Origin of the sequence: Nocardioides sp. LHG3406-4, from assembly GCF_049897745.1 — a bacterium.
Taxonomy (GTDB): Bacteria; Actinomycetota; Actinomycetes; order Propionibacteriales; family Nocardioidaceae; genus Nocardioides.
This window is the reverse complement of the sequence record NZ_JAFCWV010000002.1, coordinates 443,808-498,422: the sequence shown is the minus strand read 5'-3', so window position 1 is coordinate 498,422 and position 54,615 is coordinate 443,808. Positions and strand designations below refer to the sequence as shown.

60 protein-coding genes (1 of these 60 cut by a window edge) are annotated in these 54,615 nt (G+C 70.5%); 24 read left to right on the top strand and 36 right to left on the bottom strand.

From position 1 onward, the window contains the following. Positions 1-65: 65 nt before the first annotated feature. The 4 genes from ACP7BP_RS08450 (at position 66) to ACP7BP_RS08435 (ending at position 5,789) form a co-directional block, all read left to right on the top strand. The gene (locus ACP7BP_RS08450) at positions 66-1,856 is read left to right on the top strand and encodes a DEDD exonuclease domain-containing protein (RefSeq protein WP_426244129.1); all 1,791 of its coding nucleotides are present in this window, start codon (positions 66-68) and stop codon (positions 1,854-1,856) included. Between the two features lie 10 nt (positions 1,857-1,866). Beyond that, positions 1,867-2,145: an Lrp/AsnC family transcriptional regulator gene (locus ACP7BP_RS08445; protein ID WP_426244128.1), complete on the top strand. Its 279-nt coding sequence runs from the start codon at positions 1,867-1,869 to the stop codon at positions 2,143-2,145. Positions 2,146-2,235: 90 nt separating this feature from the next. Continuing rightward, positions 2,236-5,124: an Ig-like domain-containing protein gene (locus ACP7BP_RS08440; RefSeq protein WP_426244127.1), complete on the top strand. Its 2,889-nt coding sequence runs from the start codon at positions 2,236-2,238 to the stop codon at positions 5,122-5,124. A gap of 29 nt (positions 5,125-5,153) precedes the next feature. Continuing rightward, the gene (locus ACP7BP_RS08435; protein WP_426244126.1) at positions 5,154-5,789 is read left to right on the top strand and encodes a GNAT family N-acetyltransferase; all 636 of its coding nucleotides are present in this window, start codon (positions 5,154-5,156) and stop codon (positions 5,787-5,789) included. Here the strand turns inward: ACP7BP_RS08435 and trpD are convergent. The 3 genes from trpD to ACP7BP_RS08420 are packed head-to-tail and all read right to left on the bottom strand — an operon-like array spanning position 5,778 to position 8,170. After that, positions 5,778-6,806 carry an anthranilate phosphoribosyltransferase gene (gene trpD / locus ACP7BP_RS08430; protein WP_426244125.1) on the bottom strand — a complete coding sequence of 343 codons (1,029 nt, stop codon included), beginning with the start codon at positions 6,804-6,806 and terminating at the stop codon, positions 5,778-5,780. The genes ACP7BP_RS08435 and trpD overlap by 12 nt on opposite strands. Before the next feature lie 7 nt (positions 6,807-6,813). Continuing rightward, the gene (locus ACP7BP_RS08425; protein WP_426244124.1) at positions 6,814-7,236 is read right to left on the bottom strand and encodes a hypothetical protein; all 423 of its coding nucleotides are present in this window, start codon (positions 7,234-7,236) and stop codon (positions 6,814-6,816) included. Between the two features lie 10 nt (positions 7,237-7,246). Continuing rightward, entirely contained in the window at positions 7,247-8,170 is a 924-nt protein-coding gene (locus ACP7BP_RS08420) for a cytochrome c oxidase assembly protein (RefSeq protein WP_426244123.1), read from the bottom strand. A 92-nt stretch (positions 8,171-8,262) separates the two neighbouring features. On the opposite strand from ACP7BP_RS08420, the gene ACP7BP_RS08415 reads away from it, so the two are divergent. From ACP7BP_RS08415 to ACP7BP_RS08395, 5 genes are all read left to right on the top strand, one after another. Continuing rightward, entirely contained in the window at positions 8,263-8,883 is a 621-nt protein-coding gene (locus tag ACP7BP_RS08415; RefSeq protein ID WP_426244779.1) for a cytochrome c oxidase subunit 3, read from the top strand. Positions 8,884-8,915: 32 nt separating this feature from the next. Next, positions 8,916-9,788 (top strand): c-type cytochrome, encoded by an 873-nt coding sequence (locus ACP7BP_RS08410; protein WP_426244122.1) that lies wholly within the window; start codon positions 8,916-8,918, stop codon positions 9,786-9,788. Then, positions 9,785-10,858 (top strand): Rieske 2Fe-2S domain-containing protein, encoded by a 1,074-nt coding sequence (locus tag ACP7BP_RS08405; RefSeq protein WP_426244121.1) that lies wholly within the window; start codon positions 9,785-9,787, stop codon positions 10,856-10,858. The genes ACP7BP_RS08410 and ACP7BP_RS08405 overlap by 4 nt, the downstream gene beginning before the upstream one ends. Next, positions 10,855-12,600, top strand: coding sequence for a cytochrome b (locus ACP7BP_RS08400; protein ID WP_426244120.1), 1,746 nt, complete (start codon positions 10,855-10,857; stop codon positions 12,598-12,600). Before ACP7BP_RS08405 ends, ACP7BP_RS08400 begins: the two co-directional genes overlap by 4 nt. A 67-nt stretch (positions 12,601-12,667) precedes the next feature. After that, positions 12,668-13,702, top strand: a complete 1,035-nt coding sequence (locus ACP7BP_RS08395; protein ID WP_426244119.1) for an LLM class flavin-dependent oxidoreductase — start codon at positions 12,668-12,670, stop codon at positions 13,700-13,702. A gap of 7 nt (positions 13,703-13,709) precedes the next feature. Here ACP7BP_RS08395 and ACP7BP_RS08390 read toward each other — a convergent pair whose 3' ends face one another. The 4 genes from ACP7BP_RS08390 to coxB form a co-directional block, all read right to left on the bottom strand. After that, positions 13,710-14,912: an Ig-like domain-containing protein gene (locus ACP7BP_RS08390; protein ID WP_426244118.1), complete on the bottom strand. Its 1,203-nt coding sequence runs from the start codon at positions 14,910-14,912 to the stop codon at positions 13,710-13,712. 109 nt (positions 14,913-15,021) lie between these two features. Continuing rightward, entirely contained in the window at positions 15,022-15,420 is a 399-nt protein-coding gene (locus ACP7BP_RS08385; protein ID WP_426244117.1) for a cytochrome c oxidase subunit 4, read from the bottom strand. Further along, complete coding sequence (gene ctaD, locus ACP7BP_RS08380; RefSeq protein WP_426244116.1) at positions 15,417-17,183, bottom strand: cytochrome c oxidase subunit I; 1,767 nt, start codon at positions 17,181-17,183, stop codon at positions 15,417-15,419. Before ctaD ends, ACP7BP_RS08385 begins: the two co-directional genes overlap by 4 nt. Continuing rightward, the gene (gene coxB, locus ACP7BP_RS08375) at positions 17,180-18,004 is read right to left on the bottom strand and encodes a cytochrome c oxidase subunit II (RefSeq protein WP_426244115.1); all 825 of its coding nucleotides are present in this window, start codon (positions 18,002-18,004) and stop codon (positions 17,180-17,182) included. The genes ctaD and coxB overlap by 4 nt, the downstream gene beginning before the upstream one ends. 154 nt (positions 18,005-18,158) lie before the next feature. Here coxB and ACP7BP_RS08370 point away from each other — a divergent pair, with 154 nt between their 5' ends. Together ACP7BP_RS08370 and ACP7BP_RS08365 are read left to right on the top strand one after the other, a co-directional pair. Then, positions 18,159-19,322, top strand: coding sequence for a cysteine desulfurase family protein (locus tag ACP7BP_RS08370; protein ID WP_426244114.1), 1,164 nt, complete (start codon positions 18,159-18,161; stop codon positions 19,320-19,322). After that, positions 19,319-19,552, top strand: coding sequence for a sulfurtransferase TusA family protein (locus ACP7BP_RS08365; RefSeq protein ID WP_426244113.1), 234 nt, complete (start codon positions 19,319-19,321; stop codon positions 19,550-19,552). The genes ACP7BP_RS08370 and ACP7BP_RS08365 overlap by 4 nt, the downstream gene beginning before the upstream one ends. An 18-nt stretch (positions 19,553-19,570) precedes the next feature. On the opposite strand, the gene ACP7BP_RS08360 is transcribed toward ACP7BP_RS08365, so the two are convergent. Then, on the bottom strand, positions 19,571-20,557 hold the full coding sequence (locus tag ACP7BP_RS08360) for a carbohydrate kinase family protein (RefSeq protein WP_426244112.1): 987 nt from the start codon (positions 20,555-20,557) through the stop codon (positions 19,571-19,573). Positions 20,558-20,621: 64 nt separating this feature from the next. Here ACP7BP_RS08360 and ACP7BP_RS08355 point away from each other — a divergent pair, with 64 nt between their 5' ends. Then, positions 20,622-20,864 (top strand): hypothetical protein, encoded by a 243-nt coding sequence (locus ACP7BP_RS08355; RefSeq protein ID WP_426244111.1) that lies wholly within the window; start codon positions 20,622-20,624, stop codon positions 20,862-20,864. Between the two features lie 63 nt (positions 20,865-20,927). Here the strand turns inward: ACP7BP_RS08355 and erpA are convergent, their stop codons facing one another. Next, the gene (gene erpA / locus ACP7BP_RS08350) at positions 20,928-21,290 is read right to left on the bottom strand and encodes an iron-sulfur cluster insertion protein ErpA (protein WP_426244110.1); all 363 of its coding nucleotides are present in this window, start codon (positions 21,288-21,290) and stop codon (positions 20,928-20,930) included. Between the two features lie 65 nt (positions 21,291-21,355). Then, positions 21,356-22,477 carry a glycerate kinase gene (locus ACP7BP_RS08345; protein ID WP_426244109.1) on the bottom strand — a complete coding sequence of 374 codons (1,122 nt, stop codon included), beginning with the start codon at positions 22,475-22,477 and terminating at the stop codon, positions 21,356-21,358. A gap of 63 nt (positions 22,478-22,540) precedes the next feature. Here ACP7BP_RS08345 and ACP7BP_RS08340 point away from each other — a divergent pair, with 63 nt between their 5' ends. The 4 genes from ACP7BP_RS08340 to ACP7BP_RS08325 all read left to right on the top strand — a co-directional run bounded on the left by ACP7BP_RS08340 (position 22,541) and on the right by ACP7BP_RS08325 (position 25,534). Beyond that, positions 22,541-23,464: a GNAT family N-acetyltransferase gene (locus ACP7BP_RS08340; protein WP_426244108.1), complete on the top strand. Its 924-nt coding sequence runs from the start codon at positions 22,541-22,543 to the stop codon at positions 23,462-23,464. 140 nt (positions 23,465-23,604) lie between these two features. Then, positions 23,605-24,093, top strand: coding sequence for an RNA polymerase sigma factor (locus ACP7BP_RS08335; protein ID WP_426244107.1), 489 nt, complete (start codon positions 23,605-23,607; stop codon positions 24,091-24,093). After that, positions 24,086-24,805: a hypothetical protein gene (locus ACP7BP_RS08330; RefSeq protein WP_426244106.1), complete on the top strand. Its 720-nt coding sequence runs from the start codon at positions 24,086-24,088 to the stop codon at positions 24,803-24,805. The genes ACP7BP_RS08335 and ACP7BP_RS08330 overlap by 8 nt, the downstream gene beginning before the upstream one ends. 57 nt (positions 24,806-24,862) lie before the next feature. Next, on the top strand, positions 24,863-25,534 hold the full coding sequence (locus ACP7BP_RS08325; RefSeq protein ID WP_426244105.1) for a hypothetical protein: 672 nt from the start codon (positions 24,863-24,865) through the stop codon (positions 25,532-25,534). A 10-nt stretch (positions 25,535-25,544) separates the two neighbouring features. Here ACP7BP_RS08325 and nadA read toward each other — a convergent pair whose 3' ends face one another. Continuing rightward, positions 25,545-26,729 (bottom strand): quinolinate synthase NadA, encoded by a 1,185-nt coding sequence (gene nadA / locus ACP7BP_RS08320; RefSeq protein WP_426244104.1) that lies wholly within the window; start codon positions 26,727-26,729, stop codon positions 25,545-25,547. Between the two features lie 345 nt (positions 26,730-27,074). Between nadA and ACP7BP_RS08315 the strand changes: the two genes are divergently transcribed. After that, a complete protein-coding gene (locus ACP7BP_RS08315) occupies positions 27,075-28,346 on the top strand; it encodes an HNH endonuclease (protein ID WP_426244103.1) in 1,272 nt (423 codons plus the stop codon). A gap of 118 nt (positions 28,347-28,464) precedes the next feature. On the opposite strand, the gene ACP7BP_RS08310 is transcribed toward ACP7BP_RS08315, so the two are convergent. The 8 genes from ACP7BP_RS08310 to ACP7BP_RS08275 all read right to left on the bottom strand — a co-directional run bounded on the left by ACP7BP_RS08310 (position 28,465) and on the right by ACP7BP_RS08275 (position 34,244). After that, a complete protein-coding gene (locus ACP7BP_RS08310; protein ID WP_426244102.1) occupies positions 28,465-28,704 on the bottom strand; it encodes a helix-turn-helix domain-containing protein in 240 nt (79 codons plus the stop codon). Further along, positions 28,704-29,450, bottom strand: coding sequence for a DUF2975 domain-containing protein (locus tag ACP7BP_RS08305; RefSeq protein ID WP_426244101.1), 747 nt, complete (start codon positions 29,448-29,450; stop codon positions 28,704-28,706). The genes ACP7BP_RS08310 and ACP7BP_RS08305 overlap by 1 nt, the downstream gene beginning before the upstream one ends. Positions 29,451-29,619: 169 nt before the next feature. Beyond that, positions 29,620-30,414 (bottom strand): IS5 family transposase, encoded by a 795-nt coding sequence (locus tag ACP7BP_RS08300; RefSeq protein WP_426244100.1) that lies wholly within the window; start codon positions 30,412-30,414, stop codon positions 29,620-29,622. A gap of 94 nt (positions 30,415-30,508) precedes the next feature. After that, positions 30,509-31,675, bottom strand: a complete 1,167-nt coding sequence (locus ACP7BP_RS08295; protein ID WP_426244099.1) for a sensor histidine kinase — start codon at positions 31,673-31,675, stop codon at positions 30,509-30,511. After that, positions 31,672-32,259 carry a PspA-associated protein PspAB gene (gene pspAB / locus ACP7BP_RS08290; protein WP_426244098.1) on the bottom strand — a complete coding sequence of 196 codons (588 nt, stop codon included), beginning with the start codon at positions 32,257-32,259 and terminating at the stop codon, positions 31,672-31,674. Before pspAB ends, ACP7BP_RS08295 begins: the two co-directional genes overlap by 4 nt. A 4-nt stretch (positions 32,260-32,263) precedes the next feature. Next, positions 32,264-33,178, bottom strand: coding sequence for a zinc metalloprotease HtpX (gene htpX, locus ACP7BP_RS08285; protein WP_426244097.1), 915 nt, complete (start codon positions 33,176-33,178; stop codon positions 32,264-32,266). Continuing rightward, the gene (pspAA, locus tag ACP7BP_RS08280; RefSeq protein WP_426244096.1) at positions 33,178-33,456 is read right to left on the bottom strand and encodes a PspA-associated protein PspAA; all 279 of its coding nucleotides are present in this window, start codon (positions 33,454-33,456) and stop codon (positions 33,178-33,180) included. Before pspAA ends, htpX begins: the two co-directional genes overlap by 1 nt. Next, positions 33,453-34,244 (bottom strand): PspA/IM30 family protein, encoded by a 792-nt coding sequence (locus ACP7BP_RS08275; protein ID WP_426244095.1) that lies wholly within the window; start codon positions 34,242-34,244, stop codon positions 33,453-33,455. Before ACP7BP_RS08275 ends, pspAA begins: the two co-directional genes overlap by 4 nt. Before the next feature lie 182 nt (positions 34,245-34,426). On the opposite strand from ACP7BP_RS08275, the gene ACP7BP_RS08270 reads away from it, so the two are divergent. Together ACP7BP_RS08270 and ACP7BP_RS08265 are read left to right on the top strand one after the other, a co-directional pair. After that, positions 34,427-35,032 (top strand): DUF3043 domain-containing protein, encoded by a 606-nt coding sequence (locus ACP7BP_RS08270; protein WP_426244094.1) that lies wholly within the window; start codon positions 34,427-34,429, stop codon positions 35,030-35,032. Next, on the top strand, positions 35,032-35,841 hold the full coding sequence (locus ACP7BP_RS08265) for a hypothetical protein (RefSeq protein WP_426244093.1): 810 nt from the start codon (positions 35,032-35,034) through the stop codon (positions 35,839-35,841). The genes ACP7BP_RS08270 and ACP7BP_RS08265 overlap by 1 nt, the downstream gene beginning before the upstream one ends. On the opposite strand, the gene paaE is transcribed toward ACP7BP_RS08265, so the two are convergent. From paaE to paaA, 5 genes are all read right to left on the bottom strand, one after another. Beyond that, positions 35,829-36,905 (bottom strand): 1,2-phenylacetyl-CoA epoxidase subunit PaaE, encoded by a 1,077-nt coding sequence (paaE, locus tag ACP7BP_RS08260; RefSeq protein ID WP_426244092.1) that lies wholly within the window; start codon positions 36,903-36,905, stop codon positions 35,829-35,831. The two genes, ACP7BP_RS08265 and paaE, sit on opposite strands and share 13 nt — an antisense overlap. Then, positions 36,905-37,384 (bottom strand): 1,2-phenylacetyl-CoA epoxidase subunit PaaD, encoded by a 480-nt coding sequence (gene paaD, locus ACP7BP_RS08255; RefSeq protein ID WP_426244091.1) that lies wholly within the window; start codon positions 37,382-37,384, stop codon positions 36,905-36,907. The genes paaE and paaD overlap by 1 nt, the downstream gene beginning before the upstream one ends. Then, positions 37,381-38,130 carry a 1,2-phenylacetyl-CoA epoxidase subunit PaaC gene (gene paaC / locus ACP7BP_RS08250; RefSeq protein WP_426244090.1) on the bottom strand — a complete coding sequence of 250 codons (750 nt, stop codon included), beginning with the start codon at positions 38,128-38,130 and terminating at the stop codon, positions 37,381-37,383. Before paaC ends, paaD begins: the two co-directional genes overlap by 4 nt. After that, on the bottom strand, positions 38,127-38,408 hold the full coding sequence (gene paaB, locus ACP7BP_RS08245; RefSeq protein ID WP_426244089.1) for a 1,2-phenylacetyl-CoA epoxidase subunit PaaB: 282 nt from the start codon (positions 38,406-38,408) through the stop codon (positions 38,127-38,129). Before paaB ends, paaC begins: the two co-directional genes overlap by 4 nt. 67 nt (positions 38,409-38,475) lie before the next feature. Next, on the bottom strand, positions 38,476-39,474 hold the full coding sequence (paaA, locus tag ACP7BP_RS08240) for a 1,2-phenylacetyl-CoA epoxidase subunit PaaA (RefSeq protein ID WP_426244088.1): 999 nt from the start codon (positions 39,472-39,474) through the stop codon (positions 38,476-38,478). Between the two features lie 85 nt (positions 39,475-39,559). On the opposite strand from paaA, the gene ACP7BP_RS08235 reads away from it, so the two are divergent. The 4 genes from ACP7BP_RS08235 to ACP7BP_RS08220 all read left to right on the top strand — a co-directional run bounded on the left by ACP7BP_RS08235 (position 39,560) and on the right by ACP7BP_RS08220 (position 41,480). Continuing rightward, positions 39,560-40,129 (top strand): GNAT family N-acetyltransferase, encoded by a 570-nt coding sequence (locus ACP7BP_RS08235; RefSeq protein WP_426244087.1) that lies wholly within the window; start codon positions 39,560-39,562, stop codon positions 40,127-40,129. An 80-nt stretch (positions 40,130-40,209) separates the two neighbouring features. Further along, positions 40,210-40,428: a hypothetical protein gene (locus ACP7BP_RS08230; RefSeq protein ID WP_426244086.1), complete on the top strand. Its 219-nt coding sequence runs from the start codon at positions 40,210-40,212 to the stop codon at positions 40,426-40,428. A gap of 42 nt (positions 40,429-40,470) precedes the next feature. Continuing rightward, complete coding sequence (locus ACP7BP_RS08225) at positions 40,471-41,181, top strand: AzlC family ABC transporter permease (RefSeq protein ID WP_426244085.1); 711 nt, start codon at positions 40,471-40,473, stop codon at positions 41,179-41,181. Beyond that, positions 41,181-41,480 (top strand): AzlD domain-containing protein, encoded by a 300-nt coding sequence (locus tag ACP7BP_RS08220; protein ID WP_426244084.1) that lies wholly within the window; start codon positions 41,181-41,183, stop codon positions 41,478-41,480. The genes ACP7BP_RS08225 and ACP7BP_RS08220 overlap by 1 nt, the downstream gene beginning before the upstream one ends. 27 nt (positions 41,481-41,507) lie before the next feature. Here ACP7BP_RS08220 and dapB read toward each other — a convergent pair whose 3' ends face one another. Next, the gene (dapB, locus tag ACP7BP_RS08215; protein ID WP_426244083.1) at positions 41,508-42,260 is read right to left on the bottom strand and encodes a 4-hydroxy-tetrahydrodipicolinate reductase; all 753 of its coding nucleotides are present in this window, start codon (positions 42,258-42,260) and stop codon (positions 41,508-41,510) included. 98 nt (positions 42,261-42,358) lie between these two features. Here dapB and ACP7BP_RS08210 point away from each other — a divergent pair, with 98 nt between their 5' ends. After that, the gene (locus tag ACP7BP_RS08210) at positions 42,359-42,874 is read left to right on the top strand and encodes a class I SAM-dependent methyltransferase (RefSeq protein ID WP_426244082.1); all 516 of its coding nucleotides are present in this window, start codon (positions 42,359-42,361) and stop codon (positions 42,872-42,874) included. Positions 42,875-42,891: 17 nt separating this feature from the next. Here the strand turns inward: ACP7BP_RS08210 and ACP7BP_RS08205 are convergent, their stop codons facing one another. From ACP7BP_RS08205 to infB, 11 genes are all read right to left on the bottom strand, one after another. Next, positions 42,892-44,157: a M16 family metallopeptidase gene (locus ACP7BP_RS08205; protein WP_426244081.1), complete on the bottom strand. Its 1,266-nt coding sequence runs from the start codon at positions 44,155-44,157 to the stop codon at positions 42,892-42,894. 110 nt (positions 44,158-44,267) lie between these two features. Further along, on the bottom strand, positions 44,268-46,526 hold the full coding sequence (locus ACP7BP_RS08200) for a polyribonucleotide nucleotidyltransferase (protein WP_426244080.1): 2,259 nt from the start codon (positions 46,524-46,526) through the stop codon (positions 44,268-44,270). 256 nt (positions 46,527-46,782) lie between these two features. Then, on the bottom strand, positions 46,783-47,058 hold the full coding sequence (rpsO, locus tag ACP7BP_RS08195) for a 30S ribosomal protein S15 (protein ID WP_426244079.1): 276 nt from the start codon (positions 47,056-47,058) through the stop codon (positions 46,783-46,785). A gap of 191 nt (positions 47,059-47,249) precedes the next feature. Further along, a complete protein-coding gene (locus ACP7BP_RS08190) occupies positions 47,250-47,513 on the bottom strand; it encodes a DUF6458 family protein (RefSeq protein ID WP_426244078.1) in 264 nt (87 codons plus the stop codon). Positions 47,514-47,575: 62 nt separating this feature from the next. Then, positions 47,576-48,694, bottom strand: coding sequence for a hypothetical protein (locus ACP7BP_RS08185; protein ID WP_426244077.1), 1,119 nt, complete (start codon positions 48,692-48,694; stop codon positions 47,576-47,578). Then, positions 48,691-49,017, bottom strand: coding sequence for a PadR family transcriptional regulator (locus tag ACP7BP_RS08180; protein WP_426244076.1), 327 nt, complete (start codon positions 49,015-49,017; stop codon positions 48,691-48,693). The genes ACP7BP_RS08185 and ACP7BP_RS08180 overlap by 4 nt, the downstream gene beginning before the upstream one ends. A 94-nt stretch (positions 49,018-49,111) precedes the next feature. After that, positions 49,112-50,110, bottom strand: a complete 999-nt coding sequence (locus ACP7BP_RS08175) for a hypothetical protein (RefSeq protein WP_426244075.1) — start codon at positions 50,108-50,110, stop codon at positions 49,112-49,114. Further along, complete coding sequence (locus ACP7BP_RS08170; protein ID WP_426244074.1) at positions 50,103-51,050, bottom strand: bifunctional riboflavin kinase/FAD synthetase; 948 nt, start codon at positions 51,048-51,050, stop codon at positions 50,103-50,105. Before ACP7BP_RS08170 ends, ACP7BP_RS08175 begins: the two co-directional genes overlap by 8 nt. 10 nt (positions 51,051-51,060) lie before the next feature. Then, entirely contained in the window at positions 51,061-51,942 is an 882-nt protein-coding gene (gene truB, locus ACP7BP_RS08165) for a tRNA pseudouridine(55) synthase TruB (RefSeq protein ID WP_426244073.1), read from the bottom strand. Next, positions 51,939-52,433 carry a 30S ribosome-binding factor RbfA gene (gene rbfA, locus ACP7BP_RS08160; RefSeq protein ID WP_426244072.1) on the bottom strand — a complete coding sequence of 165 codons (495 nt, stop codon included), beginning with the start codon at positions 52,431-52,433 and terminating at the stop codon, positions 51,939-51,941. The genes truB and rbfA overlap by 4 nt, the downstream gene beginning before the upstream one ends. A gap of 200 nt (positions 52,434-52,633) precedes the next feature. Then, positions 52,634-54,615, bottom strand: partial view of a translation initiation factor IF-2 gene (gene infB, locus ACP7BP_RS08155; protein ID WP_426244071.1) — the 3' portion only. The gene runs 880 nt beyond the window's last position; only the last 1,982 of its 2,862 coding nucleotides appear in the window; the start codon falls outside the window, past its right edge; the stop codon is at positions 52,634-52,636.

Below are 54,615 nucleotides of genomic sequence, written 5' to 3'. Positions count from 1 at the left end.
GTAGTCCGCGAGCCGTCCCGGCTTTGTCGGTGCCCACGTCTAGCGTCCGGGACATGAGCCCGGGCATGAGCACTGCCGTGCGGAGTGCAGCCTCCCGGTGGGAGGCGCAACGCAGTTTCGACGAGCTCGGCCGTCCGCTGCGTGACATCACATTCACAGTGGTGGACCTCGAGACGACGGGCGGCTCGGCGGCAGCGGGCTCGATGATCACCGAGATCGGCGCCGTCAAGGTGCGCTCCGGGGAGGTGCTCGGCGAGTTCCAGACCCTCGTCAACCCGCGCTCGGAGATCCCGCCGTTCATCGCAGTGCTCACCGGCATCACCAACGCCATGGTCGGCGACGCGCCGCCGATCGAGTCTGCGTTGCCGGCGTTCCTGGAGTTCGCGGCCGGCACCGTCCTGGTGGCTCACAACGCGCCGTTCGACGTCGGCTTCCTCCAGCACTTCGCGCGCGAGCAGGGTCGGCCGTGGCCACGGTTCGAGGTGCTCGACACCGCCAAGCTGGCCCGGCGCGTCATCACCCGTGACGACGCGCCCAACTGCAAGCTGTCGTCGCTGGCCCGGGTCTTCAACTCCGCGACCACGCCCAACCACCGGGCGCTGGCCGACGCACGCGCCACCGTCGACGTCCTGCACGGCCTGATGGAGCGCCTCGGGGGGCTGGGCGTCCACACGCTCGAGGAGCTGCAGACGTTCAGCTCCCGGGTCAGCGCAGCCCAGCGCAGGAAGCGCCACCTCGCCGAGGCGCTGCCGCACTCCCCCGGCGTCTACCTGTTCAAGGACGACCGTGCCCGCGTCCTCTACGTCGGCACCTCGCGTGACCTGCGCTCCCGCGTCCGCACCTACTTCACCGCCTCAGAGACGCGCTCTCGGATGGGCGAGATGGTCAACCTGGCGACCGTCGTCACCGGCATCGAGTGCGCGACCCCGCTCGAGGCCGAGGTGCGCGAGCTGCGACTGATCGCCGAGCACAAGCCGAAGTACAACCGCCGCTCCCGCTTCCCGGAGAAGGTCCACTTCGTCAAGCTCACCCGCGAGGCCTGGCCCCGGCTCTCACTGGTGCGCCGGGTGCTCGACGACGCCGCCGACTACCTCGGTCCCTTCTCCTCGCGCCGCACCGCCGAGAAGTGCCTGGCCGCGCTGCACGAGACCTTCCCGCTGCGCCAGTGCTCCGACAAGCTGCCGCACACACCCACCGCCGCAACCCGGTCGGCGTGCGTGCTGGCCGAGATGGGTCGGTGTCTCTCGCCCTGCGACGGGAGCGTCGACGCCACCACGTACGCCGCCCTGGTCCGCCAGCTGCGCGACGCCCTGCTCCAGAGTCCCGACGAGGTGGTCGAGGCGATCAACCGGCGCATGTCGTCGCTGGCGCAGCTCGAGCGGTTCGAGGAGGCCGGCGTGCATCGCGACCGGCTGTCGTCGTTCGTGCGTGCCGCTGCCCGCACCCAGCGCCTCTCCGCCCTCACCCGGTGCCCGGAGGTGGTGGCGGGTCGCCGCGAGGACGACGGCCGATGGGCGGTGCACGTCGTCCGATACGGCCGGCTGGCGGCGGCCGGGGTCATCCCGTCCGGCGCGGACGCCCTCCAGTACGTCGCCGAGCTCCGCGCCAGCGCCGAGTCGGTGCGCGGCGCACCCGGCCCGGTGCCGGCTGCCACGGCTGAGGAGACCGAGAAGGTGCTGCGCTGGCTCGAGGCCCCCGGCATCCGGCTCATCGACGTCGACGGCGAGTGGGCGTGCCCGGTGGCCGGCGCGACCCGGCACCTGTCTGTCTACGACGCTGCCAACCACTCGCGGCTCTCGCTGGTGCCCTTCGACGAGCAGCGCCTGCCCAGCCCGGTGCACCGCCCCGCCCGCTAGCGTGTCCTCCATGATCACCGCCATCGTGTTCGTGAAGGCCGACGTCGCACGCATCCCCGAGGTGGCCGAGGCGATCGCCGCCCTCGACGGCGTCAGCGAGGTCTACTCCGTGACCGGCCAGATCGACCTGATAGCGCTGGTGCGGGTGACCAACCACGACGACGTCGCGAATGTGGTCGCCGACAAGCTCAACAAGGTCGACGGGGTTACGGCCACCGAGACCCACATCGCCTTCCGCGCCTACTCCCGCCACGACCTGGAGTCGGCGTTCTCGCTGGGCCTCGACTGACGATCGGACCGATTCATCTCATTCCTCTGACAGCCCCCGACCACTCACCTAGCGTGGCCCGGTACCACTCGGTAACAGGGGAGAACGGTCATGTCAGCAGGTCAGGGCGTCCAGGCACGCCGCATCGTCGCCTCGGCCCTCACCGCGCTCGCAGTGGGTGTCGGCGTCGTCGGTCCGGGGGCCGTGTCGATGGCGGCCGCGGCCGTCTCCTCGCCGAACGGTCTCTCGGTCGACCGGCTCAACGCCAGCACGCCGATCCTCGGCTGGTCCCGGGTCTCGGGTGCCACCGGATACCAGGTCCAGGTCGACGACGACTCCGGGTTCGGGTCCACCGAGTTCAACGCCTCCACGAAGAACACCCGCGCCGTACCCACCGAGGCGCTGAAGTCCGGCAAGAACTTCTGGCGGGTGCGCGCAACCGGTTCCGGCGGCAGCTCAGGCTGGTCCGCCGGCTCGTTCGACGTGAGCCCGGTCGACGTTCCCGTCCCGACCGCACCCGCCAACGGTGCCTCCCTGCCCCAGCCGCAGTCACCGCCGCTCCTGCGGTGGGAGACCAGCCAGGGCGCGACGTCCTACATCGTCGAGGTCGACGGTGACAGCGACTTCATCGGAGCACGCAGCTACACCACCAAGACGACGTCCCTGGTCGTCCCCGACCCGCTCGGCGCCGGTGACTACTTCTGGCGGGTGACGGCGATCAAGACGTCGTCCCTGCGCAGCGTGCCGTCTAGCCCCGTCTCGTTCGTCATCCAGCCACTGGCCACACCGGTCCTGTCCTTCCCCATCGACAGTGCCGACTACCTCATAGAGGACGTCGTCCTCGACTGGCAGCCCGTGCCGGGCGCCGCGGCGTACGACCTCCAGGTCGCCCTGGACGCCGGCTTCAACAACGTCACGCTGAGCCTCACCAACGTGGAGAGCACCCGGTACTCGCCGCCGACGACGCTCGCCAACGACCAGTTCTGGTGGCGCGTTCGCGCCAAGGACCTCGCCGGCCAGCCGACACCGTGGGCCCAGTCGGTCAACAACTTCAAGAGGGCGTGGCCCGACCAGGTGCAGCCGCTCTACCCGCTCGGGGCCACCACGCAGGGGGCGCCCTACTTCCAGTGGACGCCTGCCCAGCACGCCAGCCACTACGAGCTGTACGTCTCGACCGACCCGAACTTCAACAACAACGTCTCGTCGTGCGACGTCGCAGGCACCACCTACGTCCCGCGAGGCGCCGGCGGCAGCGAGTGCAGGTTCCCACCGCCCGACACCACCTACTACTGGCGCGTCCGACCGATCGACCTGCCGTACCCCGGCGGTGGCCTGCCGGGCATCTTCAGCTCCACCCAGGCCTTCACCTGGAACGGTCCCAACCCGCCGGGCACCATGGTCGACGTCAACGCGCCGATCACAGGTCACAAGGTCGCCCTCACAGGGGCCGGCAGCGACGACCCGGCCAAGGGTTGCAAGGCCGTCACCTGCCCGGCCCTTCGCGCGACTCCGGTGCTGTCCTGGGACCCCATGCCCGGCGCGGCGGAGTACAGGGTCTTCTTCGCCCAGGACGAGAACTTCACTACCTCGGAGATCCGGAACCCGATTCGAACCGCCTACAGCCGGCTGGCGCTGAAGCTGAGTGACGAGGTCTCCGCGCTCCCGGAGAGCCAGGCCGGCAAGCCCTACTTCTGGTATGTCCAGCCCTGTGATGCGTTCGACAACTGCGGGCCGACGCCGGTGTCCCAGCCGGCACCGCTGCCGGGCACGGTGTCGTTCGTCAAGGCGTCACCAGCAGTCACCGGGCTGGCAGCGAACAACGTGGCCGGCCACGACGTCACGTTCACGTGGGACGACTACCTCGCCTCCAACCTCGCCAACGGCTCCATGGGCGAGGCCGGCATCCAGACGGCCCTGGACTACCACGTCCAGGTCGATGACGAGCCCTCCTTCAGCGCGCCGTACGTTGACGAGAAGTACGTGGATCAGACGACCTACACGGCGTACGACGACCTGTATCCCGAGCGCACGCTCTACGTACGCGTGCAGGCGCGTGACTCGGAGAAGAACGGCCTGACCTGGTCACCCACCGTCACGTTCACCAAGTCGAGCCCGCCGGTGGCCCTGCAATCGCCCGTTGGCGGAGCCGCCGTGGCCGGCACGACCCCGTTTGAATGGGCTCCGCAGGCGTTCGCGTCGAGCTACACCGTCGAGGTATACCGCAACAACGACCAGGCGTTCTCACCCGCGAGCAAGGTCTTCGGTACCACGGTCAAGAACGCGTCGTACGCGTGGAACCAGCCGATTCCCGCTGACGGCAGCGCCTACGTGTGGCGCGTGCGTGCCACCGACTCGAGCGGCAACGTGGGCCCCTGGTCGGCCACCGGCTCGTTCGTCTCACGCGGAACGGCGCCCGAGCTGCTGGGTCCGGGACCTGGGGCCAGGCTGTCGGGAACCGCCGCGCTCTTCCGATGGAGTGACGTCGTCGGGGCCGCGTCGTACTCGCTGCAGGTCCGCGCTGCCAGCGGCTCGACGTCGACGTTCAAGACGGTCGCCACTGCGTACGCCCCCTCGAGCCTGGCCACCGGTGACTACACCTGGACGGTCACGGCACTCGATGCTGCTGATAAGCCGCTCGGCACCAGTGCCGGCCGCGCCCTCAGCCTCGACTCCACGGCCCCGAAGGTCGTCAAGTTCACTCCGAAGAAGCTCAAGCCCAAGAGCACGATCAAGATCATGTTCAGCGAGAAGGTCGTCGGAGCGAGCGCGAAGACGGTCAAGCTCTACCTCGAGACCAAGTCGAAGTCGAAGAAGTCGAAGCAGAAGGCCAAGGCCATAAAGGCCACGGTCAAGATGCTCAAGCCCGGCAACGGCCTGACGCTGAAGCCGAAGAAGAAGCTCAAGCCGGGCTCCTATTTCGTGTCGTTGAACAGTGCCGCGATCCGGGACGGAGCCGGGAACCCGCTGACCGAGAGCAAGCTGACCTCGAAGATCCGCTGATCGCGGGCGTGGGCCAGTACTCTCCCCCCGTGACCTGGCTCGAAGACCACTGGCTCGACATCCTCGGCTGGGGAGGCAGCGCGCTGCTGGTCTACTCCCTCCTCCAGTCACGCGTGCTGCGCTTCCGCGTGCTCAACCTCGCCGCCTGCGTGCTGCTCGTGGTCTTCAACGCCCTGGTCGAGGTGTGGCCGATGGTCGGCATGAACGCCGTGCTCTGTGCCATCAACGTGTGGTTCATCGTGCGACTGCTGCGCGATCGGCACGACGACGCCGCGTTCGAGGTGCTGCAGGTGCGTCACGACGACGAGTACCTCCGCCACATCCTGCGGCTGCACGGCCCCGACATCCTCGTCTTCCAGCCCGACTTCCGCTGGGAGTCGCACGCCGACAACCACGCCTACCTCGTGCAGCGCGGCGACGAGACCGTCGGGGTCGTCCTGCTGCACGCCGACGGCGACACGGCACACGTGCTGCTCGACTACGTGACGCCCCGCTACCGCGACTTCTCCCCCGGCGAGTTCGTGTGGCGCAAGAGCGGCCTGCTCACCAGCCTGGGTCTCCGGCGCGTGGTGACACCGCCCCGCATGGTCGGCGCCTACTACGGCCGGCTCGGGTTCCGCCGCGAGGGCGAGTCCTTCGTGCTCGAGCTGCCCTCAGCGGCCTGAGGCCGCCACCCAGCGGTCCAGCGTCGCCGCCGCGGCACCGGAGTCGACCGCCTCGGTCGCCCGGTCGAGGCCGCGCTGCAGCTGCTCGCCGACCGTCCCCTCGCCGGCGTCGTACACAGCAAGGGCGGCGCCCGCATTGAGGAGTACGGCGTCACGCACGGGCCCGGTCTCGCCGGCCAGCATCCGGCGGACGACGTCGGCGTTGTGAGCCGCGTCGCCGCCGCGCAGCGACTCGACCGGGTTGAGTGCGATGCCGTGGTCGGCCGGGTCGACGATCGTGCGGGTGACCTCGCCGCCACGCACGGCCCAGAGCGTCGACGTGGTCGAGACGGTGAGCTCGTCGAGGCCGTCGTCACCGCGGAACACCCACGCGTCGAGTCCGCGGCGGGCGAAGACCTCGGCCATGATCGGCGCCATCCGCAGGTCGGCGCAGCCGATGGCCTGGGCGTCCGGTCGCACCGGGTTGGAGAGCGGGCCGAGGAAGTTGAAGGTCGTGCCGATGCCGAGCTCCCGCCGCGGGGCGGCGGCGTGCCGCATCGCCGGGTGGAACGCGGCCGCGAAGCAGAACGTGATGCCGGCCTCCTCGGCCACCGCTGCCACCCGGGCGACCGGCAGGTCGAGGCGGATGCCGAGCGCCTCGAGCACGTCGGCGGACCCCGACGTCGACGACGCCGAGCGAGAGCCGTGCTTGACGACCCGGGCACCGGCGCCAGCCGCGACGATGGCCGCCATCGTGGAGATGTTGACCGACATCGACCGGTCCATGCCGGTGCCGACGACGTCGAGCAGCCGGCCGGACACCTTGATGGGGTTGCCGGCCGCGAGCATCGCGTCGGAGAGGCCGGCGACCTCGTCGACGGTCTCCCCCTTGGCGCGCAGGGCGACGGCGAAGCCGGCGATCTGTGCCGGCGTGGCAGCGCCCGCGAGCACGTGCCCCATCGCCCACTCGGTCTGCTGCGACGACAGGTCGGTGCCTGCGACGAGGGTGGAGAGTATGTCGGCCCAGGTGGTGGTCATGGCCGGGTCAGGCCGTCGCCGGCACCCGCGACCTGAGCAGCGAGACGACCGCCTCGGCCAGGGCCACCGGGTCGATCGGGTGTGAGACGGCGGCCTCGGCCCGGGACCAGGTGGCCAGCCAGGCGTCCTGGGGCCGGCCGGTCAGCACCAGCACCGGCGGGCACTGGAAGATCTCGTCCTTGAGCTGCTTGGCGATGCCCATGCCCCCGGCCGGGACGGCCTCGCCGTCGAGGATGGCGAGCGCGATGCCACCGGCGTCCATGTTCTGGATCACGACCGGCTCCGTCGCGACCTCGACGTACTCGAGCTCCGGCAGATCGGGGTGCGGACGACGACCCAGCGCGAGGATGACCTGCTGACGGGTGTCGATGTCGTCGGAGTAGACCAGCACCCTCAGGGGCGCGGTCCGGGCGGCGGCTGTGTCGGTCACGGCGCCGATGCTACCGGTCCGGGGAGCGCGCGGCATCGGCGGCCGCTCGCTCCTCCAGGAGGTCGAGCCGGCGGTCCTCGCGCTTCGCCTCCGCCATCGACGAGCGCACCCACTGGGTGAAGAGCACGGCGAAGAAGACCAGCCCGATCAGGTCACCCGACGCCCACAGGAGACCGCCGGCGACGTGCTGGTCGTCCATCGCGTCGGGCAGCCACGCGCCCATCGGCCCCTCCCGCAGGGCGAGGTACCACTCGCCGCCGATCAGCGTCGACTGGCCCATGATCGTCACGCCGAGGAACGCGTGGAACGGCAGCGTCAGCACCGTCAGCAGCATCCGGGCCGGGTAGCCCACCCGGCCCGGCACCGGGTCGATGCCCATCAACGGCCAGAAGAACAGCGACCCGACCAGCACCAGGTGCACGTGCATGAGCTCGTGGACGTACGCCGAGCGCAGGCTCGCGTCGTACCAGGGAGAGAAGTAGAGGGCCCACGGGGAGAGGACGTACAGCGCGAAGGCGAGTGGGGCGAAGGAGAGCACCTTCGCGACCGGCGAGTGCAGGAGGGCGAGCAGCCAGCGACGCGGTCGCGCCGGCAGCGTGCGCAGGGCCAGCGTGACCGGGGCCCCCAACGCCAGGAACAGCGGCACCACCATCGACAGGATCATGTGCTGGACCATGTGGGCCGACAGGAGGGTGGTGTCGTAGCGCGCGAGACCCGAAGCCGTGGCGAACAGGAACGCGCCCATCCCCACCGCGACGAAGGCGACCGTGCGACCCACCGGCCAGCGGTCCCCGCGCCGCCGCATCACGGCCACGCCGACGAGATAGAGGCCCGCCACCCAGACCGTGATCACGAAGGGGACCGGGTCGAGCCCCCAGTCGGTGAACACCCGGCCGAGCGTGATCTCGGGCAGGTCGGGCGGGGCGCTGGACACCCTGTGAACAATATGACCACGAAACGGGAGGGGCCCAGGTGCCCCTCGGTCATGGCTACCGACATAATGACTTCGTGGCCACCGCGACGACGATTCCGGCATCCCGACTACACGGGCACCACGACCGACCAAGCATGGTCAGCGTGGGCACGATCATCTGGCTCTCGAGCGAGCTGATGTTCTTCGCTGCCCTCTTCGCGTCGTACTTCACGATCCGCGCGGTCAGCACCGACCTGTGGGCACAGGAGACCGAGAAGCTCAACGTGCCGTTCTCGTCGGTCAACACCGTGATCTTGGTGCTGTCGTCGCTGACCTGCCAGCTGGGCGTCTTCGCGGCGGAGCGCGGTCAGGTCGGCCGCCGGGGCTCGATCCTCAAGGTCGGCGGCTGGGGCCTGCGCGAGTGGTTCATCCTCACCTACATCATGGGCGCCATCTTCATCGGCGGCCAGGCGCTCGAGTACGCCGAGCTGATCCACGAGGGCGTGACGATCCCGAGCTCGGGCTACGGCACGATGTTCTACCTCACCACCGGCTTCCACGGCCTCCACGTCGCCGGCGGGCTCGTGGCGTTCCTCTTCGTCCTCGGCCGCACCTACATCGCCCGCAAGTTCACCCACGAGCAGGCGGTCAGCGCCATCGTCGTGTCCTACTACTGGCACTTCGTCGACGTGGTGTGGATCGGGCTGTTCGCCACGATCTACCTGATCAAGTAAGCCCCCGGATCCGGACCTGACAAGGACTCAATGTGCGTCTCCTGAACCGAACTGCAGGTCGCCTCTCACGGCACCGGCGCGCCCCGCTCGCCGGCGTCGTGCTCCTGCTCCTCGGCCTCCTCCTCACCGGTGGGCTCTACACCGCCTTCTCTCCCGCGCAGGCGCAGGAGCAGGAGAGCGACGCCGAGCTCGCCGCCCAGGGCCGCGAGCTCTTCCTCGTGGGCTGCTCGTTCTGCCACGGCCAGAACGGCGAGGGCATCTCGACCGTCCGCGAGGGCAAGCAGATCGGTCCGTCGCTCGTGGGCGTCGGCGCCGCTGCCGTCGACTTCCAGGTCAGCACCGGCCGGATGCCGATGGCCCAGCCCGGTGCTCAGGTGCCCCGCAAGGAGCCCGTCTACACCGACGAGGAGGTCAGCGCCCTCGCCGCGTACGTCGCCTCGCTGGCGCCCGGCCCCGACATCCCCGACGCCGACGACTACAGCATCGACGGGCTCTCCGACGAGGAGCGTGAGGCGGCCATCGTCCGTGGCGGCCAGATCTTCCTCACCAACTGCACGGCGTGCCACAACTTCAACGGCTCCGGCGGAGCCATGCCGCGCGGCGGCTACGCCCCGTCCCTGCACGGCGTCGAGCCCCGCTTCATCTACGAGGCCATGCTGACCGGCCCGCAGAACATGCCGAACTTCAGCAACGGCAACCTCTCGCCCGAGGAGAAGCGCGACGTCATCGCCTACCTCGGCAGCATCCAGGAGACGCCCGAGTACGGCGGCTTCGGTCTCGGCGGCCTCGGCCCCGTCTCCGAGGGCCTGTTCGCCTGGATCGTCGGCATCGGCGGCCTGGTCGGCTTCGCCGTGTGGATCGCGGCGCACACGACGCGCAGCACGAAGAAGAAGGTGGACGCATGAGCGACACGCACGATGGCGTGCCTGCGGTCGGCTCCCACGCCAGCGCAGTCCCCGCCACCACCCAGGAGCCCATCGCCGACCCCGGTCTCCCGCCGCACGTCTGGCGGCCGACCGACGTCGACGACCGGCTGGGCAAGCGCGCCGAGCGCCAGATCGCGACCTTGTTCTTCCTCTCGATGGTCTGCGGTGTGCTCTTCGTCATCGCCTACTTCAGCCTCGAGATCGGCGACTCCGTCGACACCTTCGCCGGCCTGGGCGCCTCCACGGTGGCCCTCGGCCTGGCCCTCGGCGGAGCGCTGCTCTTCATCGGCATCGGGGTCATCCAGTGGGCCCGAAAGCTGATGGCCGATCACGAGATCATCGAGATGCGGCACCCGGGCCGTTCCTCCGACGACGACCGCGCGGCCACGCTGGAGGCGCTCGACACCGGCATCATGGAGTCCGGGATCGGACGCCGCCCGCTGGTGCGCAACTCGCTGCTCGGCGCGGTCGGCCTGCTCGGCCTGCCGGCCGTCGTACTCCTGCGCGACCTAGGCCCGCTCCCGGGCGACAAGCTGGCGCAGACCATCTGGAAGCCCGGCATGCGCGTGGTCCGTGACGTCGTCGGCACGCCCATCAAGGCGTCCGAGATCGAGGTCGGCGACCTGGTCAACGCCGCGCCCGAGGCGCTGTTCCCCACCGAGGAGAACGGCTACGAGGAGATCGAGGGCGTCCCGCTGCAGGTCCAGAAGGCCAAGGGCGCGGTCATCGTGGTGCGTATGGAGCCCGACGACATCGTCCCCGGCCGCGGCCGGGACAACTGGTCGGTCAACGGCATCCTCTGCTACTCCAAGATCTGCACCCACGTCGGCTGCCCGATCTCCCTCTACGAGCGCACCACCCACCACGTGCTGTGCCCGTGCCACCAGTCCACCTTCGACCTGGCCGACTCGGCACGGGTCATCTTCGGCCCCGCCGCCCGTCCCCTCCCGCAGCTGCCCCTGGCTGTCGACGACGAGGGGTATCTTGTTGCACAGAGCGGCTTCACAGAGCCCATCGGGGCCAGTTACTGGGAGCGTGAGAGGCAATGAGCGTCGACACCAGCAAGGTGGCCACGACCAACGCCGGCAAGCCCGCCACCCCCAAGAGCAGCGGTCGGGCCGGGAGCATCGCCACCTGGGCCGACGAGCGCCTGGGCCTGGCCACCGTCATGAAGAAGAACCTGCGCAAGGTCTTCCCCGACCACTGGTCGTTCATGCTCGGTGAGATCGCGCTGTGGAGCTTCGTCGTCCTGCTGCTGACCGGCGTGTTCCTGACGCTGTGGTTCACCCCCAGCATGGGCGAGGTCGCCTACCAGGGCTCCTACGACCAGCTTCGCGGCATCCACATGTCCGAGGCCTACGCCTCGAGCCTGAAGCTCTCGTTCGACGTGCGCGGCGGCCTGCTCATGCGGCAGATGCACCACTGGGCCGCGATGCTCTTCGTGGCGTCGATGATGGTCCACCTGCTGCGCGTGGCCTTCACCGGAGCGTTCCGCAAGCCCCGCGAGCTCAACTGGGTGATCGGGTGCCTGCTCCTCCTGCTGGGCACGCTGGAGGGCTTCACCGGCTACTCCCTGCCCGACGACCTGCTCTCCGGCACCGGCATCCGCGCCGCCGACGGCTTCCTGAAGGCCACCCCGGTGGTCGGCAGCTACATGTCGTTCTTCCTCTTCGGCGGTGAGTTCCCGGGCGACGCGATCATCCCCCGGCTCTTCACCATCCACGTGCTGCTGATCCCGGGCCTGCTCCTGGCCCTGATCGCCGCCCACATGCTGCTGCTCGTCTACCACAAGCACACCCAGTGGCCCGGCCCCGGCCGCACGGAGCAGAACGTCGTCGGCTTCCCGATGCTGCCGGTCTACGCCGCCAAGGCGGGGGGCTTCTTCTTCATCGTCTTCGGCGTCACCGCGGTCATGGGTGCGCTGCTCAGCATCAACCCGGTGTGGAAGTTCGGTCCCTACGACCCGACCAAGGTCACCGCCGGCTCCCAGCCGGACTGGTACATGGGCTGGCCCGACGGCCTGCTCCGGATCATGCCTGGCGTCGAGTCGGTGATCTTCGGCTACACCATCTCGTGGAACGTCATGGTGCCGATCCTGATCCTGCCGCCGCTCATGCTCGGCATCGTGATAATGCTGCCGTTCGTCGAGGCGTGGATCACCGGCGACAAGCGCGAGCACCACCTGCTGCAGCGTCCTCGCAATGCTCCGACCCGGACCGCGGTCATGGTGTCGCTGATGACCTTCTACGGCCTCGCCTGGGCCGCGGGCGGCAACGACATCATCGCGATCAGGCTCAACCTGAGCATCAACCAGATCACCTACTTCATGCGCGCCGCCATCTTCATCGGCCCGCTGATCGCGTTCGTGATCACGCGTCGCTGGTGCATCTCGCTCCAGCGCCACGACAACGAGACGCTGCTCCACGGCTATGAGACCGGCGTGATCATGCGGTCGGCCGACGGCGGCTACACCGAGCGGCACCTGCCGATCGACGAGAAGCGTGCCTACACGCTGACCGCGCGGGACCGGGACGAGATCTACGAGCTCGAGTCCGACGTCGACGCCAACGGCGTGGCGGCTCCCGGCACCCGTGCCAACTCGATGCGGGCCAAGCTGTCCAAGGCGATGTTCGGCGCCAACGTGCAGAAGCCGACCGCCGAGGAGCTGGCCGAGGCCCATCACCACGCGGAGCACGAGCACGAGCTCCAGGCCGGCCTCGACCACGCGGCGGACGGTCACCAGTTCGACGGTCACCATGCCGTCGACGGTGAGGAGCTCCGCTCGCACTGAGGTGCGCCAACCAACCGCTCAGGGCCCGGACCAGTGATGGCCGGGCCCTGAACCGTCCGGAGGATCAATGAGCACAGTCAGCTTCGGCCTCGACACCTTCGGCGACGTCACGGTCGACGAGCACGGTCAACGGCTCTCGCACGCGCAGGTCCTCCGGAACACCGTCGAGCAGGCGGTGCTGGCCGACTCGGTGGGCGTCGACGCGTTCGGAGTCGGCGAGCACCACCGCGACGACTACGCCGTGTCCGCGCCCGAGATCGTGCTGGCCGCTGCGGCCGCCCGCACCGAACGCATCCTGCTGGGCACCGCGGTCACCGTGCTGTCCTCCGACGACCCGGTCCGGGTGTTCGAGAAGTTCGCCACCCTCGACGCCGTCTCCTCCGGCCGCGCCGAGATCACCCTGGGCCGTGGCTCCTTCACCGAGTCGTTCCCGCTGTTCGGCTTCGACCTGGCCGACTACGAGGCGCTCTTCGAGGAGAAGCTCGACCTGTTCAACGCGCTGCTGTCCGAGACGCCCGTGTCCTGGTCCGGGCGCACCCGGGCGCCACTGGTCGACGCCGACGTCTACCCCAAGACCGAGTCCGGCCGGCTCTCGGCCTGGATCGGCGTCGGCGGCTCACCGGAGTCGGTGGTGCGTGCCGCGCGCTACGGCATCCCGATGATGCTCGCGATCATCGGCGGCGAGCCGGCCCGCTTCGCGCCGTACGCCGACCTCTACCGGCGGGCGCTGACCGAGCTGGGACAGGAGGCGCTGCCGCTCGGCGTGCACTCCCCCGGCTTCGTCGCCGACACCGACGCGGAGGCCCGGGAGCTGCTCTTCCCGCACTTCAAGGCCAACCGCGACCGCATCGGCCGGGAGCGGGGCTGGGCGCCCGCGACCCGCGAGGGGTTCGAGGCCGAGGCCGACCACGGCGCGCTGTTCGTCGGCTCGCCCGAGACGGTCGCCACCCGGATCGCCGACACCGTGCGCACGCTCGGCCTGTCGCGCTTCGACCTGAAGTACAGCAACGGACCGCTCCCGCACGACCAGCTGATGCGGACCATCGAGCTCTACGGGCGCGAGGTCATCCCCCGGGTGCACCAGCTGTTGAGCGACGACTGAGGCAGCCTCAGGAGAGCGCCGAGCCGGCCTTCCAGTCGGCGTACGACGCGTTCCAGTCGCCATATCCGTTGTCGAGCGTCATCGGCCGGTCGGTGCCGGTGTACTCGACGACGTCGCCGCGCTTGGACCGGTCGTAGAGCCACTTCGCGTTGGCCGTGCTCATGCCGGTGCAGCCGTGGCTGACGTTGGCGTAGCCCTGCGACCCGACCGACCACGGAGCGGCGTGCAGGAACTCACCGGAGTAGGTCACCCGCATGGCGTACTCGACGTTGTCGAGGTCGTAGCCCTCGGAGCTGTCGTTGGCGATCCCGATCGTCTCGGAGTTCATCCGGCGGCTGCGGAACTTCTCCATGATCACCTTCACGCCCGAGCGGGTGGTGAACCCGGCCTTGCCGGTGGTGATCGGCGTCGTCTTGGCCAGCTGACCGTTGATGAACGTCTGCATCTGGTGGGTCTGCGCGTTGACCTTGCTGATCACGGCGTCTCCCACGTGGAAGGCGACCTGGCGGCTCTCCTGGCCGTAGACGCCGCCGCCGGCGGGCACGCTGTTGATGTCGACGTCGACGGTCACGTCGGTGCCGGCCTTCCAGTAGCTGCGGGGACGCCAGTGCGCCTCCTGGTCGCTCAGCCAGTGCCAGGCGCCGGGCTGGGCCGGAGTGCTGGTGACCTCCATGTGCTTCTCGAACGCAGCCTTGTTGGTCACCGGGATGTCGAACGTCACGACGACCGGCATCCCCACGCCCACCGTCTCGCCCTGCAACGGCGCGACAGAGGGAAACGTCTGCTGGTCGAGGGTCAGGTCCCTCGTGGTGGCGCTGGCGTGCACCTTCTGCGTGGACCCGTCGCTGCGCTCAGCCGAGCCCGAGGCGGTGTACGTGGTGCCGGGCTCGAGGCGCCCGGTCGCGGTCCAGGAGGTCCCGTCGGGCCCGACCTCGCCCTGGAGCGGACCCTCCGGGGACGACACCTTGAGGTTGCGCAGGGTGCCCTGCTGGGCCGTGAAGACCAGGCCCTGGTCGATGGCCAGGCCGTCCTTGTGGGCCGCCGCGAGCTTGACCTTCGGCGCGGGCGGGGACGAGGAGGGCGCCGGGGCGGCATCGGGCTCGCCGGTGATCGAGTCGGTCGCATCACAGGCAGCGAGACCTGTCAGTGCGAGTGCGAGTGCGAGTGCGGCCACCAGGACACGGCGACGGCGCGGAACGGCTGCGGACATGCGTGACTCCCCCAGGCGAGATCGTGGATCGATCCCAGAGTAACCCGGCACCCCACGATCTACCTGATCGCCAGATCGCGGGTCGCTGACCCCGACCGGGCGGGGTGGTTCAGTGCGCGTGCTCGCCGCGGTAGTACTCGAAGATCCAGCCGCTCAGCGCCACGGCGCCGAGGGCGAATCCGATGATGACCAGCCACCACTCGGCCATGGCGACGCCGAAGACGATCAGCCCGAGCGTGGCACCGCACCACAGCGGCCACCAGGAGTACGGCGGGAAGAAGCCCAGCTCGCCTGCCCCATCAGCGATCTCGGCGTCCTTGCGGTCCTCGGGACGCGGCTCCATCTTCGCGGCGTGGAAGCCGAGGTAGAGCGAGACCATCAAGGTCAGCAGCGTCGCCATCGTCAGCGCGGACGTGCCGGTCCAGTCACCGGTGATCACCCAGTAGGCGGGGCTGACCAGCACCAGGAAGATGGTGGTGATGATGAAGATCCAGGCTTCCACCTTCATCGGTTGTCACCCTCTCCGTTGTCGATATCGGTGCCGGTGCGGTCCTCGAGCATCTCTCTGCGACCCTCCACGTCGGGCGCGTCGGCCACCCTGCCTTCCCGCTCGGCATCGTTGACCTCGAGCTCCATCGCGGCGACCTCGGGGTGGTGCAGGTCGAAGGCGGGCGACTCGGAGCGGATCCGCGGCAGCGTCACGAAGTTGTGGCGAGGCGGTGGGCTGGAGGTGGCCCACTCGAGCGAGCGGCCCCAGCCCCACGGGTCGTCGACGGCGACCTTCGGCGACTTGCGGGACTGGTAGACGTTGTAGAGGAACGGCAGCGTCGAGGCACCCAGCAGGAACGCCCCGATCGTGGAGACCTGGTTGAGGGTGGTCCAGCCGTCCTCGGTGCGGTAGTCGGCGATGCGTCGCGGCATGCCCTCGACACCGAGCCAGTGCTGGACCAAGAAGGTGGTGTGGAAGCCGACGAACAGCAGCCAGAAGTGCACCTTGCCGAGTCGCTCGTCGAGCATCCGCCCGGTCATCTTCGGCCACCAGAAGTAGAACCCGGCGAACATCGCGAACACCACGGTGCCGAACACGACGTAGTGGAAGTGCGCGACCACGAAGTAGGAGTCGGAGACCTGGAAGTCGAGCGGGGGGCTGGCCAGGATGACACCGGTCAGGCCGCCGAAGAGGAACGTGGTGAGGAAGCCGATCGACCACAGCATGGGGGTGTCGAAGGACACCGATCCGCCCCACATCGTGCCTATCCAGTTGAAGAACTTCACGCCTGTGGGTACGGCGATGAGGAAGGTCATGCCGGAGAAGAACGGCAGGTCGACCGCGCCGGTGACGAACATGTGGTGCGCCCACACGGCCACCGAGAGGATCGCGATGCCGAGCGTGGCGCCGACCAGGCCGACGTACCCGAAGATCGGCTTGCGGCTGAAGACCGGCAGGATCTCGGAGACGATGCCGAAGAACGGCAGGGCGATGATGTAGACCTCCGGGTGCCCGAAGAACCAGAAGAGGTGCTGCCACAGGATCGGGCCGCCGTGGGAGCTGTCGAAGACGTGGGCGCCGAGCATCCGGTCGGCCTCGAGCGAGAGCAGCGCGCCGGCCAGGATCGGGAACGCGATCAGCACGAGCAGGCTGGTGACCAGGGTGTTCCAGACGAAGAGCGGCATCCGGAACATCGTCATGCCGGGTGCGCGCATGCAGATGATCGTGGTGATGAAGTTGACGGCACCCAAGATCGTGCCGAGGCCGGCCATCCACAGCCCCATGATCCATAGGTCGCCACCGACACCGGGCGAGTTCACGGCATCGGAGAGCGGTGTGTAGGCGAACCAGCCGAAGCTGGCCGCGCCGCTGGGGGTGAGGAAGCCGGAGGCGGCGATGAGCCCGCCGAAGAGGAACAGCCAGTAGCTGAACATGTTCAGCCGCGGGAACGCCACGTCGGGAGCGCCGATCTGCAGCGGCATGATGACGTTGCCGAAGCCGAAGAACAGCGGGGTCGCGAACAGCAGCAGCATGATGGTGCCGTGCATGGTGAAGAGCTGGTTGTAGACCTCTTCGTTGACGATCTGCTGGCCGGGGAAGCCCAGCTCCGAGCGGATCAGCATGGCCATCACGCCGGCGATCAGGAACCAGGCGAACGACGTGCCGAGGTAGAGCTTGCCGATCAGCTTGTGGTCGGTCGTGGTGAGCACGCGCACGACCTGCTGGCCCAGCGGCTTGCGGCCCGGGGCACTGGTGCCCACGCGGGCGTCCGTGGTGGTCACTCGCTGCCTCCTTCTTCGTGTGCGTCGTCCTCGAGCCCGGCCTGGGTGCGCGCGTCGGCCCCGCCCAGGAGGGGCTGGTCGGCGATGAAGCCCTCGTCGGCGAGGTCTTCCAGGTAGGCGTCGTAGTCAGCCTTGCTGACCACCTTGACGTCGAAGATCATCCGGGCGTGGTAGGTGCCACAGAGCTCGTAGCACTTGCCGTTGTAGTCGCCGATCTTGGTGGGCGTCACCTGGAACCGGTTGATGCGGCCCGGGATGACGTCCATCTTGAACAGGAACGCGTCGACGCCGAAGTCGTGCACCACGTCGGGCGACTGCAGGTTGAACTGCACGGTCTCGTCGACGGGCAGCACGAGCGTGGGGATCTGCGAGCCGCTGCCTGCGGTGTAGGGCGTGCGGCCGCCCTCGCCCTGGTCGGTGTAGTTGAAGGTCCACGACCACTTCTGGCCGACCACGTCGACCGTCAGGTCGGGCTCGGGGTCGAGATCGACGAGCTTGTTCTGGACGTCGACGGTCCAGTAGAAGAAGACGACGACCATCATGATCGGCGCGATCGTGTAGAAGATCTCCAGAGGCAGGTTGTAGCGCGTCTGCACCGGGATGTCGTCGTCGTGACGGCGGCGGAAGCGCCACACCGTGTAGAAGATCAGGCCCCACACCAGGACGCCGGTGGCGATCGCGGCCACCCACGCCCACTGCCAGAGCTCGAGGGTGAACGGCGCAGTCTCGGTCGCGGGCTCGGGCATCCCGATCCTGGCGAGCTGGTCCTTCTCGAAGGCATCGCCGCACCCACTGAGGGTGAGCAGGGCGAGTCCGAGCACGGTTGCAGCTGCGGCCCTCTTGAGCGGCGCAGTTGCCCGCGACGGGAGTTGCAGACCCACGAACGAGCCTCTCTCTCGGTCAATCACGTATGAGTCGAACAGTATCCGAATCGGCACCGGCAGGAGCGAGCGGGTGGCCCGGTAGGTTCGGCCTGTGACCTTTCCCTCCCGGGACGAGACCTCCCCCACCGGGGGTGGGACCTACGCAGACCTGGATGCCGCGTCGTCCGAGCCGCTGCACCCCGCGGCGCGCCAGGTGCTGCTCGCCGCGATCGACCAGGGGTACGCCGACCCGCGCCGTCTCCACCACGGAGCCCGGACGGCCCGGCTGCTCCTCGGCAACGCCCGCGAGGCCGTCGCCGGCAGCCTCGGCGTACGCACCGGCGAGGTGACGTTCACCGCCAGCGGCACCGACGCCGTGCACCGTGGCCTGCTCGGCCTGATGCGCGGCCGCGAACGGGCCGGCCGCACCCTCGTGCACTCGGCCGTCGAGCACTCCGCGGTGATCCACGCCGCCCGCTGGGCCCAGTCGCCGACGCGGGTCGTCCCCGTGACACCGCAGGGACTCGTCACCCCCGAGGCCGTCATGGGGGCGCTGGCCGAAGCCGGCGAGCCCGTCGGGGTGCTCGCCGTGCAGCACGCCAACCACGAGGTCGGCACGGTGCAGCCGGTCGCGGACATCGCGGCCAGCACCGACGTACCCCTGTTCGTCGACGCCTGCGCGTCGGCGGGGCGCCTCCCCCTTCCCGACGGCTGGGCCGTGGCGGCCGGCTCGGCCCACAAGTGGGGCGGGCCGGCGGGTGTGGGGCTGCTGCTGGTCCGCACCGGCGCCCGCTGGCGCAACCCCTTCCCGGGCGACGACCGGGTCGACGAGCGCAGCAGCGGCTTCGAGAACGTGCCGGGCGCCCTGGCCGCGGCCGCCGCGCTGCAGGCCGTGGTGGCCGAGCGCGACGAGCGCAACGCCCGCGAGCACGCGCTCGTCGAGCGGATCCGGCAGGCTGTGGCGCAGCTGCCGGACGTGGAGGTCGTCGGCGAGCCGGTCGGGCGGCTGCCGCACCTGGTCACCTTCTCCTGCCTGTACGTCGACGGCGAGGCGCTGGTGCACGAGCTCGACCGGCGCGGCTTCGGCATCGCCAGCGGGTCGGCCTGCACGGCCTCGACCCTCGAGCCGTCGCACGTGCTGGCCGCCATGGGCGCGCTCACGCACGGCAACGTCCGGCTGGCCGTCGGGCGCGGGACGACCGACGCGGACGTCTCAGCCTTCCTGGCCGCCCTGCCCGACGTCGTCACCGAGCTGAGAGCGCGGGTCGGGCTGTGACGCCCGACCTGGAGATCGACTGCCGGGGCATGCTCTGTCCGATGCCGGTGATCGAGCTCGCCCGTCGCATCGCCGAGGTGGAGGTGGGCTCGGTCGTCGGCGTGGTCACCCGCGACCCGGCGGCGCGGATCGACGTGCCGGCCTGGTGCCGGATGCGGGGTCAGGAGTACGCCGGCGAGGACACCGCCGAGGACGGCGAGCCGCGTTATCTGGTGCGGCGCAGCGCCTAGGGGTGACCTAGGCGTGACCTAGGGATGGATCGTCTTCAGGTGCGGCTCGAAGTCGGCCGACACCCGCTCGCCGTACGTCTCGGTGCAGCGCTTCAGCAGGTCGCTGCGCGACAGGGTGTACTCCTGCGTGCCGATCTGCTCGACGACGTAGACCGCGACCAGGCAGCCGAGCTGGGCGGCGCGCTCGTGGTCGAGACCCCACGCGAGCGCGGCCAGGAAGCCGGCCCGGAAGGCGTCGCCGACGCCGGTGGGCTCGACCTTCTCGATCTCGGGCACCGCGGGGACGCTGATCGACTCCCGGCCGCGCCCGTCGACGCGCACCCCCTGGGGTCCGAGCGTGACGATCCACGTGCCGACGCGGTCGAGCACCTCGTCGGTGCTCCAGCCCGTCTTCTGCGTGATCAGGGACGCTTCGTACTCGTTCGAGAACAGGATCTCGGCGCCGTCGATGAGCTGGCGGATCAGCTCGCCGTCGCCGAACGCCAGCTGCTGCGACGGGTCGGCCACGAAGCGGTAGCCGCGCTGCCGGCACTCGTCGGTGTGGCGGAGCATGCCGTCAGGGTCGTCGGGGCCGATCAGCACGAAGTCGCTCGGGCCGACGCGCTCGATGATGGGCGCGAGCTCGATCTCGCGCGACTCGCTCATCGCACCCGGGTAGAACGAGGCGATCTGCGCCATCGCCTGGTCGTTGGTGCACACGAACCGCGCGGTGTGCTTCGTCGTGGAGACGTGCACCGAGTCGCAGTCGACGTTGTGCCGCTCGAGCCAGGCGCGGTAGTCGCCGAAGTCCTCCCCCACCGCTCCGACGAGCACCGGGTTGAGGCCGAGGTTGCCGAGGCCGAAGCAGATGTTGGCGGCGCATCCACCGCGGCGCACCTCGAGGTCGTCGACGAGGAAGGACACCGACAGCTTGTCGAGCTGGTCGACGACCAGCGAGTCGGAGAACTTGCCCGCGAAGGACATCAGGTGGTCGGTGGCGATGGAGCCCGCGATGAGCAGCGACATGTTCGCAGACCCTACCCGCGCGCCCACCTTGGAGTACCAATCGGTAACGCCTAGCGTCGGGGGCATGACGAAGCCGGCCGTCGACTCCCCTTGCGTGTACGACGAGCTGTCGACGCCCGCGCAGATGCGCGACGACGCCCGGGTGGTCGTCTCCGCGCTCGGCCTCGAGCGAGCCGCGCTGGCCGCGGTCGGCGAGGCGCCGAGCCTGCGCTTCGAGGACTTCCCGCGCGAGGTCGCCAAGCGCGAGATCTCGATCAGCGACGCGGCGGCCCGGCTGGCCGGCTCCCTGCACCTGCACCTGGACTGACCCGGGACGCGAGAAGGCCCCCGACCTGCTGGTCGGGGGCCTTTCGTTGCTGGTGACCGGGGACTAGTGGAACGAGTCGCCGCAGGCGCAGGACCCGGTGGCGTTGGGATTGTCGATCGTGAAGCCCTGCTTCTCGATCGAGTCGACGAAGTCGATCATCGCGCCGTTGAGGTAGGGGACGCTCATCCGGTCGACGACCACGGTCACGCCGTCGAAGTCGGTGGTGACGTCGCCGTCGAGCGTGCGCTCGTCGAAGAAGAGCTGGTAGCGCAGGCCCGAGCAGCCGCCCGGCTGGACGGAGATGCGCAGGGCCAGGTCGTCGCGACCCTCCTGCTCGAGGAGGCTCTGGACCTTGGAAGCCGCGACCGGGCTCAGGTTGATCTGGTCGGTACGGCGCTCTTCGGTGGTCTCGAGCTGCTCGGTCATGTGATCTCCCTGGGGGGTCTGAGGGTGGAGCGGTGCTACTCGTTCCAATGGTCGCACATCGGGGGTTATTCCCCGAGTCGGCCGGAGCCGCCCGACCACCCCGTGGACCAGGTCCGGGCCACCCGTTCGGCCAGGTCGGCGAGCGCCCCGTGGGGGTCGGTGAACGATCTCTCCTCGCCGACCGCATCGACCATCGCGTAGGCCGACTCGACTCCCAGGGCCCGCATCTCGCGGGCACCGACTAGCACCTGCCCTGCGAGCGCGACGCAGGGCCGCAGCGCGTCGGCGGCGACCTGCGCGACGCCGTACGGCACCTTGCCGGAGCGGCTGGAGAAGTCGAAGGCACCTTCCCCCGTGACCACCAGGTCCGCCTTCCGGGCCCGCGCCGCGAGATCGACCTGCTCGGCGACCAGTCCGATGCCGGGTTCGCGCCGGGCGCCCAGCAGCAGGAGCGCGAAGCCGAGCCCTCCCGCCGCCCCCGCGCCCTTCTCGAGCGCCGTACGGCGGTCGGTGGCGACCGCCCACTCCTCCAGCACGGCGTCGACGGCCGGGAGCCGCTCCTCCGCGATGCCCTTCTGCGGGCCGTAGGTCTTGGCGGCGCCGAAGAGGCCGGTCAGCGGGTTGTCGACGTCGCTGGCGCCGACCAGGGCGAGCCCCTCGACAGCCGCCCGCGCGGCAGCCAGGTCCACCCGGGAGACCCCCGCGAGGCCGGCGCAGCCGCGGTCGAGCGGCCGGTCGGCGGTCGCACCCAGGGCAGCGAGCAGGCCGGCGCCGCCGTCGGTCGTGCCCGAGCCGCCCAGCCCCACGACGATCGTCCTCGCGCCCGCGTCGCGAGCGGCCAGCAGCAGCTCGCCCACGCCGTACGACGAGGCGCCCTCCGGGTCGCCCCCGTGCTCGGTCAGGTGGCGGCCGCAGGCCTGGGCACTCTCGACGTAGGCCGTGTCACCGGCCACCAGCACCGTCGCCGGCACCTGCTCGGCGTACGGACCACCTACCGTCACCGCGGCGAGCTCGCCGCCGGTCGCGGCGTGCAGGACGTCGACGAACCCGGGTCCGCCGTCGGACATCGGAGCGAGGTCGAGCTCGTCGTGCGGTGCCCGACGCGCCCACCCGGCCGCGATGGCGGCGGCGGCTTCCGGCGCGGTCAAGGTGCCGGCGAACTTGTCGGGGGCGATGAGCACGCGCATGCCCCCATCCTTCCCGACGATGCGGATGCGACCCGCCGGCGGCCCGCCTAGGCTCTCCTCACGATGACGAACCCGACGACGGGGCAGCCCGCGATCCCGGCCGATGTGCCCGCCGGGGTGATGATCCGCCCGATGACGCCGGCCGACGTGCCGGCGGCCGAGCACCTCTCGGCGGAGGCCTTCCTCGAGGTGGCCCGCGCCCACGCCCCTCGTGGCGCCGCGGAGCCGCGGCTGCGGTCGCGGGCCCGTGCCGACCTCTGGGTGACCCGCACGCTCCGGTTCCTCGAGAGCGACGCCGCCGGGTGCTGGGTGGCCGAGGGCGGCGGCGAGCTCCTCGGCTTCGCGACGTCCTACCGGCGAGACACGACGTGGTTCCTCGCGACGTACGCCGTGCGGCCGGGCATCCAGGGCCGGGGGCTCGGCAAGGCGCTCCTGGCCACCGCCCTCGACCACAGCCGCGGCGCGCTGCGCGGCATGCTGAGCTCGTCGGACGACCCGCGCGCCTTCCGCCGCTACCGGCTCGCGGGCTTCGACCTGCACCCGCAGATGTTCCTCTCGGGTGAGGTGGACCGCAGCGCCGTGCCGTTCGTCGAACGCGTACGCGAGGCCACGCGGGGCGACATCGACCTGATGAACTCCGTCGACCGGGCCACCCGCGGGGCGGCGCACGGCTCCGACCACGAGTTCCTCTTCGCACACCACCGGGCGATCGTCGTCGACCACCGGACGGGCGAGGGCTACGCCTACTTCGACGACCGCGGTGTTGCGCTGCTGGCAGCCTCGAACCGTCGCACCGCCACCTCGCTGCTGTGGGCGGCGCTCGCCGAGGCGGAGGGCGAGACGTCGGTGCCCCACGTCACGGCCGCCAACCAGTGGGCCATCGACGTCGGGCTGGCGGCCGGCCTGTCCCTGCGCACCCAGGGGTATCTCGGCGTGCGGGGCATGAAGCCGCCGACGCCGTACATCCATCACGGCTCGCTGCTGTAGCGAGCGCGTTCGGCTGGAACCGAGGGCCGCCGGGCGGTGTAGACAAGGTTGTCGGACCTCCGAACGGAGCCACGATCAGCACCGAAGACGACGCCCTGCTGGTAGCCCGGGCGTGCGCGGGAGACCTTGACGCGTACGCCGTGCTGGTGCGCCGTCATTCGCCTGTCGCGATGCGGACCGCTGCCCTCCTCGGCGCGGGACCGGACGCGGAGGACGTCGTCCAGGAGGCATGGGTGAAGGCGTACCGCTCGCTCGGCAGGTTCAGGACAACCGAGCCGTTCCGGCCGTGGCTGCTGCGGATCGTGGCCAACGAGGCGCACAACCATCACCGGGCTGCGGTACGACGAGGCGCCCGCGAGCGCCGGGTGCTCCAGGCGGAGCTGCTCGACCCGGCCGGCGAGGTGGCCGACCGGGAGGACCGCGAGCGACTCCTGCGCGCCGTCGGGCAGCTCCCCGACAGGCTCCGGACCGTAGTGACCTGTCGCTACCTGCTCGAGCTGGACGAGGCGGAGACGGCGCGGGTGCTGGCCATCCCGAAGGGCACGGTGAAGTCGCGACTGAGCCGCGGCCTGGCCCAGCTGCGCGGTGTGCTCGGCGTCGACGCCGGAGAGGCGGCCCGTCATGCCTGACCTCGAGTCACGGCTGCTCGACCTCGGCCGGGCCGTGCGCGTCGACCCACCCATCGACCTTGCGGAGCGGGTGCTGGCCCGGCTCGCGGCCGAGCCGGCGCCCTCCAGGCTCTCGACGGTGACGTCGTGGGTGCGGGCCCGGGCGCGCTGGCTCGCGGCCCTGATCGTCGGCCTGCTGGGGCTCGGCATCGTGCTGTCTCCGGTGGGCGCCGAGGTGCGCGAGTGGTTCGGCTTCCACGGGGTCGTCGTCGAGGAGGGCCTGCCGGAGGTGGGTGGTGAGCCCTACGTGCCTGCGGCAGAGGGACGGGTGTCCCTCGATGAGGCCGAGCGGCTGGCCGGCTTCGACGTGACCGTCCCGGCCGCGCTGGGGCAGCCCGATCGCGTGGCGGTCTCGCCCGACCGCGCCCTGGTCTCCATGACCTGGGGCAGCGGCGCCGAGACGCTCCGGATGGACCAGTTCGACGGGGAGCTGGAGCCGCGGTTCTGGAAGACCTCGCTCGATGCCGAGCTCGTGCCCGTGGGCGGCTTCGAGGCACTGTGGTTCCCCACACCGCACGAGGTCGTCCTACTCGTCGACGGTGCGATGGCCCGGAGCTACCCGCCACGGCTGGCGGCCGCGACGCTGATCTGGGTGCGAGCCGGGGTGACGATGCGGCTGGAGGGCGACCTGAGCCGGGACCGGGCCGCCGAGATCGCGGAGTCCTGCGGCTGACGGAACCTGTGGCCCGTCGGCGGTGTATCCACCCCAGACCCGCCTCGAGGAGGAACCATGCGCCGCTTCCCGACCTTCATCATCGCCCTGGCCGCCGTGCTCGCGCCGGTGCTCGGGCTGCCGCATGCCGCCCACGCCGGCGGCCCCACGAGCGTGCTGCTCACCAGGCCGGGCCACGACGCCGCCGCGCTGTACTACAGCGACAGCAGGTACGCCGAGCTCGAGCTACTGGTCGCCGACACGACCGAGGTCGTGCCGCCGCCGGCGTTCGGGGAGGGCGGGCAGCAGTACAACGTCACCTGGCTGATCCACGACCAGCTCATCTGGCGCACCGACCGGATCCACGTCGACGGCAGGCAGGTCTACCTCGAGACGACGATGGTGGACGGCGTGATGGATCCCGGGGCCGAGCAGACCACCACCTGGCACCGAGCCGCTTCAGGCGGGCAGCTGCTCGGGCTGCTCCAGGGACTGCTGAAGGGCGGCGGCGGAGCAGCGGACGCGTATTCACCCGACCTCTCAGCCAGCTCCCCGGCGCCGGCACCGGCCGCCGTACCCCCGGTGCGGGCTGCCGAGTCTGAGCCGGCGTGGTTCACCCTGACTGGCTGGGCATGGGCCCTGCCTGGCCTTGCGCTCGGCGCAGTCGCCGGCCTGCTCGCCGGGCGGCGCAGGGCCGCGCAGCGGGAGCCACGCCAGGTGCTGGTCGAACGCGAGGCCGTGGGGGCGTGAACCGGTCTGCTCAGTCGCGGTGCGACTTGCCCGGCAGGTCGAGCATCCGCTGCAGCGCGACCTTGGCCTCGATCTCGGTCTGCGGGTCCACCGAGATGACGTTGACGACGTTCCCGGCGACCAGCGACTCCATCGCCCACACGAAGTGCGGCAGGTCGATGCGGTTCATCGTCGAGCAGTAGCAGACGTTGCGGTCGAGGAAGACGATGTTCTTGTCGGGATGCGCGTCGGCCAGCCGCTTGACGAGGTTGAGCTCGGTGCCGATCGCCCAGGTGGTGCCTGGCTCTGCGGCCTCGATGGTCTTGATGATGAACTCCGTCGACCCGACGAGGTCGGCCTTGAGCACGACCTCGTGGGTGCACTCGGGATGCACCAGGATGTTGATGCCGGGGTGCTTTGCCCGGAGGTCGTCGACGACGGTGGGCGAGAAGCGGCCGTGCACCGAGCAGTGGCCCTTCCAGAGGATGATCCTCGCCGCGCGGAGCTGCTCGGGGGTGAGCCCGCCCGAGGGCTGGCGGGGGTCCCAGACGACGCACTCCTCCAGCGGGATGCCCAGCTTGAGCACGGCGGTGTTGCGGCCGAGGTGCTGGTCGGGGAAGAACAGCACCTTCGCGCGGCCCTCGACGTCTGGCTTCTGGTCGAACGCCCACTCCAGGGCGGCGTCGGCGTTGGACGACGTGCAGACGACACCGCCGTTGCGGCCGCAGAACGCCTTGATGTCGGCCGAGGAGTTCATGTAGGTGACCGGTACGACGCTGTCCTGGACCCCCGCGTCCGCGAGCGCGTCCCAGGCGTCCTCGACCTGGCCGAGCCGTGCCATGTCGGCCATCGAGCAGCCCGCCGCGAGGTCGGGCAGGACGACCTTCTGGTCGGGGCTGGTGAGGATGTCGGCCGACTCGGCCATGAAGTGCACGCCGCAGAACACGATGAACTCGGCCTCCGGCCGGTCCGCAGCGTCTCGCGCGAGCTTGAAGGAGTCGCCGGTGACGTCGGCGAACTCGATGACCTCGTCGCGCTGGTAGTGGTGGCCCAGCACGAAGACGCGCTCCCCAAGCGCAGCCTTGGCGGCGCGGGCTCGCGCGACCAGGTCGGGGTCGGAGGCGGCGGGCAGGTCGCCGGGGCACTCGACGCCCCGCTCGGCAGACAGGTCCGTGCCGCGGCCCAACGGGAGGAGCGGCAGGTCGACGGTGGTCATGGCGTGATTCTAGTTCGGAGGAGATCCCCGGCGCCCAGCGGTGCCATCCGGGCAGTGATCGCCGCGGTGGCGCTGGTCGGGGTGCGAGGAGCGGGTCGCTGTGTCGCTGGTGGAGGAGCAAGGAGGTCGCTGGTTGAGGTGCGAGCAGGTCGCTGGTTGAGGTGCGAGCAGGTCGCTGGTTGAGGTGCGACCGGCGCCCGACAGGTCGCTGATTGAGGTGCGAGCAGGTCGCTGGTTGAGGTGCGAGGAGCGCAGCGACGAGCCTCGAAACCAAGACCGCCCGGGTATGCACAGGCACCCGAATCGGGGCGCCGAAATGTCGGTGGTCGGTGATTGGCTTCTCGTATGGCGATCACCACCAGCGAGCTCCCCGACACCGCAGCCGCGGTGCTCGCGTTCGCCCGTTCCCGCCGCCGGATGGCGGATCGGGCGGAGGCGGAGCTGCTGGTCGCAGCCTGTGAGTGGGCCGACCTGCACCCTCCCGAGTCGGTGTCGGATGCGGCCGCGTTCACGGTGCCGGGTGGGGGTGAGCACGAGGAGCCGGTCGCCGGCCCGGGTGCACCACTGGTCGCGGAGTTCTGCATTCCCGAGTTCGGTGCCGTCCTCGGCCTGTCCACCACCGCGGCGAAGCAGCTGATCGGCCAAGCCCTCGAGCTCCGGCACCGGCTGCCCAGGTTGTGGCGCCGGGTCCAGGCCGGTGACCTCCCGGCGTGGCGGGCCCGGCGGATCGCGGAGACCACCATCCACGCCGGGTTGTCACCCCAGGCGGCGGCGTACGTCGACGCCCAGCTGACCCCGTTCGCACACCGCACCACGACCACCGCGGTGGACCGGCTGGTGGACGCGGCCATCGCCCGGTACGAGCCCGCCCGCGCCGCCGAGACGGCCCGGCTCGCCGCCGACGGTAGGCATGTGACCATCGAGGACCAGCAGGTCTCGTTCGCGGGCACCATGCGGGTCACCGCGGAGCTCGACCTCGCCGACGCCCTGGACTTCTCCGCCGCCGTCACCCGCGGCGCCGAGACCCTCAAGACACTCGGGTCCGAGGAGTCCCTCGATGCCCGGCGGGCCGCCGCGGTCGGAGAGCTCGCTCGGGCCCAGCTCGCTCTGCCGCTGGTTGAGGAGGTTGCGCAGCAACCGTCTCGAAACCAAGGCACCGCCCGGCAGGTGGTCCTGCACGTGCACCTGAGCGAGGACGACCCGGTCGCCCGGCTCGAGCCCGGCACCCTGGCCACGATCGACCAGGTCCGGCACTGGTGCGCCCGCTCGCACACCCAGGTGGTGGTGAAACCCGTCCTCGACCTCCACCAGCCGATCGTGTGCGAGGGCTACCAGCCCTCACCCCGGCTCCGCGAGCAGGTGATCCTCCGCGACCGCACGTGCGTGTTCCCCTGGTGCACGAGACCCGCCCGGGGCTGCGACCTCGACCACATCGTCCCCTGGGAGACCGGCGGACCCACCGACACCACCAACCTCGCCGCGCTGTGCCGGCGACATCACCGGCTCAAGACCCATTCGGCCTGGGCATATGAGCGCACCGGCCCCGCGGCGTACACCTGGACCAGCCCGCACGGCCACACCTACGTCCGCGACGACACCGGCACCGAGCCGGGTTGACCACCACGCCCCACACCCCGCCGAGACCACACCGGCGGGGCAGGGGGCGTGCCATGCGGACGTAACTGAGTGTCCTATTGGCGTCCGCGCTGGGGTATCCCGTTCACCGGAACTGAGCTCACCGACGTGTGGGGCGGGCGCGTCCCGGCGCGTTGTCAGGGACGTGGGTCAGCAGGTCGCCGGGTTGGCAGTCGAGTTCTCGGCAGATCGCATCGAGGGTCGAGAGACGGATCGCCCGCGCCTTGCCGGTCTTGAGGATAGAGAGGTTGGCGATGGTGATGCCGACGCGATCAGCCAGCTCGGTGAGGGTCATCCTGCGGTCGAGCAGGACGTGGTCGAGGCGGATGTCGATCGCCATCAGACCGTGAGCCTCTGGTCGTGCTCGAGGCGCACGCCGCGCTGGAAGACCTGCGCCAGCAGCAGCAACAGCGCCCCGAAGGCCATCCGCGTGAGCTGCGGTCCGCCTGGCTCCATCGACCCCAGGTGCAGGCCCACACCTTGTGCACCGGCGCTGAGGAGGCCGTAGTCCCAGGCCTTGGGGCTGAGGAACAACCACAGGAAGGGCTCCAGCAGCTCCCACAAGATCAGGATGAGACCGATGACGCGTAGTCGACGCACCACCTGGTCGGTGAACGGCGCGTCATGGGAGACGGCGCGCAGCAGCAGCCACAGCTGCGACAGCAGGAAGGCAAGGACAAGCAGGTTGAGCACCGTCATTCCGTACAGCGATGCGACCAGGGGGTTCCAGCCAGGCTGGGCGTCGAAGAGCATCCGGCCCTCGAGATGGGCCGACACTGCTCGGACCTCGTCGTCCGGGAGCAGGAAGGGCGGGTCCTGTCGTGGGCCCTGCGCATCGCGGAGGAGGACGTTCTCGCAGTCGTCCTGGGGGTCGCGGAGGTTGATACGAGGGCAGACCTCGGTGAATGCAACGACCTCCCAGGAGGGCTGATAGCTCATCTCAAGCAGATGGGTGCCTGGCACGAGACTGATCCGGTGGGAGTAGTCGCTCTGGCCGGTCAACCCGGTGAGGCCGACGGCGGCTACCCACAGCGCCCCCAGCGTCGTGACGACCGAAGCCGCCAGCGCAATCCAACTGGCAAGCATGAAGTTGCGGTCCTGACGCATCTTCGGATTTCCTGACCTTCGGCGGAGTTCCGTTGAGAAACAACGTGTCCGCATCGACCTTCGATGTCAAGGAGAGCGCGAGGGTCGCCTCTGCGATGCGACTATCCGGACCTGCCGCGTGCTCCTCGGTCGGCGGAGGGCGGCTAGGTCAGGGTGCGAGCGCGGCAGGACGCCGGCGGGCTCGTTCTCGTGAGAGAAGACGCAGCGTCGTGGCGATGCAGGCGACCTGAAGCCAGCCGGTAGCCGACGCGGTGGTGTTCTCGAACGACTTCGCAAGCCGGCGGGAGCGCCCGAGGCGGCCGTGGGCGACCTCGACGCGCCAGGCGTGCCGGATGGGGCGGAAGACCGGCTGCTTGTCGTCCCACCCGACTCGGCGGACCTCAAGGTCGTGGTCTCGGCCGAGTGCGCGAGCAGCAGCCGCAGTGACCCCGCGGTCCACCAAGACCAGCTCGAGCCTTTCGGTGACGCCCTGTTGGGTCAGGTGCTCGAGCATCAGCTCGCTGGCCCGGTTCTCGTGCGTCGAGGTCGGCACGACCACCCCAGCCACCGGAAGGCCGGTCACGTCGACGGCGATCACACGCTTGGCGCCCTTGGTGCGGCCGTAGGGGCCGCCTCGGTCGTCGAAGGTGAAGCCGCCGTTCGAGGCGCCCCGTGCCAGGTGGGTGTCGATGACGGCCATCGAGGGCGTCTCCTCCGCCCTTCCGTCCTGCCGGCGAGCCGCTGCGTGCAACACCGTCAGGGCCTGCGCCCAGGTGCCATTGCGTGACCAGCGGCGGAACTGCGACCACACCCGAGTCCATGGTCCGAACGACTCCGCGAGGTAGCGCCACTGGCAGCTGGTATGGCCGATGTACAGCATGGCGTCCACGACACACCGCAGGCCCTGGGCGTGCCTGCGGCGCGCTTTCCTGGCGCGTTGAACACCGGCTCCAGCAGGTCCCACTGCTCATCGGTCAAATCGCTTGGGTACGGCATGGACCGGGAGAGGGACAGGTCCAGTCCGCCGGGTCGCTTCCCGACGTCACTGACCCCCGCGCTTACGCGTGAGGCAGTGTGAACTGCACGGTGGTGCCGCCACCGAGCGTCTCGTCGAGCCAGATGCGGCCCTGGTGCGCTTTCACGATGCGGCGGGCCGTGGTCAGCCCGAGACCGGTGCCGGGTACGGACTTGTCGAGGCGGGCGAGCGGCTCGAAGACCCGCACGCGCTCGCCGGCGGGGACGCCGACGCCGGAATCGGCGACGGAGAGGACCCATTCGTCGTCGCCCTGGGTGGCCGACACCACGACGCGCAGGGAGCGCGTGGGGTCGGCGAACTTCACGGCGTTGTCGAGGAGGTTGGACAGCACGACCTGGAGCTGCCCGGGGTCCGCGACAACAGTGGGCATCGGCCCCACCTCGACGACCGAGCGCTCGACGGAGTCGGGCAGGCCGCCCAGGGCCACCGCGACCAGGTCGCCCACCTTGACGTCGCGCTTCTCCGGTGGGGTGCCCTGCCGGGCGTAGGAGTGCAGGTCGTCGATCATGTCCTTCATCCGCTGCGCCCCCCGCTCGGCGCGGGCGACCATCGATGCGACCAGGGTGTCGGCGGGGTCGATGTTGTCCTGGGCGATCTCGAGTGACATGGCCACAGCGGCGAGCGGGTTCTTCAGGTCGTGGCTGACGGTGCCGGCGAAGGCGGCCAAGCCGTCCTGCGCGACAGCCAGCGCCTCGGACGCCTCGAACAACCGGCGTGAGGCCAGCTCGAGCTCGAAGACCCCGACCACCCGTTCGGCGATCAGGGCCAGATCGTCGGCCTGACGCACGGCCGCGCGCGGCTCCTCGTCGAAGACACAGACCACCCCGAACCTGACGCCCTCGGGCGTGGTCAGCGGGTGCGCGGCACTGAAGCGGATCGCGCTGCGCTCGCCGTTGACGAACACGCTCGCCACGTAGCGCTCGTCCGCAGCCGCATCGGGGATCACGAAGGGCCCAGAGTCCAGGAGCGACGACGTACACAGCGCTGAGGCCGCAGCCTCCTGGTCGGCGTCGAAACCGAAGGAGCCCACGGAGTACGGGCCGGCGTCGCCGAGCACCATGATCGCCGCCATCGGCACGTCACAGACCCGCGCGGCGAGCTCCGCGAGGCCGGTCAGCTCGGCCCGGTGCGGCTGCTGGAGCAGGCGATACTCCTCCACCGCCACGCTGCGCTGCTGCCGGGTGTTCACAAACCACGAGCATCCCACACGGCCAGCCACCTCTGCAGGTCCTTCTCGAAAGGGAGCTCGGCCTGCAGATGGTCGCGGACGGTGATCTCGAGGAGGTTGTCGCGGCGCTGCTCCCCTGCCGGCAGGCCCGGAACCGGGGCGAAGGGGTAGAACGTGCCCTGCTTGTAGAGATACACCAGCCCGAACGTGCGGCCGGCGGCGTCACGGAACGGCACCAGGGTGCACAGCAGGCCGCCACCGAAGCCCTGCGCCTCGATGGTGGAGTTGACGGCGTGGAGGTCGGTGCACAGCCCCGCCATGTCGTCCGGACTGCCTACGACCTCGAGCCAGGTGAAGCCGAATGCGTCCGTCGTGGTGGTGACCGACGGCGCGGCGGGCTCGTCGTCGATCAGGGCGACGATATCGGCCTGCGCCTGGGCGAACGCCGCCCCGGCGGCCGCCCGGTAGCAGACCGCTCCCGTGCCCGTGGGCATGAATCCTGCCGCCGTCTGCAGGGTGATGGCCGCGCTCGGCACGAGGAACATCGCGTCGAGGTCGGGCTCCTTGATCCGGCTCCGACCGGTCATCGCGTCCCACAGGCCCACGGGGTCAGCCCGTCGGTCGGCCGAGCTCGGCCTGGATCTTGGCGAGCTGCTCCAGGCGCTGCTCCAGCGAGGGGTGGGTGGACGTGATCGACTTCCAGCTGACGCCGCTGATCGCCGGGGCGATGAAGAACGCGTTCATCGCGGCGCTGGCGCGCAGGTCCTTCTGCGGGATCGTGGAGATCTCGCCGGTGATCTTCTGCAGAGCCGAGGCGAGCGCCGCGGGCTTCATCGTGAGGTACGCCGCCGACCGGTCGGCGCACAGCTCCCGGTAGCGCGACAGCATCCGCATCAGCACGAAGCTGACGGCGTACACCACCAGGCTGACCAGCAGCGCGATCAGGAAGGCCGGCGCGCCGCCGTTGTTGTTCCCGCGCCGGGCCACCCCGAACCCGCCGAACTGGGCCCCGCGGGTGAGCATGCCGGCGACGATGCCGGCCGAGGACGCGACGGTCATCACCAGCACGTCCCGGTGTGCCACGTGCGAGAGCTCATGGGCGAGCACGGCTTCGAGCTCCTCGGCGTTCAGCTTGCCGAGGATGCCGGTGGTGACGCAGACGACGGCGCGCTGCGGCGACCGCCCGGTCGCGAAGGCGTTCGGGAGGTCCAGGTCGGCGACGCCCACCCTGGGCTTCGGCATGTCGGCCATCGTGCAGAGCCGGTCGATCATGGCGTGCAGCTCGGGTGCCTCGTCGGGCGTGACCTCGCGCGCCCGCATCGCCCGCATGGCGACCTTGTCGGAGCTCCACCACTGGTAGAACGCGACCGCGATGCCCGCGAGCCCGACGAAGACGACCAGGTTGGACGGGACGACGAACATCAGGACCACGACGAGCCCTACGAACAGTGCACCGAGCAGGAACATCACCGTCGTCATGCGGAGGGTGAGCCCGGTGTCCTTGATGAAGCGGGAGCGGGCCATCAGCCAGGGATCAGTCCGTCGTCGGAGAGCAGCTGCCGGACCTCGTCGAGGGTGGCGTCGGACGGCGGGAGGATGAGGTCGGACTCGTCGAGGCTGTCCGCCTCATGCGGCACGCCCACGGTGCGTACGCCGTCGAGCAGCGCGGCGAGGGCGGTGCGGAACGCCTCCTCGTCACCCGCGTCGATGGCGGACTCCACTGCGGAGTCGAGCTGGTTGAGCGCGGAGAGTGCCTCGTCGGACACGTCGAACTGACCCTCGGTGAGGATGCGCACGATCATGCCGGGCCTTCCTTGCTGGCCTCGCGCTGCACCTGCTCCTCGTCGTCCTGGAGGATGTCGCCGTCGTCGGCCGCCTCGATGGCCTGGGGTGCGGACTTCGCCTTGAGGGCTGCCAGCTCGGACTCCACGTCGCTCTGCGAGCTCATCGAGTCGAGCTCGCGGGCGATGTCGTCGTTGCCACCGGGCCGCGACACGTCGTCGAGGGCACCGGAGGCGATCAGCTCGTCGATGGCACCGGCGCGAGCCTGCATCTGCGCGGTCTTGTCCTCGGCGCGCTGGATGGCCATGCCGACGTCGCCCATCTCCTCGCCGATGCCCGACATGGCCTCGCCGATCCGCGTCTGTGCCTCCGCCGCGGTGTAGGTCGCCTTGATGGTCTCCTTGCGGGTGCGGAACGACTCGACCTTCGCCTGCAGCCGCTGCTGGGCGAGGGTGAGCTTCTCCTCCTCGCCCTGGAGCTGCGCGTGCTGGGCCTTGAGGTCGGTGATCTGGTTGACCAGCCCCGACTTGCGCGTGAGCGCCTCCCGCGCGAGGTCCTCGCGCTGCATGCCGATCGCCTTCTCGGCCTGGCTCGAGAGCTTGGCGCTCTGCGCCTCGAGCTGGTTGACCTGGAGCTCCACGCGCTTGCGGCTGGTCGCGACGTCGGCGACCCCGCGGCGTACCTTGGAGAGCAGGTCGAGCTGCCGCTGGTAGCTGTAGTCCAGCGTCTCGCGGGGATCCTCCGCCCTGTCGAGGGCCTTGTTGGCCTTCGACCGGAAGATCAGACTGATGCGCTGCATGAGGCTCATGAGGTGGCGACCCCTCCTGGTTCGTGGTGCCGTCCGATCGCTGGTCAATCACCGGGGCGGTCACTCGTGGTCGTGTTCTCACCCTAGGACCAAACGCAAGCAGGGGCGAGCGCAGCCGCCCGGTAGGCTGAGCCCTCCGATCGAGCATTCGTCCATCCAGCCGTACCAACCGTGAGGCAAGCGTGTTCCGTCGTTCCAAGCCCGAGCCCGTCCCCGCCGGCAGCGCGTCCCCGGGCGGCTCCGACGACGCCGCGGCCCGCGGCCGCAAGGGCCGTCCCACGCCGACCCGCAAGGAGGCCGAGGCAGCAGCACGAGCGCGCGCCAAGACCCCCCGGACCCGCAAGGAGATGGCCGCTGCGCAGCGCGCCGCCCGGTCGGAGTCGAGCCAGAAGATGCGGGCGGCGATGAAGGGCGGCGACGACCGCTACCTGCCGAACCGTGACAAGGGGCCCGAGCGCCGGTTCATCCGCGACTTGGTCGACGCGCGGTTCTCCCTCATCGAGCTGATGATCCCGTTGATGCTGGCGACGCTGGTCCTCGGCTACTCCAACAACGCCTACCTCGCCAGCATCGGCAACGTCGTCCTGCTCGGCACCCTGCTGCTGGTCGTCATCGACATCATCTTCCTGCGGCTGCGCCTGCGTCGCGAGCTCACCCGCCGGTTCCCCGGTTCGCCCACGAACGGCACCACCTACTACGCGGTCATGCGGGCCCTGCAGATGAAGTTCATGCGCCTGCCCAAGGCACAGGTCAAGATCGGCCAGGAGCTTCCCGAGCACTACCGCTGATGTCCTCGGGCATGGCGGGCGGCCTGCTCGCCGGGGTGGCCGCCGCGGTCCTCTTCGGGCTGGCCGCGGTAGCCCAGGCCCGTGCCGTACGCCGCGACTCCCGCAACGCGCAGGGCCTCGCCGGGTTCGTCACCTGGGCCGCGCGCAACCCGTGGATGCTCGCCGTGGTCGGCGCGTACCTGGTCGGGTTCGTGCTGCACGCCGTGGCCATCTGGCTGCTCCCGCTCTACCTGGCCCAGGCCAGCGTCGCGCTGTCACTGCCGGTGACCGCCCTGGCCTCGGCACGGCTCTCGGAGCTGCTCACCGGCTGGCACTGGCTGGGTGTCGGCGCGGTGACCGCCGGGCTGGTGCTGCTGGCCGTCGGCGCCGGCCCAGCCGGCGACACCGTCACCGGCACCCCGTTCGCGGTGGCCGTGCTGGCCGGAGTCGTGGCGCTCCTCGCCGCCGGGCTGGCCGTGCGCCGCGCGGGTGCGCTGACCCTGGGCTGGCTGGCCGGACTCGGGTACGCCGGGTCGGCGCTCGCCGTACGCGGTGTGGACCTGCCGCTCTCGGCCGCGATCGTGATCGCGGCGCTGACGGTGCCGGCCTTCGGAGTGGTGGCGTTCTGGCTCTACTCGCTGGCCCTCGACCGGTCGCTGGTCTCGGCGGCCAGCGCCCCGATGATCACCGCTCAGACGTTCGTGCCGGCGCTGGCCGGACTCGCCTGGCTCGGTGACGGCGTGCGCGAGGGCTGGGGCGCGGCCATCGCCGCGGGTCTGCTCCTCGCCACCGCGGGGACGCTGCTGCTTTCGCGGGATCAGGCGTCGTAGTCGAGCACGACGCGTGCTGAGGTGGGGTGCGACTGGCACGTCAGCACGTAGCCGCGCGCGACCTCTTCTGGCTCGAGTGCGTAGTTGGCGTCCATCGCCACACTGCCCTCGAGCACCTGGGCGCGACAGGTGCCGCACACGCCGCCCTTGCACGCGAACGGGACGTCACTGCGCACGGCGGTCGCTGCCTCCAGCACGCTGGGCCCGTCGGGACGCAGGGCCAGGTCGATGGACCGCCCGTCGAGCCGGATCGTGACCCTGGCGGCGCCGTCGTCGGTGCCCGTGAGCTCGGCGATCGGCGCCCGGGGGGCGGCGTCGGCGTGGAAGAGCTCGGTGTGGACCCGTTCGACTCCCGCGTCGCGCAGCGCGCCGCGCAGCTCCTCGACCATCGGCTGCGGGCCGCACACGAACCAGTCGTCGACCTCGGCCACCGGCACGAACGCGTCGAGGATGGCGCGCAGCCGGTCGGCGTCCAGGCGCCCCGACAGCAGCTCGACGTCCTGGGTCTCGCGGCTGAGGACGTGCAGGATCTGGAGACGCGTGGGGTGGACGTCCTTGAGGTCGTGCACCTCGTCGAGGAACATCACCGAACGCGCGGTGCGGTTGGCGTAGATGAGGGTCACGAACGAGTCGGGTTCGCCCTCCAGCACGGCTGCGACGATCGACAGCAGCGGGGTGATGCCCGAGCCCGCGGCGATCGCGACGTACCGCTTGCCCGTCGAGGGGTCGGGAGTCACGGTGAAACGGCCGGCGGGCGTCATCACGTCCAGCCGGTCACCGGGCTGCAGGCCCCCGACGACCCGGTCGCTGAAGCCGCCGCCCGGCAGCCTCTTGACGCCGATCCGCAGCACCCCCGAGGAGGGCGGTGTGCAGATGGAGAAGCTGCGGCGTACGTCGTCGTCACCGCGGATCGTGAGGTGCTGACCTGCGGTGAAGGCGTAGTCGTCACGCAGCGGCTCGGGTACGTCGAAGGTGATCGCCACGGAGTCGTCGGTGAGCGGGTCGATGCTGCGAACGGCGAGGGAGTGGAACGTGGCAGCGTGATGGACGGCCGTCGCCGTCATCAGATCGTCTTGAAGTGGTCGAAGGGCTCCCGGCACGCGTTGCAGACCCACAGCGACTTGCAGGCCGTGGACCCGAATCGGCTGGACTCGCGGGTGTCGGGAGAGCCGCACTGCGGACAGCGCACCGAGAGGCTCACCGGCGTCGGGGCGTCCGCGCGCCGGCCGGGTGGCGCGACGCCGTAGGCCTCGAGCTTGGCCCGGCCCTCGTCGGTCATCCAGTCGGTGGTCCAGGCGGGAGCCAGCACGAACTCCACCTCGACCTGTCGGTAGCCGGCGTCGCTCAGCTGCTCGACGAGGTCGTCGCGGATCGCCTCCATGGCCGGGCAGCCGGAGTAGGTCGGCGTGATCTGGACGTGGACCCGGCCCATGTCGTCCTCGGTGACGTCACGGAGGATGCCCAGGTCCTCGATCGTGACCACGGGGATCTCCGGGTCGGGAACGCCTGCCGCGACCGCCCAGGCTCTCGTGCGCGTGGTCACCACGTTGCCCCCGGGTGCGAGCGGGTCAGGTGCTGCATCTCGGCGAGCAGGAAGCCCATCTGCTCGGTGTGCCGGCCGTCGCGCCCACCGCCGATCGCCGGGCGTACGTCGGGCACCGACAGGGTCGCCTCGGAGACGACGGCGAGGATCGTGGAGAGTACGTCGTCGCGCAGCGTGGCGGGGTCGACAGCCACGCCGTCGCTCACCAGTGCCGGGTCCACGTAGGAGCCGTCGAAGAGCTCCTCGAGGTACGGCCACTCGGCCTCGAGGGCGGCCTGCATGCGCACGTGCGACTCGTCGGTGCCGTCACCGAGCCGCACGACCCACCGGCCGGCGTGGTCGAGGTGGTAGGCGACCTCCTTGACGGCCTTGGCCGACACCGCAGCGAGGGTGGCGTCGCGGCTGCCGCGCAACGCGGCGTACAGGTGGGACTGCCAGGCGGCGACCATCAGGAGGCGCGCCATGGCGACGCCGAAGTCGGCCTGCTCGCGCTCGACGAGCCAGACGTTGCGGAACTCGCGCTCGTCGCGGAAGTAGGCGAGGTCGTCCTCGGAGCGGCCGGCGCCCTCGACCTCGCCCGCGTAGGAGAGCAGCGACCGCGCCTGGCCGAGCTGGTCGAGGCCGATGTTGGCGAGCGCGACGTCCTCCTCGAGCTGGGGTGCCCGGCTGATCCACCAGCCGAGCCGCTGCGCGTTGACGAGCGCATCGTCGGCCAGCGCGACGACGTAGTCGAAGAGGTCGCTCATAGATGCTCCACGCCTTCGGGGACGTCGTAGAACGTCGGGTGGCGGTAGACCTTGTCGGCGGCGGGGTCGAAGAAGGCGTCGCGCTCGTCGGGGCTGGACGCGGAGATCGCGGCGGCCGGCACGACCCAGACGGAGACGCCCTCCTGCCGTCGGGTGTAGAGGTCTCGGGCGTTGCGCAGCGCCATCTCGGCGTCGGGGGCGTGCAGCGAGCCGGCGTGGACGTGCGAGAGGCCGCGCCGGGCGCGCACGAAGACCTCCCAGAGGGGCCAGTCGCTCATGCGGGGTCCCCGCGGAGCTGTGCGCGGAGGGAGCGCAGCGGAAGGAGCGCAGAGGTTCGCGGGGTGTTCATGCGACAGCCTTGGTGCGGGCCGCCTGCTTCGCGGCGTACGCCGACGCGGCCTCGCGCGCCCAGGCACCGTCCTCGTGGGCACCGACCCGGTGGGCCATCCGCTGCTGGTTGCACGGACCGTTGCCCTTGATGACCTCGAAGAGCTCGGTGAAGTCGATCGGCGAGAAGTCGTAGTGCCCGCGCTCGTCGTTCCAGGCGATGGCCTCGTCGGGCAGGCTGAGGCCCAGCGCCTCGGCCTGGGGCACGGTCATGTCGACGAAGCGCTGGCGCAGGTCGTCGTTGGAGAACCGCTTGATGCCCCATGCCATCGACTGCGCGGAGTTGGGCGAGTCGTCGTCGGGCGGGCCGAACATCATCAGGCTGGGCAGCCAGTAGCGGTCCACCGCGTCCTGCGCCATCGCCTTCTGCGCCGCGGTGCCGTGGGAGAGCGTGTGCAGGATCTCGAAGCCCTGACGCTGGTGGAAGGACTCCTCCTTGCAGACCCGCACCATCGCCCGGGCGTAGGGGCCGTAGGAGCAGCGGCACAAGGGCACCTGGTTGACGATCGCGGCGCCGTCGACGAGCCAGCCGATCGCACCCATGTCGGCCCAGGTCAGGGTCGGGTAGTTGAAGATGGAGGAGTACTTCTGGCGGCCGGAGTGGAGCTGGTCGAGCAGGTCGGCGCGGTCGACGCCGAGCGTCTCGGCCGCGGCGTACAGGTAGAGGCCGTGGCCGGCCTCGTCCTGCACCTTCGCCATCAGGATCGCCTTGCGGCGCAGGCTGGGCGCCCGGCTGATCCAGTTGCCCTCCGGCTGCATGCCGATGATCTCCGAGTGCGCGTGCTGGGCGATCTGCCGGATCAGCGTCTTGCGGTAGGCCTCGGGCATGGCGTCGCGCGGCTCGACGCGGCCGTCGCTCGCGAGGAGCTCCTCGAAGCCCTCGGGGGCGTCGGGAACGTCGGTCGCGGCGACCCGGCGGGGATCGTCCGCGGGGGCGCCGAAGTCATTTCCGTACACACCCCGACGGTACCAGTGTGTGACACGCTTGCGTAGTTCGGACGCCGGTCTGTAATGCCCTGCCCGTCAGGGCAGGATGGGCGCCATGAGTGCTCCCAGTCAGTCGCCCGATCGCTCGTCGGGCGCCGACGTCTCCGTGCGCGTCGCCTGGCCCGACGACGCGGCCGCGATCGCCGGGGTGCAGCTGCGCGCCTGGCCCGAGATGTACGCCGGCCTGGTGCCCGCCGACGCGCTGCCGACCGACCTGGACGCCCTGGCCGCGGCATGGCGCGACGCGCTCGCCAAGCCGGCGGACGCGCGCAACCGGGTGCTGGTCGCGCTCGAGCGCAACCGGGTGCTGGGTTTCGTGCTCACCTCCCCTGCCGGGGACCCCGACAGCGACCCGGTGTCGGACGGTGAGCTGTCCGAGCTCACCGTCGAGCCGACCGAGCGCCGCAAGGGCCACGGGTCCCGGCTGCTGCAGGCCGCGGTCGACACGCTGGTCGCCGACCGCTTCACCCGGGCCACCTGCTGGGTGGTCGCCGGCGACGACGCGCTGCGCCGCTTCCTCACCGACGCCGGGTGGGCCCCCGACTCCGCCCACCGCGAGCTCGACCTCGACGGCACCGGTGCCACCACGGTCAAGCAGGTACGGCTGCACACGGCGCTCGCCTGAGGACCGTCCGCTTGATTTCGGCGCCTGACCGGCAACGATGGAGATCCGGCTCCCGCCGGGTCCAGCACGGGGAGGACATCGTGATCGGACCGCTGCCCAGGCTGCACCGCATCGGCGTCCTGGCCGCCGTACTGCTCGTCTGTGCCGCCATCGGCGCCTGGCTGGGCTCGAGCCCGTCGATCCCCTTCCTCGTCGGCACGGGCCTCGTCGGCGGTGCGGCCGTGGGGGCCGTGGCGGCCTACGCACTGCTCCACCAGCCGCACACCCACGACAGCCGCCCGCGCCACCGGCACCGCTGACCCGTCCGCGGGCGCCGGGTGGGCGCTGTTAGCGTCCCGACCGTGTCCGCCGAGCCCGACTGCCTCTCCCCCGCGTCGCGGCGCGGGATCATCCGTGACTCCCTCGCAGTGGGCCTCGCCACCGGCGCGTACGGCATCTCGTTCGGCGCCATCTCCGTCGCCTCCGGGCTGAGCGTGCTCCAGACCTGCGCGCTGTCGCTGCTGATGTTCACCGGCGCGTCGCAGTTCGCCCTGGTGGGGGTGGTCGCTGCCGGTGGCGCTCCGCTGTCAGGCACGGCGACCGCCCTTCTGCTCGGCACCCGCAACACCCTCTACGGCTTGCGGATGGCCCCGCTCCTCCGCTTCCGCGGCGTACGCCGATTGGCCGCCGCGCACGTGCTGATCGACGAGTCGACCGCGATGTCGGTGACCCGCGACTCCACACCAGCCGCGCGACTGGGCTTCGTCACGACCGGCGTCTCAGTGCTGGTCCTGTGGAACCTGGCCACCCTGGCCGGCGCGATCGCGGGCAACGCGCTGGGCGACCCCCGCCGCTACGGGCTCGACGCCGCGGTGGGTGGCGCGTTCCTGGCCCTGCTGTGGCCGAGGCTCGGCGACCCGAGCCACCGGATGGTCGCCGTGCTCGCCGTCGCGGTGGCACTGGGTCTCGTGCCCTTCGCCGCAGCCGGCGTCCCGGTGCTTGCCGCGGGCGGGGTGGCGCTGCTCGCCGGCGCGCTGCTGACCCGTTGGGGCACGAGGGAGGGCGACGCCTGATGTGGACCGCGGTGCTGCTGGCCTGCCTCGGCTGCTACCTGCTCAAGCTCGCCGGCCTCTCGGTGCCGTCACACGTGCTCGAGCGGCCTGTGGTCGCTCGCATCGCCGACCTGATGCCGGTGGCCCTGCTGGCCGCCCTGGTCGGCGTGCAGGTCTTCGCGGCCGGACAGAGCCTCGTGCTCGACGCCCGCGCCGCCGGCCTCGCCTTCGCGGTGGTCGCGCTGCTGCTGCGTGCCCCGTTCCTGGTGGTGGTCTTCGGGTCGGCGCTCACCGCCGCGCTGCTGCGCGTGGTGGTCTAGCCCGACCGCTGGGCCCCGAGACCGGGCTCAGAGGTCGAGAACGTGCTCCAGGCCCACCGTGAGACCGGGGCGGGAGGCGATGGCGCGCAGCCCGGCCAGCACGCCGGGGGTGAACGACGCCCGGTCGAGCGAGTCGTGGCGGATGGTCAGCGTCTCCCCCAGTCCACCGAGAAGCACCTCCTGGTGGGCCACCAGCCCACGCACCCGCACGCTGTGCACCGCGATGCCGTCCACGTCGGCCCCCCGGGCCCCGTCGAGCGCGGTGGTGGTCGCGTCGGGCATCGGTGCGCTGCCCGCCTCGCGACGGGCCCGGGCGACGAGCTCCGCCGTACGCCGCGCGGTCCCCGACGGCGCGTCGGCCTTGTCGGGATGGTGCAGCTCGACCACCTCGACGGACTCGAAGAACGGTGCGGCCGTCGCGGCGAACCGCATCATCAGGATCGCGCCGATGGAGAAGTTGGGCGCCACCAGGACACCGACCGAGGGCGCGTCGGCCAGCCAGCGCCGGAGGGTGTCCAAGCGGCCGTCGTCGAAGCCGGTGGTGCCGACGACGGCATGGATGCCGTGCTCGATGCAGAAGCGCAGGTTGTCCATCACCACGCCGGGGTGGGTGAAGTCGACCACGGCGTCAGCCCCTGCCGACACCAGCGCGTCGAGGGAGTCACCGGCGTCGATGCGCGCAACGAGCTCGGTGTCAGGCGCCGCCTCGACGGCCCGGCAGACCTCGGACCCCACCTTGCCGAGGGCACCCAGCACACCGACCTTGATCGTCTCGCTCACCCGCCCAACCTAGTGGCAGACGGCGCGGCGACGGGGACACGGCGACGCCGCGAGACCCGTGGCAGACGACCGGGCGCCGCACATGGGAGGCTGGTGCCATGTCTGTGCAGACCATTCCGCCTCGGATCAAGTGGGCGGTGGACGTGATCGATGTCCGGCCCGACGACCAGGTGCTCGAGATCGGGTGCGGCCCGGGCGCCGGAGCGGAGCTCATCTGCTCGCGGCTCGAGACCGGCAAGCTCTTCGCCATCGACCGCTCGGAGTCGGGCGTCGACCGCACCAAGCGGCGCAACGCCAAGTACGTCGACGCCGGGCGGCTGGTCGTCCGCCAGATCGACCTGGCCACGCTGCGCGTCCCGGTCAAGCGCCTCAACAAGGTCTTCGCCTTCAACGTCAACCTCTTCTGGGTGCGCGGCTGCGACGACGAGGTGGCGCTGCTGCACGAGCGCCTGGTGCCCGGCGGCGCGGTCTACCTGTTCTACGAGGCCAACCGCCCCGAGCTCGTGCCGCGCATCGTCGAGAAGGCCTCCGCCGCGCTCGCCAAGGCGGGCTTCCGCATCTCCATCGTCGAGCAGAAGGCCCCGCCGGTCATCGGCATCGTGGGTCGTCGCTGACGCCTGACGGTCCGGCCCTATGGGCCGACGACGGCGAGGATCTCGGGCTGGGTGAACAGCTCGGCGGCGAGGCTGCGCACCTCCTCGAGGGTCACGCCCTCGATGCGGGCCAGCACCTCGTCGAGGGTCAGCAGCTCGTCGTGGATCAGCTCGGCCTTGCCCAGCCGTGACATCCGCGACCCGGAGTCCTCCAGGCCGAGCACCAGGCCGCCGCGGAGCTGGCCGATGCCGCGCTCGAGCTCGACGGCGGTGATGCCGTCGGCGGCCACCTTGGCGAGCTCCCGCCGGACCACTGCCAGCACGTCGTCGACCTTGCCGGGCAGGCACCCCACGGACACCCCGACCAGGCCGGCGTCGGCGTGGTGGCTGGCGAAGGAGTAGATCGAGTAGGCCAGCCCGCGGCGCTCGCGCACCTCCTGGAACAGCCGCGACGAGGTGCCCCCACCCAGTGCGGTGTTGAGCACACCGAGGGCGAAGCGCCGGTCGTCGCGCCGGGTCAGCCCGCCGACACCGAGCACCAGGTTGACCTGCTCGAAGGGCTTCGTCGTCGCCGACGTGCCGGGGTGCACCCGGCGGGCACGTGCTGCGCGGCGCGGGCGCACCGGGGCCTCGTCGCGATCGAGGAAGCCCTGGCGCGAGAAGGCCTTCCGCACCTGGCGCACGACGCTGGCGTGGTCGAGGTTGCCCGCGACCGCCACCACCATGTTGGCCGGGCGATAGTGCTTGCGGTGGAACCGCACGATCTGGTCCCGGGTCAGGCCCGCGATCGACTCGTGACTGCCGGCGATCGGTCGGCCCAGGGGCGAGTCGCCCCACGCCTGCAGGGCGAAGAGGTTGTGCACCACGTCGTCGGGGTCGTCGTCGTGCATCGCGATCTCGTCGAGGATCACCTCGCGCTCGGCGTCGACGTCCTCGACCGTCATCAGCGAGTTCGTGATCATGTCGCCCAGGACGTCGACGGCCAGCGGCAGGTCGTCGTCGAGCACCCGGGCGTGGAAGCAGGTGTACTCCTTCGCGGTGAACGCGTTGAACTCACCGCCTACCTCGTCGAGGGCGACCGAGATGTCGAGTGCGGTGCGCTCGCGGGTGCCCTTGAAGAGCAGGTGCTCGAGGAAGTGCGAGCAGCCGTGCAGGGTGGGGGCCTCGTCGCGCGAGCCCACTCCCACCCACACGCCGATGCTGGCCGAGCGCACCCCGGCCAGCTGCTCGGTGACGACCCGCAGGCCGCCGGGCAGGAGCGTACGACGCACGCGTGATGTCACCTGGCCGTCGCTGCCCTTCACCGTCTGCAGGGTGCGGGTGGATCCGACCGGCTGGGACGCCACTGCCTGGGAAAGGGCCGACCGGCCAGCAGAAGCCTGCTGGCCGGTCGGACCGCTGTTGGAGCGTGTGGTCACTCTGAGTCAGTCGCCTCGACGGTCTCAGTGTCGGTGTCGGCCGGCGCCTCGGAGCCGGACTCGTCGACGACCGGGATCAGCGACAGCTTGCCGCGGTCGTCGATCTCGCCGATCTCGACCTGGATCTTCTGACCCACCGAGACGACGTCCTCGACGTTGTCGACTCGCTTGCCGCCGGCGAGGCCACGCAGCTTGCTGATGTGCAGCAGGCCGTCCTTGCCGGGCATGAGCGAGACGAACGCACCGAAGTTGGTCGTCTTGACGACGGTGCCGAGGTAGCGCTCGCCGACCTTGGGCATCGTCGGGTTGGCGATCGCGTTGACCATGGCGCGGGCAGCCTCGGCCGCCTCGCCGTTGGTTGCACCGATGTAGACCGTGCCGTCGTCCTCGATGGACAGCGACGCGCCCGTGTCGTCCTGGATCTGGTTGATGATCTTGCCCTTGGGGCCGATGACCTCACCGATCTTGTCGACCGGCACCCGCACGCTGATGATGCGCGGCGCGTGCACCGACATCTCCTCGGGCTCGTCGATGGCCTCGTTCATGACATCGAGGATCGCGTGGCGAGCGTCGCGGGCCTGGTCGAGCGCCGCGGCGAGCACCTCCGCCGGGATGCCGTCGAGCTTGGTGTCGAGCTGGAGCGCGGTGACGAACTCCCTGGTGCCGGCGACCTTGAAGTCCATGTCGCCGAAGGCGTCCTCGGCACCGAGGATGTCGGTGAGGGCGACGTACTCGGTCTTGCCGTCGATCTCGGCCGAGATGAGGCCCATGGCGATGCCGGCGACCGGCGCCTTGAGGGGCACACCAGCCTGCAGCAGCGACATGGTCGAGGCGCAGACCGAGCCCATCGAGGTGGAGCCGTTGGAGCCCATGGCCTCGGAGAGCTGGCGGATCGCGTACGGGAACGTCTCGCGGTCGGGCAGCACCGGCAGGAGGGCGCGGCGCGCGAGCGCACCGTGGCCGACCTCGCGGCGCTTCGGCGAGCCGACGCGACCCGTCTCACCCGTGGAGAACGGCGGGAAGACGTACTTGTGCATGTAGCGGCGCGTCTTCTCCGGGGAGAGCGTGTCGAGCTTCTGCTCGAGCGTCAGCATGTTCAGCGTGGTGACACCCAGGATCTGGGTCTCGCCGCGCTCGAACAGGGCCGAGCCGTGGACCCGCGGGATGAGGCCGACCTCGGCGTGCAGCGGCCGGATGTCGGCCGGCCCGCGGCCGTCGATGCGGACCTTGTCGCGCAGCACGCGCTCGCGGACGAGCGCCTTGTTGAGCGAGCGGAACGCGGCGCCGATCTCCTTCTCGCGGCCCTCGAACTTGGCGCCGAGGGACTCGAGCAGACCGGCCTTGATCTCGTCGATCTTCTGCTCGCGCTCCAGCTTGTCCCCGATGGTCATCGCGTCGGCGGTGGGCGCCTTGACGGCGCTCTCGACGGCGGCGTAGACGTCGTCCTCGTAGTCGAGGAAGACCGGGAAGTCCTGGACCGGCTTGGCGGCGACGTTGGCCAGCTCGACCTGCGCCTCGCACAGCTGCTTGATGAACGGCTTGGCGGCGTCGAGGCCGCCGGCCACGACCGACTCGGTCGGTGCCTGGGTGCCGGACTGGACGAGCTCGAAGGTCTGCTCGGTGGCCTCGGCCTCGACCATCATGATCGCGACGTCACCGGTCTCGGTCACCCGGCCGGCGACCACCATGTCGAAGACGGCGTTCTCGAGCTGCGAGTGCGACGGGAACGCGACCCACTGGCCCTCGATGAGGGCGACGCGGACGGCGCCGACCGGGCCGGAGAACGGCAGGCCGGAGAGCTGGGTCGACAGCGACGCGGCGTTGATGGCCAGGACGTCGTAGGGCTGGTCGGGGTCGAGCGCCAGCACCGTGATGACGACCTGGACCTCGTTGCGGAGGCCCTTCTTGAACGTCGGGCGGAGCGGGCGGTCGATGAGGCGGCAGGTGAGGATCGCGTCCTCGCCCGGGCGGCCCTCGGACCGGAAGAAGGAGCCGGGGATCTGGCCCACGGCGTACATCCGCTCCTCGACGTCGATCGTCAGGGGGAAGAAGTCGAAGTGGTCCTTGGGCTGCTTGCCGGCCGTGGTGGCCGAGAGCAGCATGGTCTCGTCATCGAGGTAGGCGGTCACCGAGCCGGCGGCCTGGCGGGCCAGGAGGCCCGTCTCGAACTTGACGGTGCGGGTTCCGTGCTTGCCGTTGTCGAGCACGGTCTCTACAGCAGAGATTTCTGGTTCCACGAAGGTGGTCCCTTTCATGTACGCGGAGCGACCACGCGCGTGACCTGGGATGAGCAGGCTGACCTGCTGGAATGTGCCGGTCTTCGATCGAGGCCCGCAGGACCGTGGTCCTGAGAGCCACTACCGAGGACCGGGCGGCGTTCGCGGGTCGCTCCTGGAGTGGTGAGTGTTCAGTTGTCGCAGTCGACCCTACTGGTCGGCTGCGGGTGTTTCGATGGTGCAGCACGGGGTGATGCAGCAGGAGCGGCCGCCCGATGGGCGACCGCTCCGGATGTCATCGGCGCAGGCCGAGCTTCTCGACGATCGAGCGGTAGCGCTCGATGTCGGTCTTCTGCAGGTAGTTGAGCAGACGACGGCGCTGGCCCACGAGCAGCAGCAGGCCACGACGGCTGTGGTGGTCGTGCTTGTGCGTCTTGAGGTGCTCGGTGAGGTGGCTGATGCGGTGGCTCAGCAGAGCGACCTGCACCTCGGGCGAGCCGGTGTCGCCCTCGGTCGTGGCGTGCTCGGCGATGATCTTCTTCTTGGTCTCCGCGTCGGTACCGATCGACATGGGGGTTCCTTCCGGTCTCGTTGCGCGGCGCGCCGGGCAGGATGCCCGGGCTCTCTGGATCCGCGGCCGTTCGTACGGCATGTCCCACCGGAGTGGGCAACCCAAGGAGACTAGCAACGACGGCGCCCGGCCCCCAAAACGCTGGAGGGCCGGGCGCCGGCTGTGCGTGTCAGGCGCGTGTCAGGCGCGTCTCAGACCGCCGGGGGCGGGGGCGGGTCGGTCTCCGTCCGGCGCTCGGTCGTGGCCTGACGGCCCTGCGCGTCGGTGGAGGTCGCGACGGTGGTGTGGCGACGGCGGGCGTTGAGCTGCACTGCCGTGAGGACGATGACCAGGACCCCGGCCGCAGCCAGGATCCAGCCCACCATGGTCAGGTCGATCGCCTCGACCGCGTCCTGCACGGCGAGCGCCAGGATCAGGCCCAGAGCGAGCAGGAAGACACCAAGTCCGTAACCCATGGATTCTCCACTTCATCGAGGATGGTGTCGCGAGAGTAAGCCGCGCACGGCCCACAGGGCCATCACCGGGCCGCGTCGTCGCCCGACTTCTGCCCCGCCTTCCTCTTCTGCTCCTGCCCCGCCTTGTCCCGAGGGGTCTTCTCGGGCGTGGCCTCGGAGACCTCCGCCTCCGCCCGGTCGCCGTACGCCGCCTCCGGGATGCTCACCGACGGCACTTGGTCGAGCGGCGGGCGGGGGAAGGTGGGCGGCGTGTCAGAGGTCCAGGGCGACGGCATCCGGTCACAGCAGTAGCCCGCCGTGTCGTACTTAGCCTCCGGCATCGGGAAGGCGTTCCAGACCTTGCCGTTGACGTTGGTCCAGGGGTAGGCCCAGGTGCTGTAGTCGCCGCCCTGGACGAACTCGTCGACCTTGAGCGGTTTGCCGTCCTGGTCGAAGAGCTGGACGCCGACCAGCGGCTGGCCCTCGGCGTCGTAGGGGTAGATGTTGCTGACGTCGTTGCCGTTGCTGGTGATGCCGGCGCCGGAGGACACCGGGTCCGCCTGGGCGTAGCCGATGCTCTGCCAGGACACGTTGGGCAGGGACCCGAAGATCGGCACGATCATGACCACAGCGAGCACGTTCAGGGCCAGCAGCACGAGCCGAGCCAGACCCAACGCCCAGCCCGCGGCCGGCCACAGCCGACCTCGACCCAACTGGACGCTCAGCACGGCCGCGACGATCAGCAGCGGCCACTCCAGCCCGCCGAGCGTCGGCACCCAGGCCAAGTCGTAATTGCCGTCCAGGGCGTAGTCGAGCGTCTGCACCGCGACGTAGGCACGCAGCAACCACCACGCTGGCCGGAGCGAGGTCACGAACTCCCAGGGGGAACCGGGCAGCCCCGTGACCGCCCGGTCCCACCGCTCCCTCCCGAGGTCGAGCCTGGCGTCGATGGCCTCCCCGAGGGGGCGCCGATCCAGGGCCTTGCCCATCGCCGGGGGCAGGCCGGCAGCCCCGCGCAGCTCCTGGGCGTAGGCGACCGGCTCCCCCAGCGCCTCGACCCCGCGCTCGTCGACCAGGTCGGCGAGGTCGGCCTCCAGTCCGCCGGCCAGCTCCTCTCGCTCGTCCGGAGTGAGGTCGGCCAGCTGGGCCCTGACCGCGGAGGCGAACTGCGCCACCTCGGGCGCGATCGATGCGGTGTTCATGCGGGAACTCCTTGCAGGATGCCGGTGACGGTGGCGGAGAAGTGGGCCCAGTCGTCGGTCTGGCTCTTCAGCTGCGACCGGCCGGTGGGCGTGATGCCGTAGTACTTGCGGTGGGGACCCTCGTCGGACGGGACGACGTAGGACGTGAGCGCGCCGGCGGCGTAGAGCCGGCGCAAGGTGCCGTAGACCGAGGCGTCGCCCACGTCGTCGAGCCCGCCGGCGCGCAGGCGGCGTACGACGTCATAGCCGTAGCCGTCCTCTGCGTCGACGACCGCGAGCACCGCGAGGTCGAGCACCCCCTTGAGGAGCTGGGTGGTATCCATGCAGAGCACACTACTGCGCGAAGCGTAATAGTGTGCGGTGCGGAGGGCAGCGGCGTGTCGTGGGGGTGGAGGGGCTGGCTGACTGGCTGGCTGGCTAGCGGGCGCGCCTCATCGCCCGGTAGATCTCCCGCGCACCCATCGCCCGCTCGAGCTCGTCGGTGACCTCGGTGAAGAACTGCTTGCGGTAGGTCTCGTCCGTGACGGCGTACACCGTGAAGTAGAGGCCCGAGAACGACGCGAGGAACGTCGCGACCTGCACCAGCTCACGGCTGACCAGGGACTGGCCCAACAGCTGCGTCGGAGGTTCGCCGATCCAGCTCTCGATCACGTCGGGGTCCATCGTCACGGCTCCGAAGACGAGGAAGAACCCGAACACCGACAGCGACAGCAGCAGCACCTGGATCACCTGGCTGACCAGCAGCACGAGCACGAGGTTGCTGCGCTCGAGCCGCGTCATCGGCTCGTCGATGCCGGGACCGCCGTCGAGGCCGGTCCACGCCTCGAGCGGGGTGCCGCGGCAGGCGCTGCCGACCCGGTCGCCGTCGAGGCCGTCGTCCATGCGCGCGACCTCCTCGGGCAGCCGCACGAGCAGGAAGATCGTGGCCATCGCCGCGAAGAGCAGCACCGCCAGCCCCATCACTCCCCCGTCGAGGCTCCCGGCCACCATCCACACCTCGGTGTTGATGAAGAGGAAGGTCACGAACAGCAGGAGCAGCGGCAGCGCCCGGGTGGCCAGCTGGAACAGCATCCCCAGGCTCCGGAACGTACGCCGCCCCGCCCAGGCCGCGATCGGCCCGACCCGCAGCACCAGCAGCCCGTAGCCGAGGACCAGCACCAGCAGGACCTGCACGGCCGAGGAGATGCCGAGCGACACGTCGCCGTCCAACACCTGGGCCGCGACGATGCCGATCGCCACGGCCACGACCAGGACGCCGGAGGCGACGAGCACGAGCCGTTCGCGCGACAGCCGACTCGAGACCTCGTGGCGCACGTCGTCGACGAAGTAGGGCAGTCCGTTGGCCGCGAACCATCCCTCCGCCGCCCGCAGGTCAGCGGGCCCGGGGATACCGGCCCCGGTGCCCGGCTCAGGCACCCAGGATCTCCCGGGCTCGGCGTACGTCGTCGTGCATCGTCTCGATGAGGGCGTCGACCCCCTCGAACTTCACCATCCCGCGCAGCCGCTCGACGAAGGCGACCTCCACCTCGACGCCGTAGAGCTCGAGGTCGTCGCGGTCGAGAACGTAGGACTCCACCCGTCGCGCCCGCTCGCCGTCGAAGGTCGGGTTGGTGCCGACCGAGATGGCGGCGGGGTAGCACTCGCCGGTGTCGCGGCGGGTCAGCCATCCGGCGTAGACGCCGTCCGCGGGCGCCGCCTCGAGCGCCGAGGTGGGCACGTTGGCCGTCGGGAAGCCCAGCTCGCGGCCGCGCTTGTCGCCCTCCACGACGACCCCGGTCACGCTGAAGGGCCGGCCGAGCGCCTCGGCCGCCCCGGCCACGTCGCCGGCGGCCAGGCAGGTGCGGACGTAGGTCGAGGACCAGACCTGCGGTCCGCCGTCGAGGTCGACGCCCACGGCCTCGAAGCCCTCCTGCCCACCGAGCTCGCGCAGCAGGGCGACGTCACCCGATGCGCGGGTGCCGAACCTGAAGTTCGCCCCCACGACGACGGCGCGGACCGCGAGCGCCCGCACCAGGACCCGGTCGACGAACTCCCGCGGCGTCCACGCGGCCATCGACCGGTCGAAGGGCAGCACGAGCACGGCGTCGACGCCGGCGTCGGCGAGCAGGTCGACGCGGGTGGCGATGCTGGTGAGCTGCGGTGGGGCGTGCTCGGGTCGCAGCACGGACATGGGGTGCGGGTCGAACGTGACCGCCACCAGGGGCAGCCCCACCTCGTCGGCACGGGCGCGGGCCCGCGAGACGACCACGCGGTGGCCGCGGTGCAGCCCGTCGAAGTTGCCGATGACGACGGTGGTCGCGCCGAGGTCAGCGGGAATCTCGTCGAGGGATCGCCAGACAGGAAGCCGAAGACTCACGGCGTGCAGCCTAGGTCACGAAGACCGCCACCGGGCGGGCCCGGTCACCAGCCGGCTCGTACAGCGCGAGGAACTCACCGTCCGGCGCGAAGACCGCGCACAGGCCGGGCAGCGTCCGGTCGAGCTGCCGCCCGACACGCACGTCGGTGGCCTCCTCGGCGTCGAGCACCACGGACGCGAAGGTCGCCCGAGCTGTGTCCTCGAGCGACACCACGGCGAAGGACTCCGCAAGCTCCTCGAGCGTGTGCGCCACCGAGAGGCCGAACCTCCCGACGGCGGTACGCCGCAGCGCGGTCAGGTGCCCGCCGACGCCGAGCCGCTCCCCCAGATCGCGCGCGATCGCGCGGATGTAGGTGCCGCTGCTGCATCGCACGGACACCTCGACGTCGACGCACTGGTCGTCGGTCGCGGGTGAGACCTCGTGGACCGTCAGCTCGTGGATGCTGACCGGCCGCGCCGGCAGCTCGACCGCCTCACCGTCGCGCACTCGCTGGTAGGCCCGCTTGCCGTCGACCTTGATGGCGGAGACCGCGCTGGGCCGTTGCTCGATGTCGCCGACGAAGCCAGCCAGCACGGACCGGATCCGGGCCTCGTCGACCCCGCTCGCAGGGGTGCGCGTCAGCTCCTCGCCCTCGGCGTCGTCGGTCGTGGTGGTCATCCCGAGCCGGATGGTGGCGTCGTACGCCTTCTCCGTCTGCATCAGGTGGCCCAGCAGCCGGGTGGCCCGGCCGACACCGAGCACGAGCACCCCGGTCGCCATCGGGTCCAGCGTGCCGGCATGTCCCACCTTGCGGGTGCCGGCCAGCCGGCGGACGCGGGCGACCACGTCGTGCGACGTCATCCCGGCAGGCTTGTCGACGACGACCAGCCCCGTCGGGGCGGCCTCGGTCACGTGTCCTGTGACCGTGGCTCGTCGTCGCCCGGCTCGGCGCCGGCCTCGTCTTCCGTCTCGTCCGCGACGTCGAGGTCGCGCGGCTTCTTGTAGGGATCGGTCTCGCCGGCGAACTGGGCGCTCGCCCGCTGGGCGGCGACCTCCTCGTCGGCCGCTCGCGCGGCCGCCAGCACCTCGTCGAGGTGTCGGGCGTTCTCGGGGAGGGCGTCGCGGATGAACTCGATCGACGGCGAGTGCCGCATGCCCAGCTGCTTGGCGACCTCGGAGCGGATCAGCCCCTTGGCCGACTCGAGCGCCGCGGCGGTCCCGGCGACCTCGGCCTCGTCGCCGAACACCGTGTAGAAGACCGTGGCCTGCTGGGTGTCGCCGGTGACCCGCACATCGGTGATGGTCACGAACCCCAGCCGCGGGTCCTTGATCCGACGCTCGAGCATCTCCGCCACGATCACCTGGATCCGATCGGCGATCTTGCGAACACGAGGGCTAGCCATGGTCTTCTCCTTCTGCCGAGCGCGTTCCCGCGCCCATGATGCCCTCGGAGCGCCGGGCCCGATCCGTACGGCGCGGGCGGCGGCTGCCGAGCGAGCATGGATGGGACTGGCCCCCTCGTCGCGAGGGACGAGCGACGAGGGTGGATTGCGAGCGAGGCTGCCGCCCGCGCCGGACCGAAGCCCGGCGCGGGCGCAGTGACCTACGCGCGCGGGATCTCGCGCATCTCGAACGACTCGACGATGTCGCCGATCTTGATGTCCTGGAAGTTCCTCAGGACCAGACCACACTCGAAGCCCTCGCGGACCTCCGACGCGTCGTCCTTCTCGCGGCGCAGCGACGAGAGGTCGAGGTTGTCGGCCACGACCGCGCCATCGCGCAGCACTCGCACCTTGGCGTTGCGGCGGATGACACCCGAGGTGACCATGCAGCCCGCGATGTTTCCGGACTTGGACGAGCGGAAGATCTCGCGGATCTCCGCCTGCCCCAGGGTCGACTCCTCGAACTCGGGCTTGAGCATGCCCTTGAGCGCTGCCTCGATCTCCTCGATCGCCTGGTAGATGACCGAGTAGTAGCGAATCTCGACACCTTCCTTGTCAGCCATCTGGCCCGCCTTGCCCTGAGGCCTGACGTTGAAGCCGATGATGATGGCGTCGGAGGCGGCAGCGAGGTCGACGTTGGTCTCGGTGATCGCACCGACACCGCGGTCGATGACCCGGAGGCTGACCTCCTCGCCGACGTCGATCTGGGCCAGCGAGTCCTCGAGGGCCTCGACCGAACCGGACACGTCGCCCTTGAGGATGAGGTTGAGCTCCTGGCTCTCGCCCTTCTCCATGGAGGCCATGAAGTCCTCGAGAGTACGACGCACGCGGCGCTTGGCCTGCATGGCCGCCCGCTCGCGGGCCTCACGCTTCTCGGCGATCTGGCGCGCCATCCGGTCGTCGTCGACCACGATGAAGTTCTGGCCGGCACCCGGGACAGCGGTGAGACCGAGAACCATGGCCGGACGCGAAGGGTCGGCCTCGGTGATGTTGTCGCCGTGCTCGTCGAGCATGGCGCGCACCCGGCCGTAGCCGGCGCCCGCCACGATCGAGTCGCCGACGCGCAGCGTGCCGCGCTGGACCAGCACCGTGGCCACCGGACCGCGACCGCGGTCCAGGTGCGCCTCGATGACCAGGCCCTGGGCGTCCTGTTCGGGGTTGGCCCGCAGGTCGAGTGACGCGTCGGCAGTCAGGACGACGGCCTCGAGCAGCTTGTCCAGGTTGAGCCCGGCCTTGGCCGAGACGTCGACGAACATCGCGTCGCCGCCGTACTCCTCGGGGATGAGGCCGTACTCGGTGAGCTGGCCGCGCACCTTCGTCGGGTCGGCGTCTTCCTTGTCGATCTTGTTGACCGCGACCACGATCGGCACACCGGCCGCCTTGGCGTGGTTGAGCGCCTCGACCGTCTGCGGCATCACACCGTCGTCGGCGGCCACCACGAGGATCGCGATGTCGGTCGCCTGGGCACCACGCGCACGCATGGCGGTGAACGCCTCGTGACCCGGGGTGTCGATGAGGGTGATGCGACGGTCGGTGCCGTCGACCTCGGTGTGGACCTGGTAGGCGCCGATGTGCTGGGTGATGCCACCGGCCTCCTTGTCGACCTGGTTGGCGTCACGCAGTGCGTCGAGGAGCTTGGTCTTTCCGTGGTCGACGTGACCCATGACGGTGACGACCGGCGGCCTGATGACCAGGTCGCCCTCGTCGCCCTCGTCGGAGCCGAAGTCGATGTCGAAGGACTCGAGCAGCTCGCGGTCCTCGTCCTCGGGAGAGACGACCTCGACGACGTAGTTGAGCTCCTCGCCGAGCAGCTCGAACGTCTCGTCGTTGACCGACTCGGTGGCCGTGACCATCTCGCCCAGGCTGAACAGCATCTGGACCAGGGCAGCAGCGTCGACGCCGATCTTGTCGGCGAAGTCGGTCAGGGACGAGCCCCGAGCCAGCCGGACGGTCTCGCCGTCGCCCTTGCGGACGCGCACGCCACCGATCGTCGGGGCCTGCATGGCCTCGAACTCCTGGCGACGGGCCCGCTTGGACTTGCGGCCTCGACGCGAGGGGCCACCGGGGCGCCCGAAGGCTCCCTGGGTCTGGCCACGCTGGCCGGGACGACCGCCGCCGGGGCGACCGCCACCGCTGGGGCCGA

Bases quoted from the DNA above. Each gene is read 5' to 3' on its own strand.
- ACP7BP_RS08450 (WP_426244129.1), top strand. From the start codon at position 66: ATGAGCACTGCCGTGCGGAGTGCAGCCTCCCGGTGGGAGGCGCAACGC.
- ACP7BP_RS08445 (WP_426244128.1), top strand. From the start codon at position 1,867: ATGATCACCGCCATCGTGTTCGTGAAGGCCGACGTCGCACGCATCCCC.
- ACP7BP_RS08440 (WP_426244127.1), top strand. From the start codon at position 2,236: ATGTCAGCAGGTCAGGGCGTCCAGGCACGCCGCATCGTCGCCTCGGCC.
- trpD (WP_426244125.1), bottom strand. From the start codon at position 6,806: ATGACCACCACCTGGGCCGACATACTCTCCACCCTCGTCGCAGGCACC.
- ACP7BP_RS08405 (WP_426244121.1), top strand. From the start codon at position 9,785: ATGAGCGACACGCACGATGGCGTGCCTGCGGTCGGCTCCCACGCCAGC.
- ACP7BP_RS08400 (WP_426244120.1), top strand. From the start codon at position 10,855: ATGAGCGTCGACACCAGCAAGGTGGCCACGACCAACGCCGGCAAGCCC.
- ACP7BP_RS08395 (WP_426244119.1), top strand. From the start codon at position 12,668: ATGAGCACAGTCAGCTTCGGCCTCGACACCTTCGGCGACGTCACGGTC.
- ACP7BP_RS08390 (WP_426244118.1), bottom strand. From the start codon at position 14,912: ATGTCCGCAGCCGTTCCGCGCCGTCGCCGTGTCCTGGTGGCCGCACTC.
- ACP7BP_RS08385 (WP_426244117.1), bottom strand. From the start codon at position 15,420: ATGAAGGTGGAAGCCTGGATCTTCATCATCACCACCATCTTCCTGGTG.
- ACP7BP_RS08360 (WP_426244112.1), bottom strand. From the start codon at position 20,557: ATGTCGCTGCTCATCGCGGGCTCCATCGCCACCGACCACCTGATGTCC.
- ACP7BP_RS08355 (WP_426244111.1), top strand. From the start codon at position 20,622: ATGACGAAGCCGGCCGTCGACTCCCCTTGCGTGTACGACGAGCTGTCG.
- erpA (WP_426244110.1), bottom strand. From the start codon at position 21,290: ATGACCGAGCAGCTCGAGACCACCGAAGAGCGCCGTACCGACCAGATC.
- ACP7BP_RS08345 (WP_426244109.1), bottom strand. From the start codon at position 22,477: ATGCGCGTGCTCATCGCCCCCGACAAGTTCGCCGGCACCTTGACCGCG.
- ACP7BP_RS08340 (WP_426244108.1), top strand. From the start codon at position 22,541: ATGACGAACCCGACGACGGGGCAGCCCGCGATCCCGGCCGATGTGCCC.
- ACP7BP_RS08330 (WP_426244106.1), top strand. From the start codon at position 24,086: ATGCCTGACCTCGAGTCACGGCTGCTCGACCTCGGCCGGGCCGTGCGC.
- ACP7BP_RS08325 (WP_426244105.1), top strand. From the start codon at position 24,863: ATGCGCCGCTTCCCGACCTTCATCATCGCCCTGGCCGCCGTGCTCGCG.
- nadA (WP_426244104.1), bottom strand. From the start codon at position 26,729: ATGACCACCGTCGACCTGCCGCTCCTCCCGTTGGGCCGCGGCACGGAC.
- ACP7BP_RS08315 (WP_426244103.1), top strand. From the start codon at position 27,075: ATGGCGATCACCACCAGCGAGCTCCCCGACACCGCAGCCGCGGTGCTC.
- ACP7BP_RS08310 (WP_426244102.1), bottom strand. From the start codon at position 28,704: ATGGCGATCGACATCCGCCTCGACCACGTCCTGCTCGACCGCAGGATG.
- ACP7BP_RS08305 (WP_426244101.1), bottom strand. From the start codon at position 29,450: ATGCTTGCCAGTTGGATTGCGCTGGCGGCTTCGGTCGTCACGACGCTG.
- htpX (WP_426244097.1), bottom strand. From the start codon at position 33,178: ATGGCCCGCTCCCGCTTCATCAAGGACACCGGGCTCACCCTCCGCATG.
- pspAA (WP_426244096.1), bottom strand. From the start codon at position 33,456: ATGATCGTGCGCATCCTCACCGAGGGTCAGTTCGACGTGTCCGACGAG.
- ACP7BP_RS08275 (WP_426244095.1), bottom strand. From the start codon at position 34,244: ATGAGCCTCATGCAGCGCATCAGTCTGATCTTCCGGTCGAAGGCCAAC.
- ACP7BP_RS08265 (WP_426244093.1), top strand. From the start codon at position 35,032: ATGTCCTCGGGCATGGCGGGCGGCCTGCTCGCCGGGGTGGCCGCCGCG.
- paaE (WP_426244092.1), bottom strand. From the start codon at position 36,905: ATGACGGCGACGGCCGTCCATCACGCTGCCACGTTCCACTCCCTCGCC.
- paaC (WP_426244090.1), bottom strand. From the start codon at position 38,130: ATGAGCGACCTCTTCGACTACGTCGTCGCGCTGGCCGACGATGCGCTC.
- paaB (WP_426244089.1), bottom strand. From the start codon at position 38,408: ATGAGCGACTGGCCCCTCTGGGAGGTCTTCGTGCGCGCCCGGCGCGGC.
- ACP7BP_RS08235 (WP_426244087.1), top strand. From the start codon at position 39,560: ATGAGTGCTCCCAGTCAGTCGCCCGATCGCTCGTCGGGCGCCGACGTC.
- ACP7BP_RS08220 (WP_426244084.1), top strand. From the start codon at position 41,181: ATGTGGACCGCGGTGCTGCTGGCCTGCCTCGGCTGCTACCTGCTCAAG.
- ACP7BP_RS08210 (WP_426244082.1), top strand. From the start codon at position 42,359: ATGTCTGTGCAGACCATTCCGCCTCGGATCAAGTGGGCGGTGGACGTG.
- ACP7BP_RS08200 (WP_426244080.1), bottom strand. From the start codon at position 46,526: ATGAAAGGGACCACCTTCGTGGAACCAGAAATCTCTGCTGTAGAGACC.
- rpsO (WP_426244079.1), bottom strand. From the start codon at position 47,058: ATGTCGATCGGTACCGACGCGGAGACCAAGAAGAAGATCATCGCCGAG.
- ACP7BP_RS08190 (WP_426244078.1), bottom strand. From the start codon at position 47,513: ATGGGTTACGGACTTGGTGTCTTCCTGCTCGCTCTGGGCCTGATCCTG.
- ACP7BP_RS08185 (WP_426244077.1), bottom strand. From the start codon at position 48,694: ATGAACACCGCATCGATCGCGCCCGAGGTGGCGCAGTTCGCCTCCGCG.
- ACP7BP_RS08180 (WP_426244076.1), bottom strand. From the start codon at position 49,017: ATGGATACCACCCAGCTCCTCAAGGGGGTGCTCGACCTCGCGGTGCTC.
- rbfA (WP_426244072.1), bottom strand. From the start codon at position 52,433: ATGGCTAGCCCTCGTGTTCGCAAGATCGCCGATCGGATCCAGGTGATC.